This is a genomic window from Natrononativus sp. DTA114 (assembly GCF_059736515.1).
Genome location: NZ_JCASSN010000004.1, coordinates 114176 through 170840, shown reverse-complemented (window position 1 = coordinate 170840; position 56665 = coordinate 114176). Strand labels below are relative to the sequence as shown.

Genomic DNA, 56665 nt, shown 5'->3' with positions numbered 1-56665 from the left:
GTCAGTTCCGTTCAAACACGCTGAACGTCATTGGAATGGTGATCGTCGTTACGATCATCTTCAGTGCCGTCTTCGCCCCGTTTCTCACTCCCCACGATCCAACCGAGCAAAACCTCGAGAACCGCCTCGAATCCCCCTCACTCGAGCATCCGATGGGGACCGACCAGCTCGGACGTGACATCCTCACACGGCTCCTCTACGGAGCGCGGATTTCCCTCCAGATCGGCGTCGCAGTTGTCGGCATCTCGCTTGTGATCGGTACCATAGTCGGTGTGACAGCCGGCTACGCGGGAGGCTACGTCGATGAGGCGCTTATGCGTCTCGTCGATATCCTGCTTGCGTTCCCCGGGCTGTTGCTCGCACTTGTTATTGCGGGTATTCTTGGGCCCAGTCTGACGAATATCATGATCGCTCTCGCGGTGGTGGGGTGGACGAGGTACGCGCGCGTGATACGTGGCAGCGTATTATCAATCAAACAACAAGAGTTCGTAAAGGCGAGTCAACTGATGGGCGTGAGCCGCCCTCGGATCATCGGCCGACACGTTATCCCGAACGTCATCGGTCCTGTCGTTGTCCTCGCAACGATCGACATGGCGGGCGTCATCTTGGGAACCGCAGGCCTGTCGTTCCTCGGTCTCGGTGCCCAGCCGCCGACTCCCGAGTGGGGAACGATGATCTCCGAAGGCCGGAACTACCTTCAGGACGCCTGGTGGGTCGTGAACTTCCCCGGGTTGGCGATTATGCTCGCCGTGCTCGGATTCAATCTGCTCGGAGACGGACTTCGAGACGTACTCGACCCACGTGACACCGACACCACCCAGAACAAGGGACTCTAAAACCATGACAGAACCACTACTCTCCGTCGAAAACCTACACACGCAGTTCGAGACCTACGGTGAACCCGTTCACGCAGTTAACGGCGTCTCCTTCGACATCCAACCGGGCGAAATCGTGGGTATTGTCGGCGAGAGCGGCAGCGGAAAGTCTGTAACTGCACTCTCGACGATGCGCCTCGAAGATCCGGGAACCATTGCTGACGGCTCGATTCGCTTTCGAGGGGCAGATCTTACGACCGCAAGTGAACGAGAGATCCGCCGTGTTCGCGGTCGCGGACTCTCGATGGTCTTTCAAGATCCGATGACGACTCTCAATCCCGTGTTCACAGTGAGCGACCAGATCGTCGAGTCATTAAAGATTCACGACGATCCCGACACGCAAACGCTTCGGGATTATATGCGGATCCCACTCATGCACGATCGCTCCGACTGGGCAGCAAAGCGCGAGCGCGTCATTGAACTGATGAGTGAAGTGGGCATTCCGAATCCACAAGAGCGACTCGATGCCTACCCTCACGAGTTCTCCGGGGGAATGCGACAGCGAGCGATGCTCGCGATCGCGCTTGCGAGTGAACCAGACTTACTGATTGCTGACGAACCGACGACGGCCCTAGACGTGACGATCCAAGCCCAGATCCTCCGCATTATCGCGGACCTCAGGGACGAACGCGACATGTCGGTGCTGATGATCACGCACGATCTCGGCGTTGTAGCCGGTATCTGCGACCGGGTCATCGTCATGTACGGCGGTGAAATTATGGAAACGGGAACAACAGAACAAATCCTCGAAGACCCAAAGCACCCCTACACACAGGCTCTCCTCGAGTGTATGCCACAGAGAACCAGTCGCAAAGAGCCGCTAGAAACGATCGACGGCCAAGTTCCCGATCAACTCGGCGGGATCACAGGATGTCCGTTCGCCTCGCGTTGTGACCATGCCAAAAGCCACTGTCGAAGCGAGTCGATGCCAGTCGCCCACTGTGGTGAGAACCACCAGGCGAAATGCTGTGAACTTCACCGAGTAAACGAGGACATCAACAGCGAAGTCTACCGAGAGGGGGGCCAATGAGTACTCAATCATCATCTCGGCGACGGGATCCGACGGATGCCCACCCCGTAATCGAGCTCGATGCAGTCTCGAAGGAGTTCCCCCTTGAAGATTCGCTTTTTGACAAACTGCTCGGAACACAGACGGCGGTAAAGGCAGTGTCTGACGTGTCGCTAACCGTCTACGAAGGCGAAACAATCGGGATCGTCGGTGAAAGCGGCAGCGGCAAGTCAACGCTTGCGAACATCATTACGGGCTTACATACACCGACTGCTGGAACGGTAACGTTCGATGGGGAGCAGGTCGGTAGCGCACTCTCTCGGTCAGCAGAGCTACTGACAGATGTCGGTGTCATCTTTCAGAACGCAAAATCGAGCATCGACCCACGAATGACCATTCAGGCCGCCATCGCCGAACCGCTCAAAGCTCACGGCTGGTCTCAAAGCGAGCGGGCAGAACGCGTCGACGAGTTACTCGAGCTAGTAAACCTCTCGGAGCGCTACGCAACCCGTTATGCACACGAACTCTCTGGAGGACAGGCTCAACGAGTTGCAATTGCCCGTGCGATTGCAACGGAGCCACGGGTACTGGTTCTCGACGAACCAGTGTCGGCGCTTGACGTCTCGGTCAAAGGGAGCATCATCAATCTCTTGATGCGCCTACAACGCGAACTCGGCCTCACATACGTCCTCATCAGCCATGACCTTAGTGTCGTCAAACACATTGCAGATCGTATCGCGGTTATGTACCTTGGGGAGTTGATGGAAGTTGCACCTGCCGATCAGTTGTTCGCGTCGCCGGCACACCCCTATACCGAGGCGCTACTCGCTGCGATTCCAGACGTCGATCCGACGACGTCGATCCAGGACGCGTTTATTCTCGAGGGAGACGTACCAAGTCCAGTTGATCCACCAGACGGGTGTGTCTTTCATACACGGTGTCCGATCGCAGAAGAACGGTGTCAGAGTGAGGTTCCCGAACGAATGGAAATCGACGACGCAACATCAGCATGTCATTTCGCAGAAGAGGTGTATCATGACCGACGATAACAACGAAGCTCAGACCGAAACCGATGATCCGTGTCACTCACCGAGTCGGTCGGCAATCAGCGACGAGTTGGATGTCCCCGACCAGCCACCCGATCCCGAAACTGAATCACACGTCCTTCCCGATGATAAGCTTCAGTACCCCGAGTTCACGTTCGAAGACGGCAAGATGGTTGACGGGGAGTTCGAACTTGACCGATCGCTCAACCGTGAGGAGATGCGTGAGTGGCTTGAAGACCTTAGCAGTGGTCTTGCCAGCCATGACGTCGGCGTTTCGACGGTAAACGAAACTGCGATCTTCGGTGTCGGTGCCGGTGACGTCTCAATGGCGTTCGACCCTGATGACGATCACCGAGGAACACTCGAAGTAACGTTCTCTCTGAAAGCGAAGCTTATGACGTTCTCAGATGACCCCACGGAGCGGCGGGCAGGTGCTCGAGGCGGTGAGGGTTTCATCCCCATCGAAATGCTCTCAACCGAAAAAGAACCGCATACGTTCCGCTGTTATAACTGGATTCGCGATCCGATCGACCGGTAGACGGGACTACCGGCAGCCCAACTGGAGTGCTTGCGGTGGGCTGGCCAGTCCGAGTACGACGAATACAGCGGCGGCCAAGAGTACGGTCCTGCAGTTTACAAAATGAGCGGGCGAATTCCTGGGGTTATGTTGAGGCGCTGTATCCCGCGTTCTCGATCGCGCTTACCACCGCGTCGATATCAGCGTCTTCATCCACTGCTACCGTGTTCGCATCGCTGTCAGCGGATACCGATGTGACGCCGTCTACCTCCTCGAGTGCTGATTCAACGGTCTCCTCACAGCCACTGCAACTCATTCCCTCAACGGTGATGGTACGTGCCATACGTACACTCACGCACTGGAGCCTTTTTCCAATTGCCGTTTCGTTGCTTCGGTGAAAACGGGGGTGTACTTTAGAATGTGAACGGCAGTCCGAATGGATGTCGAACAGTATCGCGAACGAAGTCGCTTGAGGCGTGACGTCAGCTGTAATAGGCGCAAGGCGGCAACCCGCGTCTGTTCTGAGTGTATCGCCAACACACCGCTTCTCACAGATCGTCCCTCCCCTCGCTCAACGGTCGCGCTTAGATAGTCAGCACAGATGGGAAAATCAACTATTGTCTGAAGATTTCAGCAAATCCGTCGCCTAATCTTCTGGTCGTGGATTCGAACTGAGTGGCGGTTGTTCGATTGGTGATTCCCAGAGTAGGATCGCAATTGAACCGGCGACCAGTATCACGCCTGCTGCCGAGAGCGCGATCAGCGGTGACACTGCATCCGAGATCACGCCGCTTCCGAGTTGGAACGGGATGACTGTGAGCCCACTCACCATTGCCATTGCGCTCAACACCGTCGCGCGACCGAGCGTTTCGATGCGGTCGTTCACGTACTGTCCAGCAAGCACTCGCGTCGGTTCGACACACGCCCATCCGACGAACAACGCGACAAGCGCTATCGGGGGCACGAACGCCATCGCGGTCAACAGCACGCCGACGAGAAGCGGGATTACGACAAACCATCGGCGCAGTCCGACCCGCTTTTCAATAACGCTGATACGGTAGCTGATTGCCGCTGACACGAGATTAATCGCTGCATAGTACGCTCCCAGAAGCGTTTCGACGTTATCGGTCGAAATAGCGACTGTAAAGGGATCATCTCGACTGGGAACCGGAAGGGCGACGGTCAGACTCACGTTCAAGTCAGTTACGACTGATTCGAACACCGGCTGGAGGAAGATAAACACGAGATAGGTGATCGCCGAAAACAGTACGAAGTAGTACACGATGAACGATCGCAGACGGCGCTGGCCGACGGCCTGTGTGACGACGCCCCACGCTTCTCGGATACCCATCTCGCTCGAATCGCTTTCCTCGTACGTTGTCGGCTCGTCTAGTGTCACGATCACGATCAGGCCGAACCCGGTGAACAACGCAGCCGCAAGAAACGGGTACGTGAGGTCGAGGCCGCCGAGATACCCGCCGACGAGCGACGCACCGACACCTGCTGCCAAGGCGATTGACTGTCCGCGTCCACGAACACGGGTGAACTCGTCACTTGCAGAGACGTCCGTAAGTGTTTCATACACCCACGCATCCTCGGTTCCCGAGCGGAAATTGTAGCCAAGCGACCAACAGATGAACAGGAGCGCAAAAGCGACAAACGTGGACGCAAACGCAATGCCAACTAACGTCGCCGTGATGAGTGCAGATCCGACAAGAAGACTATTTCGCCGGCCGATCCGGTCACCGACGTATCCCGTCGGCACCTCTCCGAGAACGGTTGTAAGGTTGTAGAGCGCCTCGATGATGACAATGTGGGTAAACGAGAGCCCCTGTGAGAGTAAGTAGAGGTACATGATCGGTCGATAAAACTCGACCGCCTCCGTCGCTTTGTAAAGATAATACTTGAAGACCGCTCCGGAGATCGCCATACTCAGACAATCATATCTCTGAACCGTAATGGCTTTGGTATCCACCCTCAATCGCCGTCATTCCGTAGGTCTGGGTTCGCTCGCAGGCACTCACGGACCCGACGCGCCGTCTCGTTCAACGACCCCAAACTCATCACCGACGGGTTCACTTGTGGCTTAAGCAGCACATCGAACTGCACGCGGTCAACTACTGGGAACCGTCAGTCGAAACCCGCGAACAGAATCACCCGCGGGCCGAACACTACCACGCGAAAATCAGGGAACTGCACCCGGCAACGAGTCTGCGGGTGTTGACCTCGGTTTCTGTAACTTTGCGGCGGTCGCATACAGCACTGAGGAAGCCGAATTGTACCCCGGCAACCGCCTGAAACGGCCCCGAAGTTAGGAACCAGACTATTATAGTCCAAACTATAATATTTTGAGTCCTAAATGAGTGGTCAGCAGCCCGCCGAGAGTGATGGGGATCTCATCATTCATCAAAGACGCCACAACAGCTCCTGGGACATCGGTGTACGCCAGAATCTCCTAACTAGACCGTGCCCTCGCTCCAAAGTGCGAGGCTGTGGGCCTGTCCAACACAGAACCGAGAAAGCATGTTGATGCTGGCGAGGGTCAGGAGAGGGCTCTCGAGTGGGGCCATCTACGTTTGAAACAAACAGTTGTTACGTTCGCTTGTAATCGATGTAGTCACAACAAGTGCTCACTCCAGGACCGAGAGTCGTTGCTGCCGATCGCACTCAACGGAGTAGCGGGGATGAACCGCTCCAGATCGGGATTCCGGAAATCATTGTCGAGCATCCCGACGTGGGATGTCGAATCGCTGCTTCCATCTCTGGATTGTCGGTTGGGTACAGCCTAGCTTATCCGCGATCTTGTTCGTACTCAACTCCTGTTCCCAGTAGAGTTCGTAGAGGAGCGATTCGTCTCGCCAGGGGTACTCTGGATCGGTCATGGCTCGATGACGGGGAGTGAATTCCACCGCACCCCTCTCGGGGGAAATAAATACTACTGACCGGAATCGTACTTGAATTTCAGACCGGTTCTCCACGAACCTGAGTATAACCGGAGGCAGAGCGGATTACGGTGGGAGGTGGCGATCGTAGATATTCCGCCGATGCCCGACCGCCTCAACGATCAGGACATCTTCGTCTCGGTCCCACGTGATGATCGCACGGTAGTCGCCGGCACGAAGCTTGTAGTACGGATACCCGCTGAGCTTTTCGAGGCGATGGGAGGTCCAGTCTTTCGCCTCGTCGAGTTTCTTCACCAACCGCTCTTGCGCTTCCGATTCGAGTCCCTCCAGTAAATCGAGCGCTTTCGGTGTCCACTCGACTTCAGTCATCGATTCCCAGCCGGTCCTTCACTTCGTCCTGCGACACCGTCTCGCCCTGCTCCCGCTGCTTTCGGCTTTCGGCTAGATGTTCCAGCGCTTCCTCGGACAACTGCGTTGGTGGATTGACGGCATCGCGCAGCGCGTCGCGGATGAACTCAGATTTGTTCGCGTAGCCACGCTCCTCCCAGACATCGTCGACCTGTGCCAGCAGCGATTGGGGCACCCGGACGTTGATCTTCTCCATTTCACCGTTGCCGCCGGCGTCGCTGTCAGTGCTCATATACTGTGATACGCCTGTATCACGTAAGTAGCTTCCGTTGGATACGCGGACTGTGGTTGACGAGCTGGAGGCTCCGCTCGAGGGAGAGCCGCCGATGGTCCGAGAGGTTCAGGACGACGGTGTTGCCGTCAACACGAAAGCCGACGTATTCGACTGTCTTTCGGTAGTTTTGAGCGAGCTGTTCTGACTGTACTCCTTGTAAACTATCCCACCCTACTCCCTCGGCGCATACGCACCTCAGTCCTTGAGGGTTCCGTCAGACGCAGTCTGACGACGTGCAGGCTGACGTACTCGCAGTCTGGCTTCGAGCTCAAAGACACGAGTGGCCGACGTGCGACACTCTGGCTCTCTAAAATCGGAGACCTACAGATTCGCTACCACCGCGAAACCCCAAACGAAGCGGATATCAAAGAAGTCACGATCAAGAAAGAGACGACCGGCGACTGGTTCGTCTCGTTCGGCCTCGAAACCGACGACGCCGATCTGCCTGAGAAACCCACGTTGGACTCGCTTGATGCGAGCAATAGTGTTGGAATCGACCTCGGTATCCTCAACTACATCCACACGAGCGATGGGAAGACCGTGGATTGGCTCGACCTCGAAGACGAGTACGAACGACTCCGCCGCGAACAACGCAAACTCTCGCGGAAGGAGCAAGAATCGAACAACTACGAGAAACAACGCAAGCGGGTCGCCAAGGTCAAGCGTCACATTCGCCGGAAGGTGCTGGACTACCAGCACAAGATCACGACATGGCTCGTCCGCGAATACGATGCTGTGGTCGTGGAAGACTTGGACGTGAAGGGGATGCTCGAACAGTCGCACAACGCTCGCAACAAGCAGGACGCGGCGTGGCGACAATTCATCCAACTCTTCGAATACAAAGCCAACCTGTACGGCTGTCACGTCAAGCAGGTCGAACCAGATGGGACGACAAAGGAGTGTGCGTCGTGCGGTGTGGAAACGGCGAAGCCCATCTGGGTTCGCGAACACTCTTGTCCGAGCTGTGGGTTCAAGTGTGACCGGGATGCGAACGCGGCGATGAATGTGCTTCAACGCGGCTTTTCTGAACTAGGGCTGGGATGGCCCGAATCCACGCCTGTGGAGACTGCGCTCCCTATGGACACCACTCAGGTGTCTGCAAATCGTGTCATCGAAGCAGAAGGTCTCGAGGCTTGACCCCGAGGCGATTCACCGGCGTCTCCGTGTCGTCAGTGAACAGGACATCTTCGAAGGTTCGCGTCCAGAGGATCGCGTCGGGATCCAACTCACAATCGTGGAATGGATCATCGGCTGGTTCTTCGGTCACCGAATCATGAGCCTACGGGGACTCAGTCCTTTTGCCCCCGAAAAAACAGCAACTGCCTCGAAGCAGATCGCCTACGAGTGTCCGACACTCGCACTTTCGAACGGTGATTCGCCGGTCGGGATGAGCAGTTCCTGTCGATCGCTGACCCACTCGGCCAGCTTCCGCTTGAGATATTGCCTCGCCGTCGACGGTGTGAAGACGCCCTTGTCGATCATGTCGCCGACGACGTCCTTGAGCGCCTGGAACTGGCCCTGTGAAGTACCTCGGGGTCAAGCCCCGAGGCACTCGCCTCGATTATCTGTAGAACGTCGACGCCTCGACGAGCAGATGGACGATATGGAGTAGTATCCACTCAGTATCTGGTGTGGGACTCTCGTCGCTGGTTCCATCGAGATGGTTCGTGAGGCAGAACCGGCACTTCGTCTGAGAGGTTGGAATCGATGCCCCACAGGATCGACACTTGTTCTCAGACTCGGTCTGCTGGTCCGGATATCCTGTACTGGTTGATGCAACACGCTGTCGGCGGCCCTCCCAATCCCCACATCCGCTCAGCTTATCGTCTGGTATGGGGTCGCCTCGCCGGTCGGCCGCAGCTCCTCAAAGTCAGAATCTCGGTTGTACATCGATTGGCTCGTAGGTTCTGCCGGGATGGTATTTCAACGTCAGGGTGACCGTTCTCGTGACTTCTTCTTGAATTACGCGAAGACACCTCGTAACGCTCTCCGATACATCACTAGGTGTATGATGCGCTACGATCATTGATGTCGCCGCCCTCACTGACGCGGTGCCCCTCAATATCGGCGAGTCCAAGTATCGCTCGTCGCGGACCAGTCATGACGCGCTCCGAACGTCGTCGACGCCGCGTGAGCTACTCGCAGGACTGTTCGCCTACCTTTTCTCGGAGCTCGGCCGCTGCCCGCTCGAAGTGTTCCGCGAGGAATGGCGTTCCCGACGTCGCTCGCTCACCGAGGAATGCGACGGCGTCTGTGACCGTGTCGGCGTCGCGTTCCGTGGCCACGACACAGTCGACGTACCCGTCGAGTGCCCGTCTGAACGCACTCGAGAAGTGGTCGTATGCGCCGTCGACGCGCTCCATGTTGTCGTCAAGCGACTCGATAAGTCCCCGGTAGACGATCATCGCCGATCTGTACTGCTCCTGCTTGCGGTACTCGTTCGCGAGATCGAACCACTGCGTGAAGTCGATCGGCTCGAAAACGACGTCGTACTCAGGGTTCGTCTCCTCAAACCGCCGATCGATCGAGGTGCGAAGTTCGTTGACCGACCGCCTCGTCGACCCACCGGCATGGGCGAGAAACCGATCGCGGAGATCCGCATCGGTCACGAGTTCTTCACGCAGGAACGCGCGGAGCTCGTCGGCGCCGGCACCGTTGAGTGCAGCGTCGAGTCGATCGCCTTCGTCTAGGGGACGGTCGTCAACACACCGAAGCAACACGGCGACGACGTGCTTGCACGTTCCCGGCCCGTCGTACGGACAGTCGCACCACGGGGCAAACCCGTCGACGGCGAGGTCAACACGGACATCGTACTGACGGCTGCCGCTCACGACGGCGGTTACGGTGGTGTCGACGCGGTGAATCTCATGGACACGGCCCTCAGCAAGGTATCGTTCGCCGCGCTCGAAGACCGCGTCCGTGCAGACATCCCGAACCATGTCCTCGGTTACGTCCATGTGTGTAGACGGTGTTCCATCGCGAGCGGGAAAACTGATCCGTCGATCTCGCTTTCTCTCCAGATCGGAACGTTCTCATAGGGGTTAGCGTCGATTCTCATACTTTTCGGTGTGGCAGATCACGGATACGTTGTATCCGGTGTGATGAATATAGAGCATGAAGTCAGCAGATAGGAAACGTGCTAATCACAGGAGGTTGGGATGAAGGACTTCTCTGGATGGTTATCGCGCCGGCGTGCCGGATGCCGCCGATCTGGGCGATGAGAAATCCACTATCCCATGCCGTAGAACAATAAGAAGTGTCAGAGCAAGCACGACCAAAATAAATGCTTGCCCGCCGATGTCGGATTCGATTGCGGGAAACGCCCACAACGACCAATTGAACGAGGCATGGAGCAGGATCATCGGCGCGAGACTCCCACCAGTATTCTGGAACACCCACGTCATGACCACGGACAGGAGCATTATCGTGATCATGAAGCCCACAAGCGGGCGCTGGTAGTACATCGTCATAGACGGCATGTAGAACCACGGCAAATGCCAGATGCCCCATACGACTCCCAGTCCGAGACTTCCAGCTAATGCACCAAACCGTTCGATCAGCGGATCGAGTGCGTACCCCCGCCAGCCGAATTCCTCCTGCATCGGCCCACCAAGAAGCAGAATGTAGACGAACGCGATAGGAAGCACATACGCTTCACCCGTCCAGGGAAGTGTTGGTTCAACTCCCAAGACAACGGCCATACCCAGTGCTCCAACGGCGAGTACTGGGAACAGCACCACTGCAGGTATGAACCACCAGCGGGGAAATGAACGGTCAACAGCTCGCTTGAGGAGACGGGTGACCCCGTGCCGACCAGCGTGCAGGTATACAAGTAGAACAGCTGCCACTGTAGGACCAAACGCCCCAATCTCTGGGATCTGGGCGACCCCCACGACCAGGTCGTCTATCACCGCGATTCCCGTCTCAGTTCCCGAAGCCACGGCAACCTTCGGGAGCCACAGCGTCCACGAGAAAACAAATGTAAGTAAAAAGAAAAGAACGAGCCGATTGGTTCCGATATTCGGACGCTGGTTGGTGTTTGGTGAGGAATCCATTAAATATCATAACACTTGACTATAGAAGACCGTTTCGGATAGTCTGGGTTAACCGCTTCAAGTTGGCTGTATGGTCTACGCCCGTTCACCATTCGCGCTCTGTATTCATCACCACACTTCTGTAAAATTCTAGCCATGGTTGACGCAAAACTATGGCTTGCCCTGCTAATCCCTATCACTCTGAGAGAAGCCGCGATACTGTTGCAGTGCCGCATCAACACCACTACGGGCGCGACGGGATACCGATACGGCCGTGTCTCAATGGTGAGATCCCTTCTAGACTTTCGCGGTAGTCATCCTTACGGTGGGTTTGACGCACTATTCAGCCGATCCAGGTCACCGTCCTCGTACGCTGCTCGCCACATCGTATGGACTGCACGAGTGACGAGTGACAGAAACTAAAGCGCATCCCTCCGCCTTCAGGCGGAGGTCGAGCGGTAGGTACTACCGGCCAACCAGCGACTACGGCTCTCCAGGGGCCTCCTCGCGGACGCGCTTTTCACCCTCAAGGAGCAACCCCTTCCACGTTAGTCCGTGGTGTTTCTTGAGTTCTTTCAGCCGTTCGTACTGCTCTTCATCGTCAAACTCGATTCGGATCGCGACCATACAGTATCACATAAACAGCATATTTATACAGATTAGGCGAGAAAACCCACGACTTTAGTCGTGGGATGAATCGCCTAATCTGTATAACTCATTCTGGAGTGATCTCACTCTCACAATTTCGGTAATTCGAGCGTCTTTATTTCATTGATAATTGCGGCTGCTCGTCGCTACTCCCACCGACCGGCGGATAGATTACGATGAAGTCACCCTGTGTGAGTGTCGAGACGCGTTCGGTAAGTTCTTGGAGTTCTGGTCGCCATCCCATGGTGTTTCGGCGAGCGCTCGCACACACCACGAGATCCCCTACCGTCACGTCATCGGAAAGAACCCGAATCAATCGTTCCCAGTCATCGATGTATTCTGTCTCAATGGGGGTGTTCGACTCGAGTTCTCCGAACAGCTGCTCGGAACGATCCCCAGACTCCTCGACGGCGAGTGCTCGTATCGGCGCTCCAGTACCCGCTGCGATTCGTTCGATCGTCTGTCTGACCTCGTAGAAGTTTGGATCATATGACACCGCGGGTGGAAGCACGACGACGATTCGGGAGACGGTATTGAGCGGGTCCCTGATTCGGGAGACGAGAACGAGTTGATCAGTCCATGCGAGAACCTGCCGCGTAGTCTGACTGAAGAGAGGTTGTCTGTAGAGGTGCATTCCGTCCCAGTCGAGAAGGATCGTCGTGATCTGGTTTTCAACGGCTGCGCGAGTGATCCCGGAGGCGATATTGTGATCGACTCGCGTGTGAAACGTTACCGGAACCTCTGCGCCGGCGGCATACTCTTCTGTGTGAGCGATTGCTGCATCGGCGGTCGCAACCTTTTGCTCCGTCTTCGGTCCCGGGTGGACGACCGCTAGCGTGTGTAACGGTTCGGTGGATTGTTCCTCCCGGATAGATAACGCTAGATCGAGCAGGGATTCGTGATACCTCATCAGCTTCTCGTGGTGCTCGGGGACCGGAGTAAACGGAATGAGGATCCGTTGGCGAACGTCGGGTGAGTCGCGTTTCCCTCGCCGTTCTTTCGCCACGACTGCTCGACCGTATTTCTCCACCACGATCGGACTGACCAGACTCACGACGAGGATCATCGACACCGCGCCGTTGATCATATCCGTATCGAATCCGGGAATGCCAGCGTCGAACGCGATGAGCACGATCGCTAACGCTTCTGCCTGTCCGACCGAGAGCCCGAACATGCTTCCGATCTGGTCGTGATCATACGCGTACAGCAGGCCGGTAATCCAGGACGCGGCGAACTTTGTGACGAGTGCAAGTCCGATCAGTGCCCCGGCGAGCAGCAGCGACTCGCGGCCCCCAACAATCAAGGTCACATCGACGAGCAACCCTATCGAGAGGAGAAAGAACGGGATGAACAGCGCGTTACCGACGAACTGGACGCGATTCATCAACGGCCCTCGATCAGGAATGAGCCGGTTGAGAGCCAGCCCTGCCACGAGCGCTCCGATAATTGGTTCGGCTCCGACTACTTCAGCGAAAACTGCTGAACCGAAGAGGGCAGCCATGACGAACAGGAACTCGAAGTAGCTCTCTTCGGCGAGGCTTCGAAAGAACCGACGACCGAGCCACGGAACGATATACCAGATCCCGGCGAAGAGCAGCGTGATGCCAAGCCCGAGTTCCACCCAAAATAGCCAATCAAGGGGAGCTTCCGCCGAAGCAACGACGATGACGAGAACGAGCAGTGCGAGTACGTTCGTGAGCACGGTGCCGCCGATGGTTGCTGTGATGGCGTCATTGCCGACGATCCCCAATTGACGGGCAACAGGATATGCGAGCAGTGTATGCGATGCGAAGATAGCCGCGAATAATAACGCCGTCGGCAACGAAAATCCGAGCACCCACATCCCGAAAACGGTACCGACTCCCTGAGGAATGAGGAACGCGAGAACGCCGAAAATGATGCTCTGGTCGATGTTGTCAAAAAACCTATTGAGATCGATCTCGACACCGGCGAGGAACATCAGATAGATCAGTCCGACCTCTCCGAGGAGAACGATCGCATCCCCTCGGTCGAGAACACCAGCTGCGTTCGGACCGATCGCGGCCCCAATGAGGATGATCCCAATAATACCAGGCAATCGATGGCGTTCCAAGAGGAGTGGTGCGACGAGAAAGATGACCATTGCCAATGCGAAGATCGTTATCGGATCTTCGATAGGAACGGTTTGAAACAGTGTCACTAAAGGGTCACCACCGATCAAAACGTCATACCACCGCTTCACCTATCCCCTCTCCGGTCGTTCTCGACGGTATCTTCGCGTCACAAACCGATAAGAGCCGGGTTCCACGGCGAAATAGAGGACTTGTTACCAAACGACCTGATCGATAGCGGCTGGGTGTATCACTCTCATATGTAGATGAGAAGATCGTTTTGTTGTAGTTCGAAATCGGGATCTGGTGCGAGGTGCAGCTCATCATTTCGAGTGACACCGATAATGCGGTCGATGTCGAGCGCTGAGAGTTCTACGTCCGGGTCGCTCAGTCGGGTGAACAGGATATCACTGTCAGTACCGCTAACGGGTTCGTCAAGGACAGCAGCAGCGACCATCTGTCCAGAGATTTCCGATAACTCAAGCACGTAGTCAGCGCCCGCTCGTTTGACTCGTCCAACTGCTTCCCTCTCTGTCACTCGCACAAAAATATTGACCGTAGAATTCAGATCACGGGTAAGTAGTGTTGCGTACAGTGCTTGTCGATCTTTAGGAAGCGAAATGATGACTGCGTCTGCGTTTTCTACGCCCGCCTGTTGAAGTGTTTTCGTAGTGGTTGCATCGCCGACAATGTCCACGTGTTCGTCTTCATCAATGTCTACGACGGTCGGATCCGCGCCCCAAGTTTTCAACGCCGACCGAACGGTACTGCCGACCGTTCCGTGACCGAGGATAACGATTCGATCGGACGGCATTCCCGCACTCATCGCATAATGCGTAGCGAGCGCTTGTCCGATGACCTGTCGTGGCTGTACAACGTACTCGACGCCAGCCGAGTGCAGATACTGTCGAAGTGTCGAGTCCTCGAGTGTTGCGGTTATCGGGATCATCGGAGCCACGTCGCGGACAGCGAGTGCAGCGTTCAGTGTCAAATGATCGTCGCCAGCGACGACCGCTGCCTGTGCCTTCTCGACCGAGGCTTTCCGGAGGTCAGATTCGGATTCCGGATCACCGTGTAACACAGTGTGTCCGAGGTCGCGGAGCTCTGCCGCGCGATCTCGGTCCGTCTCGATGATTACATAAGGGTGTGGATGAGCGTGTGACTCGATCTCGGTGATAAATGTGTGGACGAGCGGTGTGTGTCCGGAGATTACAACGTGATTTTCGAGTGGCTCGACGGTATCGAACCGCCGTTGTTGGAGAAACTGACTGAACCAGGGCACGACGAATAGTGGCAGGAGGAGAAAGAGGAGCAGGATGCCGGTGAACTGCATCAGAATCGTGAACAGGTTCATCATCATCGTTTCCCACGGTGCGTCTTGTCCATATCCCGTGGTCGTTAACGACTGGACAACTGTCTGGAGGGCGGCAGCGAGAGAGAGGTTGCGGTTCTCGTACACGGCCATTCCGTACCAGTAAAAGGCCGTGTAGACGCTCATAATGACGGCCACGATGATGAGATACACTGCGATCCGATACCCGATGCTTAGCCGGGTTAACCGGCGTATCGTCTCCGTTGACCAACGATCGATACTCATTCCCAGTTATCTATAGGCGGTGCAGGACGAGAACCCCGACCCTTGAGGTCGGGGTGAAGGCCGTCACAGGATGACGCTATCCACGTGCTGCGACTCCACACCCGCAAGTTGCCTCTGTGGGTCGGTAGCCGAACCCCAACGGAGGAATCTCGCCCCTTTAGGGGCGGGAGGATGTCAATCGTGGGAGGCCATCACAAGGACCTTAACTATCATTTCTTGTCGGCTAAGAGCACCTACCATGATTTGAGGGTATGGGTGTGAAATGTCTGGCTCAGTGACATCCTCCCACGACTAAAGTCGTGGGCTTCCCACGCCCGGTTGCGCTGGTTTGGGAACTTACGTTTACGACCCGACACGTCGATGGGAGTGCCACGCCCCCGTTACTTCTATCCTGTGAAGGATTCGAAGGTACCTGATTGTTTTACGTCGGTTGGTGTGTCCGAAGGCTTACTTTTTGATGAGGCAAACACCAAGTCAACTGCCAGTTTTCGGACAATCGTTCACGATGGGGAGCCATCGCAACGACAGTCACAGATACGCAGTATGGGCACTCAAACATTTCGATTTCAATGTTTGAGAACCGTTCGGCGATTCATCCCACGACTAAAGTCGTGGGTTTTCTTGCCTAATCTGTATAATGTAACGATGTGGGTGTGTCAGTTAGATCAGGACTCGGTGAAAGTCATGGAATGGAGATCATACTTACATACATCGTTGTCAAATGGATTAGTATGGATATCGTTCACATCATGCTCGTTGAAGCGTTACTCGTCGGTACGAGTGCCTTCATATTAGGTTGGTGGATAGCATTAGCCTCAAAGAGTCTTGTAGAGCACGATCACGAACAGCATGCTTATCTTAGAGGTTATGTTGAGACGATAGATCTCAGTTCTGACGACAAGGTTTAATCACACTGATAGATCGGCGCGACGGAGAAGTTGCGCGTTGATCGCGACGATGACCGTACTCACTGACATCAACACTGCGCCAATTGCCGGTGACAGCAAGATGCCAATCGGCGCGAGAATCCCCGCCGCGAGCGGGAGGGCAAGCACGTTGTACCCGGCCGCCCACACGAGGTTTTCCTGCATTTTTCGGTAGCTCTTCCGGCTCAACCGGACCAGATGCGCGACGTCCCGCGGATCGTTTTCCACGAGAACGACGTCGGCGGACTCCACTGCGACATCGGTGCCCGACCCGATGGCGATCCCGACGTCGGAGCGTGTCAATGCTGGCGCGTCGTTCACTCCGTCACCAACCATTGACACGAGTTTACCCTGCTCCTGGAGTTCGACGATTTTCTTGTCCTTGTCTTGCGGGAGAACTTCGGCAAAGTACGTGTCAATGTTCAGTTCCTCGGCAACGGCGCGAGCGACGTCTTCCGAGTCGCCGGTCAGCATGGCGACCTCAACACCCATGCCGTGGAGCGCGTCGATCGCCTCCCGACTTTCATCGCGAATCCGGTCCGCGAGGGCAACCGCACCGACCGCCTCGTCGTTTCGAAGCAAGTAGACGACGCCCTGCCCGCGTTCGCCTGCCGTGTCGGTGAACGCTTTGAGAGCGGAGCTGAGTTCGGTATCAAGGTGGCGGAGAAGGTTCGGCCCGCCGACGTAAACTGTTTCGCCATCTCGCACTTGGCCTCTGTCCATGCCAGGAACTGCGGTGGCCTCCATTTCGACAGTTGCGCGAACGCCGCGCCCCTCGAGCGCCTCGAATTCCCGGACGCCTGGAACTGAGAGATCGCGGCCACTTGCCTCTTCGCGGATCGCCTCCGCGATCATGTGTTCGGAGTCGCCCTCGACGGCGGCCATCACTGCCAGTAGTTCGTCCTCGTCCCAGTCATCGGTCGTCGTCACGTTGACGACACCTTGTTCGCCTTTTGTGAGGGTACCCGTCTTGTCGAAGACGATCGTGTCGAGATTGCGCGCCTCCTCCATAGCAATCCGATCCCGGATGAGCATGCCGTTGTTCGCCGCCATCGTGGTATTGATGGCGACCACTAACGGGACAGCGAGCCCAAGTGCGTGAGGACACGCGATGACCAGTACCGTGACGACGCGCTCGACCGTCGTCAGACCGAACCCTGCGGCGATCGTCCACGCAACGGCCGTCACGACCGCAACGGAAATTGCGACGAAGAACAGCCAGCCAGCGGCTTTATCCGCCAGCACCTGCGTTCGTGATTTGCTCTGCTGAGCTTCTTCGACCAATCGCATGATGCCTGAGAGCGTCGTCTCGTCGCCGGTCGCGGTAACGCGAACGCGAAGGCTTCCATCCTGGTTCGTCGTTCCACCGATCACCTCGTCATCCGGTTCTTTCTTGATCGGTCGTGATTCACCAGTAATCAGCGCCTCACTGACGTTCGATTCGCCCTCCTGGACGATACCATCAGCGGGAATATTTGACCCGGGGCGAACGAGGACGAGATCTCCTGCTTCAAGCTTATCAACTCGAATTTCTTCGGTCTCGCCGTCCTCACTTATGCGTTCAGCTATATCCGGCATCAACGCTGCGAGTTCATCAAGCGCGCCAGATGCCCGACGAACGCTTCGCATCTCGATCCAATGTCCCAGTAAGAAGATGACAATCAGCGTGACCAGTTCCCAGAAGAACGTCTCACCGATATCAAACAGAACCGCCAAAACGCTGTAGACGAAGGCCACGGTGATCGCCAGCGAGATCAACATCATCATGCCCGGTTCTCGACGGCGAGCCTCGGCCGTGGCCATCCGAAGGAAAGGAGTGCCACCGTACAGGAAGACCGCAACACCGAGAACGGGTACTATGAGCTCACTTCCCGGGAAGGGTGGGGCGGTAAATCCGAGCCACGCTTGGATCGAAGGGCTATAAATTAGAACCGGAATGCTGAGAACGAAACAGATGAAAAACCGCTTTTTGAACATCTCCTCGTGACCGGAGTGGTCAACGTGTGCCTCGTGTCCGTGATCGTCATGCTCTTCATGTTCATCTGTTGTGGGATCGTGCGGACGTGACCCCTGATAGTGGGAGAAACGCTCCTCTTCTTGAGATCTCTCGATCCCCTCTGCCGTCAATCCACACATTCGGCAACACGGGCAGCGATGGTCAGTTGGCTTTTCTTTCTCTGACCTTTCTGTGTGGGTTTCGTGCGCGTCGTGAGCGTGGTCGTGTTCTGACATCGTTATCGCCTCAATTGCGACCGTTCCCGGCGGACTTCGAATTCACCGGCAGAGAGTTCCCTGCTACCATACGAGATGTACAACTCTTCGAGAGCAGCGTTTGTCTCCCGGTTCTACGTTTGGGTACTACCTCATATACGAAATAGCTGACACCGAAAATCACGAAAGAAGATCTCTACATGACACTGTTAGGCAGAAGTCCGTACGAAGTCGGTCGCGGCATTTCGGCCGTTTCCCGTAGCGACGGCCAAGTTCGAGCGACAGAAATAGATCTGCCCGATAGAATGAGAAAATGTCACTATTCTCCCCAATAGGTTGACGCGAACATAATTATGTATTATATGATATTCAAAAACGGAAATAGGATGAAGAATTGAACGAGAGGTTCAGTGGAGGCTATCGATTCAGTTGTTCGCTATACAAGATCCTCAGTATTAGGGGGTAGGAAGATGAGACTACAGCGTGTTTAGCAGGCCTGTGATGCAGATATTTGGACGAATCAGTGAGGCGGTATTGCTTCAGATCACCTCTCAAGCACTAAATTTTGTTAGCCTAGAAACTATTTCGGTGATCTTCTGAGATTGGGACCAGCGTTGCCACTCGGAAACACGGCGTTCAACCGGATTAAGCGGGCGTTCTACCCAATTCCAGTCTCTTTCCTTAGCAGCGTCAGTGTGTTATCGGCTGTTACAATTGGCGCGTGCTCGTACTCTTCAGTCAATTCGGCTTGCACGAGCAGATCAACGGCCCGCCAGATCGAGTACAGGAGGCATGCGAACGCGAAGTAGAAGAATCGCAACCCGAAATCTTTCGACATCGTCGCAGCCATGAACCGCTTGATCGATTTGTAGCCACTCTCGATCTCCCACCGATAGCCATACTCAGTGATGGAGCCACCCCGATTCGACATGAACACCGAATACTGGCGATGGTCATCGTGCTCGGCGTTTTCTTTCCGCCGGTAGATCAACGTCGTCTCATGCCACTCGTTCTTGCCTAGGTGGAGCTTGCGATCGGTCTTGTATCGGTCCTGATCGCGTTTGAGGAGACGTTTGGCCTGAGCCTTCTCGCTGGTCTGCATTCGCTTTGGCACGACGTACGAAAGCCCACGCCGACTGATCATCTCGAGGATGTGTTGACTGTCGAATTCCCGGTCCATCAGCACGTTATCGATGTGAACCATGTCCTGGGCTGAATTCAGGAGATCTTCAACGATCTCTTTCCGCGTCTCGCCTCGTCGTACTGGACGAGCATCCAACACAAGTGGAACAGCGTTGCCGACCAGCTGTACTGTCGCCCACTGGTATGCGTACTCGTCGGTGTTCTCTTTCGTCCCGATGATCTCGTCCTCGTGGCCCGTTCTGTCCCGTGTGAACGGAGCATCTTCGGTGATATCGATAGCCACGATACCAGCTCGGAAGAACTCCTCTGTCTTCGCAGCCTCGTCTATGAGCTTCCTCACTGCTTGCCAGTACATTGCTCGTATCCCCGGTATCGAGAGAGTTCGAATATGCTCGCGATGGGCGTGACCTAACGGCGTCCGCTCACGAGTCGACTCGTAAATGAAGCTGCGAGCCCCTTCGTTGGCAGCTAGATTTTCTCGAAGTCCGAGGTAGGTTTGTAAGTCCCAGTAGGCATTCTCATGGATTTCACACCCCTCTCCCCGGTCAAGCGAGAAGGCGGGGTAGACGACCCGGCTGACGTGATTTGTGATCTGTTCCGCCTGTTCCAGCACGGTTTGGGTATCTAGATCTGGTTCTTCAGTGTCACCATCACGGCGAGGGAGCTTTCGGTCCGGATCTCGCGGAATTGCGACATCTGCGTTCTGGGCTTTGATCGAGACTTACACGTTGAAGCCACGACGAGATGCTGGCTGCGGTACGTTCAAAAATCCGTCTAACTGATCAGTATAGAGGATGAGTGCAGCACGGCGGCTCTGTTTTTTTACGCCGAAAGCGGTGAATCATCCGCTCACTACACGTGCTTATCGGCCTTCAGTTAGCAGTCATCAGAAGACACTTGCTGCTCCCATTCGAGTCGCTGGCATCCCAATACTAAGGAATCTGGAATTTTAGTTGCATTTGAATGGAGAGCTTCAAACACAATGGCGACTTCATCAAACTGAGGGCCACGGTATGCAACGAGTGGTTCATTTTCCCACTCGATGTACCCTGAATCGGCTAACATCGGAAGATGACGGTGATATAAATCTTGTCGGATGTTTTTAGACTCCTCGGGAACATTTGGGTTGATTGCACTTTCTGGAAGTGGTACTGCCTGGTCTGGTGGTGCATCTAACAGTGAGACAACAAGCTGTCGGCGGGGTTCGGCAGATACTGCCTTGAACACAGTATCCCAGTTCTGAATGACGCGTTTTCCGTTTTCAAGCCGAACTTGTGACATGGGAACATGATTTTCCCGAAACTACTTAAAGAGTTGCCCTACTGAGACGATATCCAACTAATCATAATTGCTGATGGGTGGCTCACCTGTACTAAGCGTTCGTCCCTCCACGTTGATCGCGCTTTGACTCGTGCGACATTCGCGCTGTGTATTCAGCAGAACCTGTTCGAACTACCGAGTTCCTGTCAAGAGCCGCGTGCTGCATATAGAGGATTAGTGCAGCACGACGACTCCGTTTGTTTCACGCTGAAAGCAGTGAACCATCCGCTCACTACACGTGCGAACTGATCGCTGAAGTTTTTACCAGTCTTGGCAGATGTTTTGGCGGCTGTGCGAGATAGAGGGCGCGTATCTTACAGTGCCTTCCATCTGATTATACCGCAGATCTGGTTCCACCGCTGAAATCCAAGACTCGTCAATTGTCGATCTAGTTGATGAACGACTACGAATCAGACCGGTAGAGAACGAAACGCCAATTAGACGGCGGCGTAAAGCTGAACGGACCTAAACGATCAAGTTCATACCCCTACTCAGTCCACCGCTGGATCATCGATATCTCTTTCGTGGACCCATACCGTCGAAATTCGGGTTCCCTCGACGCTCGTTACCTCAACGACGTGACCGTCGATCTCGACACGGTCGCCAGGTTCTGGCGCGCGGTTGAGTTGCTCGAGAACCAGTCCACCGAGTGTTTCGACCTCCTCGCTTTCGAAGTCCCCAGCCAGAGTATCGTTAACGTTCGACAATTGGACTCCTCCGTCAATGTCGTACCCCCCATCGTCACGCTGGCGTATCGAGGGTTCGCGCTCATCGAGATCAAACCCATCCCGAAGGTCACCGACGAGGGCCTCAACGATGTCTTCAACCGTTGCAATCCCCTCGAACGCTCCCCACTCGTCGATGACTGCGGCCATCTGCTGCTGATCCTCCCTGAACTGTATCAGGAGATCGCTAATAGCCATCGTCTCCGGGACGATGAGAATCTCGCGGGCGATGTCACCGACTATCTCGGCATCCCCATCGTCCACCTCTGCTCGCAACACGTCCTTGACATCTACGAATCCGACCACTTGGTCACCGTCGTTGGCATCAAGAACCGGATAGCGCGTGTGTCCAGCCTCTAAGACGATCGAATGAAGTTCGGATAGTGTGGCATCCGCCGGAACGCTCACCACGTCCGGTCGTGGGACCATGACCTCCCGCACCGCGGTGTCGTCAAGATCGAAGACGCGCTCAATCATCGTTACTTCTGTCACGTCAATGTCCCCACCCTCGCCGGATCGCGTTAGTACCCGAAGGAGTTCTTGCTCACCAAGTGTCTCATCCGTTTCGGAAGCGGGTGGCACACCGAGCGACCGAGTGAACGCGTTGGCCGCCCCGTTGAAGACGACAATTCCCGGATAGAGTATGTAATAAAAGGCCTTCATGGGCGGGGCGAGGATCAGTGAGAGTCGCTCGGTCTGGGCGATTGCGATCGTCTTCGGCGCGAGTTCACCGAAGACGACGTGGAGAAACGTGATGATACTAAAGCCGATTGCAAACGCGACGAGATGGATGAGATTCGCTGGGAGAATCGGCTCCAGTACGGGTTCGATGAGCACCGCCACTGCGGGTTCGCCGACCCATCCCAACCCGAGGGAGGCGATGGTGATACCGAGTTGCGTCGTGGCGAGGTAGTTGTCGAGATTCGTCATCACTTCTTGGAGCGTCCCCGAGCCGGGCCGCCCCTCCTCGACGAGTTGGTCAACGGATGTCCCCCGAATCCGAACGAAGGCGAATTCTGCAGCGACAAAAAAGCCGTTCAATACCACGAGAATTAGCGCTAAGACGAGTTGTCCCACCGAGAGTGCGATGTCTACCATCGGTTCTCCCAGAAAGTACTGCCGTTCGATTGGAGTGTGGCCATATCTATGAATCTCGTCCCATTTACTAAAATCCGTTACAGGATTCAGGGGTGGCCGACTGCTGTCAGTAGTGAATTGGTCCTGTTCTCGTGGCCATAGACTGTCCTCCTCGTTCCATCAACTACCTGTGAACATGGGGCCTCGAGATTCATCAGGCAAATCAGCATCCGGTCCTGCTGAAGAGACTCTCTGGATGTTGCACGCAGTTTTTGCTAGTAGACGTACAGGTCCTACTCAATTGCGTTACATCGTCCACCTGTATTGACCGATCACCACCCTTCGTAGACTGATCTTCGAACCATGGGACATTCGCGCTTTCTATTCAGCAGATTGTGATCGAACTGCCGAGTCACTGTCAAAAGTGAACTGCTGAATATAGAGAAATACTTCAGCACGACGGGCGGGTTTATTTCGCGTGATTGGCTCTGAACTACCCAATGTGACATCCTCCCACGACTAAAGTCGTGGGTTTTCTTGCCTAATCTGTATAACACCGGCGAAGGTGTCGATCTATCGGTCCGAACTCACCTAAAATCGGTTACCCATCTGTATTGCCTCTACTGACACCCGGTTTTTCAGAGATCTTCCACCGTAGGCTGTCAGTTCTGCCCAAACCGAGGGGGTACACCTGCTGAAACAGGCGGTCTCAGTTAGTGGGTAGCGCTCTCCATCTCGGTTACATTCTGAAATTCGAACCGCGCACCACCAGTCGCACTCTTGGTGACCGAGCACTGCCACCCGCACAGCGTCGCCATCTCTTGGACGAACGTCAGTCCGAGCCCCATCCCGCCCTCACTGATGGCAGTCGTGTATCCGGTTTCGATAAAGTTGTTTGGCCCTGTTGAAATCATCAATAGCTGATAGGAGTTGCCTGCTGCATGCAGAGCATCTAGTTAGCACGGTCATTTCGTTTGTTTCGGTCGGATTGCGTTGAATCAGCCGATCATTGTGCGTGCGTACTGTTCGATGTTCTCCAGTACATGACACTCAGATTATGCTGTCACCATAACTGCTTATGGAGCGAGGAGATGTCTCTCCTGTATGACCGACTCGAGTAGCGACGAGTTCGACCCAACAGCACCAGACCAACGGGAGGTCGGCCGCGAAATGGTTGACGACAGTACGGAACTCGGTTCGGTGATGGCCCACGCCTATCGCGGAGAGATAGACCGAGTGGGGACGTGGCGCCAGCGCCTCGACGAGACGACGACGTGGGCGGTGACGCTGATGGCAGCAATCTTGACGTGGGCGTTTTCGAGTACCGATAACCCACACTATATCTTGCTGATCGGGACCGTTGTCGTCACCATCTTTCTGGGCATCGAAGCACGGCGGTACCGGGACTACGATGTCTTTCGCTCTCGTGCTCGAGTCATCCAAGAGAACCTGTTCGCAAACGCCCTCGATCCGTCCCAAGGCACTGAAAGTCATGACTGGCGAGCGGAACTGAGCAGGGACTATCGCAGGCCGACGCTGAAAGTCTCGGTATACGAAGCACTCGCAAACCGGCTCCGGCGTGTGTACCTTGCTCTGCTCAGTGTCCTCTTGGTCGCGTGGATCTTCAGGATTACAGCGTTTGCGCCACGCCAGGACTGGCTGACAACCGCTGAAATCGCCCGTATCCCCGGGATTGCTGTGGTTGCCGTTGTGGCTGTGTTCTACGTCGTACTGCTGGGCGTCACCTTCTGGCCCCGCGAGCGCCATGCCAAGGGTGAATTCCGTGAAGGGGACCCGGACGACTGGAAAGAGACAGACCGATAAATCCGTTCTCTGTATGTAGTACTGCGATTGCGTTATTTTGCGTGGTTTGGTCCCGCCACCGTCGGCCAATTCTCGAGTCGCCGATCCGGAATGGCAACGCGAACCCTTTTTCGGCGAATCGTCGATATACAAGTATGCCAACGGACCAGGAGACCGTCTGGGAATACGAGACGAGCCGGCCACCCCGCGAGACGACGATGGAGGAAGCAAGCGATCCCCAGGAACTTCTCAACAAATACGGGCGAGAGGGCTGGGAGTTCGTCAATACGATCGAGTATACTGGCGGCGGTACCAAGTACCTCGTGTTCAAACGACAGGCGGGTGGTGACGCCGATGAGTGACGACACGAACGAGGATGAAGTCAGCACTCAGAACACGATGCGCGAGCGGGCCGACGAGAGTCGGATCAAGCTCTGGCTGCTCATGGGGGCGAACCGACAGCTCGTCACTGGCGTGCTCGCGGGATCGTTTTTCGGGCTGTTTATGCTCGGGACCCTCCTCGAACCGACGCTCTCGGATCTACTGCAGACTCGGGGCGTCATCGAGTCGCTGTACGCGCAGATGGTTGGCGCGCTGATCACCGGTGTCATCCTCGTCGTCACCATCAGCCAGCTGATAATTTCACAGCAGAACGGCCCGCTCGGCGAACAGCGAACGCGGATGAGCGAGACGCTCGACTTCCGAGATTACATCAAAGAGCTTACCGACAAGCCGGCACCGGCCGATCCGTCGGCGTTCATCCGGGAGATCATCGACGCGACAAAGCAACGCGCCGATACCCTCGACGAGACCATAGAGTCGACGGACAACGATGACCTCAGAGACGAGGTCGATGAGTTCGTTGACAGCATCACCGGCAACGCCGAGACCGTCCGCGACAAGCTCGAGGGCGCGAAATTCGGCACGTTCGATGTCGTCCACGCCTCGATGGACTACAACTACTCCTGGAACATTTTTCAGATCGAGCGCCTGCTGGCCGACTACGAGGACGACATCGATGAGGAACAACGCGACGCCCTCGAGGATCTCCGGGCCTCCTTCGCGATGTTCGGTCCGGCCCGTGAGCACATCAAGACGCTGTACTTCCAGTGGGAGCTGATCAATCTTTCGCGGTACATTCTTTACGCCGCGATTCCGGCGCTGCTGGTCTCGGGGATGATGATAACATTCGTCGACGCGACGACCTTCACGGGGGTGATCCTCGGGGTCGAGACGTTGCTCTGGGTCGTCGCGATCACCTTTACGATTACGCTCGTTCCGTTCTTGCTGCTGACCTCGTATATCCTGCGGATCACAACGGCCGCAAAGCGGACCCTCGCGATCGGTCCGCTGATCCTACGGGATTCCCAGCGCTGAGATCGGAAGCTACTCGACCGACACCGACGTTTTCGCCTCAGCCGACCGTCAGGTCGTACGTGACCGTGTTCAACTCCGGCGGCTCGCCCGACTCCACGATCTCGAGGAACTGTTTGTCGTTTCTCTCCCAGTCGGTGTGATCGAGCGAATCTCCCATCAGCTACGTTGTCTCCTGTTGGACGATTCACGCGGGGCGACAGTGCAGGTATCAATTCTCCTCCGTGCTGAATATGCGCCGTGGGGCCTGTTTAGACGCGTGAGATCAGTGGTGTCAGAGCTTCACGGCTTGCTCGATGTTTCTGACAGCGGCCTTTAGGACGAGTTCTCTGAACTGTCCAAACCACGTTCTCGCCCGCAACGTCTCGCCGAACCGATGTTTCAATGCGAAGAAGATCGCTTCGACGATCGAGCGGCGGTGATAGACATTCTCGTCGTGACGAGCGTTATGCGCTTTGTCAAGTGCGTAGAACTCACGATGTTTGATCACCGGGCGAATGCCAGCACCCCTGAGTTCGTGCCGCAGCGCGCCCCAGTCGTAGCTTTTGTCGGCGGTGATCGTGGTCAGGTGGGGAAGATTTCTTCTGAGTACCTGTCGTCCGACCTGGGTGTCGTGCGGTTGTTTCATCGAGCAATGGATATCGAGGATGACGCTGGTATCGCAATCAACAAGCGCTGTCGTCTTGATATCATCAAAGTTGTAGCCAACGCGAAGAACGTAGTGACGGCTGGCTTGGTGTCGTTTGAAGCCCGTTGCGTCGATCGCCTGAATGTCGCCGAGTTCATGTGGGAGGTGGCCGTTGTCGTACTCGAGCTCCAAGTAGTGGTCCCGTCCTCGATAGATGTAGTAGGCGTCTTTCTGGCCGTTGGCATCTCGAACGCCCCAGACATGGCGCTTCTGTCGGGACCGATCTGTGTGATGAGTGGTGATCATTCTGAACCTCGGTGAGAGGCCTTTTTGAGAACGTAAGCGGTAGGGAGTACGCCACCTGGAAAGTTGATCCCGATGACCGATGCCGACAATAAACGGAGAGCGGCCATTCGCTGTGGGAACTGTGGGTGGATCGGAGTCGCTCGAGTCCGAGTTCGAGAACTTGGTTCTTCGTCAGCGGAGACGCCCATACCCCTACACACGCGAGCAACGATAACAGTCTGGCACCGTGCGGAGCGGTCGTGACCTGTGCTCGTAACAAGTCTGTTCTCTTTCGCCGTTCTCGGCGAGTGGCTTTACCGTTGCTTTCGGGAGCAGCTGAGACACCGGTTGATCGACGTACTGATCGGTCACACCCGTTGTGAGCGCGAGTAGGAACATAACCCTGGATTCTATGTTATCTTCACTCCCACTACCACTGAATCAAGAGGGCGTTCCTCGTCGTTGTGACTAGCGAGGGAGGCGACGTCGACCGATGAGCCGACATCCATGATCGTCCGAGTGGTGATCCCTATCCTGTGGGCGGCTATCTCTCCGTTCTCACGGCGGGTCGGCCTCGGGCTGGGCGTCAGTGACCCGGGCGACGAGGGTTTCGGTCTGGACGTCGATCCGGCGAGCGTCGCTATCGTCCGCCACGAGGCGGTCGGTGTCGGTCACCGTGTCTCTCAGTTTCCGAAATCTATTTTTAACCTTGTGATGTTAGAGCAAACACGATAGGCATGACAAAACAGAACCGGCCGGAACGCGAGGAGCGCGACTCGGCTGCAGTCGGGAGTATCCGACTTCCGATTCCCGCACCGGAGCCGGACCTGTTTCGGCACACGGCCACGAACGATCTCCTCCGGTTGCTCCTGGATACTCCCTACGAGGCGTTCACGATTCGCGAGTTGAGCCGTCTCACTGGGCATTCGACGTACTCGGTCAAGAGCTCCGTCGACGTCCTCGCCGCAAACGACCTCGTCATCGCACGCGCTGAGGGAAACCGACGGCCCGTCCAAATCAACCGCCGCGTGGTGGAACGCCCGGATGACCCCGTGCTCCGCATTCCCCAACCCGAGTTCCACGTCCCCGTCCGGACGGCAGTCGCCCGTCTCCGCGAGGAGTTGGACGACGTGCGAGGCGTGCTCGTCTTCGGCAGTGTCGCCCGCGGCGATGCAGACCGCCGGAGCGATATCGATCTCTGGGTGCTGGTTGCGGGGTCTCGCGGTGCCCGACACCGGGGGAACGAACTCGCGACCGACCTCAGTCGAGACCGCTTCGACGGCGAGCGCTACGCGTTCCAGATACTGGTCGAAACCGTCGACTCCGCACAGAACTACGCCGACCGACTCACCGAGATCTTCACCGATGCGATCACGCTCTACGAAACCCCGGACCTCCGCCGGCTCAAACAGGAGGTGCTGACGGATGCCTGAGGATTCGGCGACCGTTCTCCACGCCCTCGAGCGGGCCGAAGACGCGTTCGATGGGTATACGGCCGGCGTCCCCGACTACGAGGCGGGACTCGATCCGGACGTCCATCAGCCGCCGGTGATACAGCTCCGAAAGGCCTGTCGGCTCCTCGATGCGTGTCGAACGCTTCGCGAACACGACGGCTATCACACGAGCGTGATCGAGATGTCGTTCGCCGCCATCGAACGAACCCTCGAGTTTTATGCCTTGCTTGCGTCGAACGATTCGATCGACAACTTCCAGAATCACACACGAGCGTACGACCGGGCCGCGGCGTTAGGCGTCTTCTCCGAGGAAACCGCACGGCGGCTCAAAACGCTCTACACGGACAACCGGTCGGCTGCGTACTATCGCACTACGGTGGCCACGACGGCGCAAGCCGACATGCTGTTCGACCTTGCTGTCGCCGTTCACGAGCAGGTCAAGCACTTCAGCCAGCACGCCTACGAGTGTCAGTGCACCCGGTGAGCCGCCTCGAGCGTCGGGATGTGGGCGGTCTCATCCCGCACACCGAGAGCTCCCGGAGAGTGGCGTAGTCGGTGTCGGCCACCGTGGCCCTAACGGGCCTCCCTCATCCCAGGTGTTTCGAGCCCGGTCCGTAGACAGCTGGTGTCCTCGGTCACGTCCAGAACAGCGTATCGCGTCCGTTCGACGACTATCGACTGACTGACAGCCATTCCTGTAGTCGATCCGGGCGAACAGCTGCGACCGGAGTGGATCGGGTTCGTGCGTTGAGAGGGGTGTCTCTCTCGAGGGGGTTCGCAGGTGGGTGGACAGTCCTACCCGTGGACGTCAGCTGTCGTCGGGGTCGACTCCCCTCCGGTGTGGGTTTCGCCCGGAATCTCGGCGTCCGCGGGCACGAGGAGGCGGCGTTCTGTGTATGGAAGCCCGTTCTTGCGTTCGGTCTGTTTGCGGATCGCCAGGCGGTGGTTGGTGAGATCCTGGATGACATCGATGGTTCTCGAGACGAGTTTCTTGGCGTAGGCGTCGCTCGTGCCGGGTTCTTGCCTGCGGGTCCAGTGTTTCATCTCCGAGGCTTTGACGTACTCGCGAATCCCCTTACAGCCGCTCTGCCAGGGATTATCGCCTCTGGTTGGGTCGGTGCGGACCCGCCAGAGTTTCGCAGCGAGCCGAACGGGGAGGCTGTTCGCCGTCGACCGGAGCATCTCGTCGTCCAGTCGGCGAGTTGCTGGACCGGCAGGAGGTCGCCGTGGGCGAGCGCGATGTTAGTGTCGCGCTCGAGCGGGTCCTCACTCTCCGGGAGGCGGTAGTAGGTGTGGCCGTCGTCTTTGGTGAGTTTCTCGAGTTGGCCGTCGGGAACGTCGATCTCGTGGGGGTCGATGTTTTCGGTGCGGAGGTGAGCGCCTCAAGGCGGGAAGTGTCCGGTCATCGAATAATCACAGAGGAACGCAGAACCGCCCATCTCGACCGTTACCGCGCGTGCGAACGCCTCGAGCGCGACGCGTCGCGATCAGCGAACGTCGTCCGGTGCGAGTGCCCCGGCGTCTTGTAATTCGGAATCGAACGAGACGAGGTCAGCATCGTGGCCTTGTGCACACGCGAGAATCAGGCAATCGAGCGGATACAACAGCGTCTCAAGCTGGAGCCGGTTGGCGTCCATCATATCTGCCATCGGGGATCACAACCGACACGTCAGCTGTGATCTCGTCCTGTATCGCACGAACGCGGTCCAGTTCGAGACGCTGTTTCTTCGTCAATACAGTTCGCAGTTCCATGAGATTCAACGTCGAAGTCAACAACTCGTGATCGCCGTCTAAGAGTTCGGTAGCGACCTCACCGTGGGCTGGCTCATCGGTAACGGTCGCAATAAAGAGGTTCGTATCGAGAAACAGTCTCATGACCGCTCTCGAACCTGTCGAACCTCTTCGACGGAGTCGAGATCAAGCTCTTCGGCCATTCCACGAAGCCGCTCGCCCAGCGGTGATCGGTCCTCGTCGTCGGTCGACTCCGAGTTCGAGAACTCGGCTACGTCGTCAGCGTAGACGCCCATACCTCTACACACGCGAGCGATCGGTAAAACAGTTCGGCATCACGTGATCCCAAGTCCCGTTTGCCGACGAGTCCGTCGTTCAGCTCGGCGTTCGGGTTCGATCTCTCCTCCACACCCCGCTACACCCAAGATAACCTTAGATTCTGTGTTATCTTCACTCCCACTACCACTGAATCGAGAGGGCGTTCCTTGTCGTTGTGACTAGCGAGAGCGGCGACGTCAACCGATGAGTCGACGTCCATGATCGTTCGCGTGGTGATCTCTATCCTGTGGGTGGCTATCTCTGCGTTCTCACGGCGGGTCGGCCTCGGGCTGGGTCACAACGGGCGTGACGCGTCCTGTAGTCGAACCGTCCCCGAGGAGATCGAGATGACTGTACCTGCTCTCTGTGAGTCCGACAGCTGTCTCGCGATCCATCGTGAGGATCTGCGTGGCAGACTGGGTTGGACTCACCTGGCGGGTCGACTCCTCGAGGTCGCTCCCACCAAGTCGGTCCATCGCCTCCCAGACGCGCGTGATGGTCGTCCCATGGGGCTTTTCGCCCATGATCGCAGTCAGCGCCTGGCGGACGTCCTCACGGGTGTAAAAGACGCCACTGCCATCCGTGCGTTTGGTTGCAAACTCCTCCCAGCGTTGGGCGACTAGCAGTGCTCTGTAGGAGTTGTGCTCACTGCGTTCGTCGACGAAGCGTTTCTTGACTTTGTACGGGCGGCAGTTCGCGAAGAAATCCAGTGGACTCGACGATGGCTCGACGTCGTCGGGGAGCACTCTCGTGGGCTCCTCGGAGGAGTCTGTGGTGTCCTCGAGACTCGCTTCGACCTGACAGGCTTTCGCGCTTGCAGCGCGAGCGATCTCCGTCGCGTGTTCGGCAGTTGTCGCTGCCTGGGTGGCCTTCCGTGCGAGGTCTGTTCGTGTTTGGTCGCTTTTGTCACAGCGGGTTTCGAGGTCGGCGATCCGCTCGCGGTGGGTGTCGACCTGGCGACGAAGCGTTTGATTCTCGTCTTCGAGCGATTTGACGTTCGAATGGAGCTGTTGGGATACTTTTGCAACCTGTTGGAGTTCTCGTGAAAGTTGGTCGACGCTATCTGCGGTCTCCTCACGCGATTGTGCTGTACTCCCGCCAACTCCCTGATTCTCGGACGACATTCGATTAGGGTGCGTGTGTCCTCGCTAGGTGAGCAGTCGACCGCCAGAGGTGTATCACTCGAGGACTCAGGAGGGGTGCGTTGGATATCATTTACAGATCATCTCCCTGGATTCGGGTAAGAAGTTCGAGGCGACCACGTGGGACGGGGCCGACGATGAGGTCCTCGAGGCGAGTCGCGGTTGCTCGAGGGTAGGCGACTTTGACGATCTTGTCTGTCGGGTCGTACTCGGGGTGGACGTCGGCGACAGTTGTGGTAGTGCCGCCGATGCAGTACTCGTTGGCTGGGGTATCTGTGAGGCCGGCAACGAGCAGGTGTTGTGTGGGGCCCTCCTGATCGCGGACGTGGTCGCCGACGTGCAGGGTCGGGGTGTCGTCGGTAGGTTTGTTCTGTGTGGTGGTGCCGCCGTCGGTCATGAGATTGTGAGACTTTGTGGCGGTCTGTGTATCTACGAGTCGAGTAAGGAGTGGCGCAGTCTTCTCCCATCTTATCGAGGGATAGTTGTCACTATTTGATTTCATGGTGGTCTATCTCTGAGACGCGAGGTTACCCTGCGTCCAACAATTACACCATTCTCGAGAGGGGGCAACTAGGCACTGACGTACACACTGTGAAAAGTGATGACAGCACAGCCAATCTTACATACACTACTAGACCTGGTATGTCCTCTATTTCAGGGCTAGAGACCATCTGTATACACAATCTGAGAATTAGCTGAGATCAGTGAGCTGAGTTTATAGAGATTAGACTGCCATCCTCTGGTGAGGCAATATCCAGCCGATAATGCTTTCGTAGGATTAAATCTCCGTTTTCAATCTGATACGCTCGAGGTGATTGCGCTCTCTGTTCCTCCAACTCGACGGCCCACTCCTCAGAAGGGGACGGGAAATCCGATATTTTGTACCACATGATCTTGGTGTTCTCATCCCATCCAACGATTTCCCATTCAACAGGTTCTACGGGGAGATCTGGGTCTCGAATGAGCGATGGGAACCCCGTCGGATCGTCGCTGACAGCGTCCGATTCGCTAACTCGCCCAAGGTGCGTTAGCCGGTTGTGCAATTCAGTCGCAAGTTCTTCAGAAAGTGGGACCGAATTTCGCTGTTCATCGCCGACAGTCACGTACTCGTCTCCGAATCGTCCAAAACGGAGTTGAGGCTCTGCCACTTCAAGCGTCACGTACGGCGTTAGTTGTGGCCGTGATGCATTATCTGGTATTTTGAGCGTAGCCCATTTTCCAGAAGGGGTTCCACCATCGAATCGCCAGCAAATTTGTGGTTCGCAGGTTGAGTTCTGATAGTGAACGCCGAGCTCAATTAAGTGCCCATCCATCTCGGTTTCATACTCATATGAAAGGCCGACTTCATCATTGGTCCCCTTGTCCATGGTTTTCTCTTCGACTGCTAAGGTAGCCGGCTACATAGTGATTTACTTCGTTTTGAGAGAATAAGACGACGACTTCCCCACGAGTTTTGGCAGCCTCTCAAATGGTTCTCTGATTTTTTGTGTTAAGTGTTGGAACGGTTGTTGAGACTGTTCCAGATAGTCTTCGAAAAGATCGATCGCCCACTGGACGACTTCGTCATCTGATGCAAAAACGACCCCAGAGATCCGACTTGCGTTCGCTGGTTCACTAACACCAAATATGGCCCAGTCTTCATCAATGACCGTGAGCCCCATTGGAAGTTTGCTATCGGGATAGATGTGCCAGTTAGTGTTGTCTGCCTCAAAGCCGTTGAGAATGTACTTGAGAGCATCTGTGTCAGTCGGGATATTGTCCATCGCTTTATCGGGGCTGATCAGATCGATACGAACCCCTTCGGTGACGAACGGATCATGAGCTTTCGCGTGACGCACGTCGAAATATGACGCAAAGAAACGGATATGATCAACCTCCTCTGGATCAATTTCGTTGATGAATTCGACATACCCATGGGCGGTTCGTTGGGGACGTGTAGGGGTCGCAATATCCATCCGTTCGTTGGCGAGAGACCGGATTGGAAGATCGGCGCACTCAGTACCGATGTTTCGTAGACATGGTTTTTTGTCCAGGATTTCTGCTATGGCAGTCTCGAGGGACTCGTACGATTGCAGGACGTCTTCCCCCACCGGAGTCAGCGTGTACTCGCCGTTCGTTGTCCGTATAATCCATTCTTCTTTCTCCAAGGTACGGAGCTGTCGTCGAATCGTTGATTCGGAGGGTGAACGTGGATCAGCAGCAAGATCTCGTTTATCGGTTGGGTGATGACGGAGTTGTTGCAGTAGTTGAAGAAGGTACTCCCGCCCAGCTATCGTTACAACCCCATCACGATATTGCGGCTCGACTGCTTGGTACGCGTTGAGTAAGATGGCGCCACCCCCGTTCAGATGATACTCGTTGTCAATTTTATCGACTATTTCGGCATCCACGAGCGGCCCTACTGAGTTGTACACCGTTCGTCGAGCAAGGTCCGTATGAGAAACGATTTCGCTCGTTGACGCTGGTTGGGTCTGAAGGAAACGTAACAACTCGAGTCCGTCTGTACCGATATCTGTTCCAATATTCCCGATGTGATGAATAAGACCTTGTGCCTCCATTTATGCAATTGTGAGACTGGCCATGAACCACATATACACAATTGGCGATCCCTTACTGTATTCCAAATTTAAATAATCTCTAACTGTAAGAAGACGTGTTTGAATTTATGTATGATGACGGAGGAAAACCTGCTCTATAGGATCCTCATTCGCTGGCCTGTTCACTCGCCTTGATCCACTCATCTCGATCCTCTTCGCCGTAGAGGTCATCGAAGAGGCGCGTGGCCCGGTGTACATCATAGGCATTCCGAAGGCGATCCATCTCGTCGGTGATGGCCCAATACGGACCCTTGTTTCGAACGAGTTTCCGGTCTTCGAGACGGGCGAGAACGGGGTGGATGGAGTTTGCGTTCACGTCCGTTTGGCGGACAATCTCTGCGGCTTTCCACGCCCGATCATGGTTCTCGTAGAGGAACTTGAGCACCTGTTCTGGATTGCTCATCTCGGCTAATTCCTCCGGAGAGCGCTCGTCGAACCGGTCGATATCGATGGGCATGGTTTGTACCTTTAACTTCTATGGTAGTCGTCCGCATAGTGATTTACTCCGTTTTCTTTGTAACGAGTGGTTGATTTTGACGTGAGATTGACCAATCTCGCCTCCGTCGTTACACCAATCACTAGAGGGTGTGAATCATTCGGGCAGTTATAGTCGAATATCGGAGACTCCGATTCACGACGCCCCACATCATCTGGAACGAGCCGGTGAAGAGTGATTACGGTGTCGTAATCACTGCCGACGTTGTGGCGTAATCACGCGAGACACCTCGTTTCGAGGCGTCTAGACGAGTAGAAAACGAGTATCGAGGACACCTCACAGTAGCCGACCGTTCATTCCACCGCAGACCAGCGACAATGTATCACTGGTCTCCCTTTGGAGGGATCGTGCGGAGCCGCGCTGATTACGCGGTCTCTCGAGGTGTGGTTACGACACTGTAATCACCTGCTGGATTCGTCGTCAGGTGTTCCGTCAAACCTGATCTCCGAGTCGCCTCCCAGAGACGGTGCAGTAGGTTCCGTCTCGAGGTCAGTCGGTTCAGTGGTCTCCTCAGGTACCATGAGTGCGTCCGCAGTCACTCGCTTGGTGTATGCGAGCCAGTCGCCACGATCGGCGACGATCCGGTTCTGTTTTGGTTCGTCGTCGAACTCGAGGAGGTCAGCACCGAATGTCCCAATCCACTTCATCGACTCGCGAATCGTGTTGTTGTTCGGGCTATCAACGTCGAGGTGTTTTGCGAGTTCGGGTGAGTAAATCTCGCGATTGATGATCTTGCGGACGTCGTTCGATGTCAGTACCATCCGCCCCTCGTTCGTGTGGGCATACTGCTCGAAATGTGGGAAGACTCGTGCGGCGAGTTCCTGACGTGCGTATAGCCGGTGTTGCTCGCGAGGGACGTGTTGTACCGTGAGGTAGTTTTGGTGGATCGGGAGCAGCTCCTCGAGAGCGGTCCCACCGGATTCGGCGATCAGTTCTCCCGGATCGATCTCGCCAACCTCGATATCGTGAACCCGCTCCTCGATCGCCAGCAGGTCAGCCTTGAGGGCCTCGATCTCCTGTGCCCGCATCTGCACGCCGTTTCCGATCGGGAGGCCATCGATCCAGACGTTCTCGATAAAGTGTTTCCCGCGGATTTCAACGGTGGGCTGGGCCTGGACGTTGCGATCGAGTTCGGCTAGGCGGCGTTCGAGTTGGTGGCGTCTGCGCTGTTCGCCTGTGAGTGTTGCCTCGAGGCGCTCGATGGTGGTTTCGAGGTGGGCAACTCGGTTCTGGAGTTGTTCGACGTGCGCTGTGCGGTCGGGAGTGGACTGTCCGTCGGACTGGTCAGCGTGGGAATTCGAAGACATGGCTCTGGGGTAGATGGTGGGCAATCGGCGGCGCTGGCACCGGTGGAACTGCGACCTGTGGGTGTGTTCGAGAGGATATCATGGGGGTTTCCGCTCGGTAGTCTCCCCTCGAGCCTCGGTGTCGGGACTCGCTGTCTCGAGGCGCCCACAGGCCTCAGCTGTCGTGTGGAGATCCTGGCGAGTGGACGCCAGCGTGAGTGGTGCTGGCAGGTGGGCCTCGAGGGTCTCGAGGTCGGCGGCGATCTGCTCGAGGCGTGTGGCCACCTCCCTCGGTGGGAGCCCCGCTGGATTATCGGCCATTGGCCACCCCCACTGTCGATCTCTCTGCGTTTTCACTCGCGAGGGAGGTGTCTCGAGTCCTGTTGGGTGTGACCGGATGGCTCTCCGTTGGGGGACTTGAGGCGAGTATCTCGGGATCACAAATGGCGAGGTCAGTGTTCGATCGGAGTCGACAGCGCACCAGGAGCTCCGTACACCCAAGGGTGGGGTGGCGGATCGCTGTGGGGCTGCAATTGTCACAGTAGGTACGGTGGATCGTCCGCTCCTCGCCAGCTGGCCGCGAGACGAAGACAGTCGCGACGTCGTCTTTGGTGAACCTATGGGTGCAATGCAGGCAACGGGTCCCGACGGGCTGGCCACAGAGTGTCGTGAGGCTCATTGTGGCCCTCCCTGGAAGCGGGTCACGAGTTCGAGTCGCCCGCGTGGGATCGGTCCCATGGTGAGGTCGGCGAGATCGGCGGCACTCGAGTGGGGGTAGGCGACGAGCAGTACCTCGTCGGTCGGGTCGTACTCCGGATTGACGTCGGCGACGGTCGTGGTGGTATCGCCCAGGCAGTACTCGGCTGCTGGGGTTGCCGTGTGTTGGGCGACCAGCAGTAGTTGGCTGGGCTCCTCCCGGTCGCGGACGTGATCACCGACGTTGAGGGAGGGGAGGTTCTGAGAGTAGCCGAGTCTATCCGCAAGGGACTCGTGGTGGTTACTCATCGGCAGGACCTCTATTGGTGCAGTCGGTGAGGGTCGCGTCCTCGAGGTGTTCGAAGCCGACTTCCCGCCAGTGGTCGGTGGTGGGGTCGTACTCGAGTTCAGTTCGGATCCAAGATTCGGTACCTACTTCGAACACGAGTTTTCTGGGGGTGCCGTGGGTTGGAGTCCACTCGATCTCGAAGCCGTTGGTCAGCGTTCCGATCGTGTGGAACTCACAGTCCGTCGACTCGAGGTCGGTGGGAGTGAGCGGAGCTGTGAGATCGAATGTGGTGGTCATTAGACGCCACCTCGAATCACGTCGGCGACGATTTCTCCGATAGCTGGTGGACGTTCCTCCCAGCCGCGTTTTGTGTCGACGTACGCGATCCACTCCTCGAGGCCGCGGTCGTCGTACTGGGAGAGGTCTTCGACGTGGTCTGGTTTGCCGGCGATTCGAAACCAGTACAGGCCCGCGTTGTCGGGGAGGAATCGTTCTGCGCGGTCGTCGGTTACGTAGACCGTGTCGGTCTGTTCGTCGACGTGGTGATGGTGGCCTTTGGTGTCGCGGCCGAGGTAGCTGTAGTAGCTGCCCGAACGCTCGAGGAGGATAGTATTCTCTGGCTGTGCATCCGTAACTGTTTCGTGCGTGGTGGTTGTACTCGTCATTGCCTTATTCCAAGGCACGGTCAGACGCGTTCCAGCGCGTCGGCCATTTTGTAGCCGTCCCGTGCGTAGTTCACAGTAAAACACGCATCCACAAATAGATTACGTATTGTAAGCTACGTTTGGTTGCAACCTTGGGTTAGATACTTAATGTTTCCACAACAATGTTAGTATATGGCCGTAAAGAACCACGCAGTGACGCTCACGGACGACGATTTGAACGATACTGATCGAAAGATCGTAGCAAAACTCGAGGATGGACGTGTTACTCCACAGTACCTTGCCGAAGAGCTTGATATCTCCCGTCCATATGCTAGCGAGCGTTTGAAGCGCTTTCTCGAGCACGAGCATGTTGATCGCCTTGCCCCAGGTCTATACGAACTAACAGATGATCCTCGTTCTGTTATATGTGAAGAGGAGGATTAGTACTAACGAGAGACTCGCGATAGTATGGTGGTTCGAAGAGGATCAATTTCTGCCTACTCAGCGATCAAGGGACTACGAGTGTTCTGACGCGGAGAGTTCGCTTACTTTGGTGTCGATAATGCCACCTAACTGGAGTGCGATGAACCCAACACCGATCCCGACGAATATCAACCGGACGAGATAGCCGGGATACACCATTGCCAGAAAGCCCACACCGAGTAGGACAAGTCGGATCGCGTACTGAATCACCTTCGAGTGGGACGCGAAGATCGGGTAGTTGAGTGCGTGGACGATTATTATCGCTCCTGCGAGCGTGATAGCCGCAGATACAAAAGAGGGACCAGTAAGTCCTCCGACGACGATTTCCGGATTGTAAATAAATGCGATCGGTAGCGCGTAGAGGGGTGCAGCGATTTTCAACGCTTCTTTACAGGTTCTCCAGAAGTTCGATCCGGCAACGCCACTTGCGACGACAACGCTGACTGCAATCGGTGGTGTTAGCCCGGATATGATTGCAGCATAGAACACGAAATAGTGTGCCGCCAGATCCGGAATGAGAAAGTCACTCGTCAGGCTGGGAGCGATCAGCAACGCAACAATCGTGTACGCGGCTACGGTCGGCATCCCCAGTCCCAGAATGATACAGATGATAAACGCAAGCAGAATCGCGATGGCCATCACACCTCCAGAGAGATCAATCAGCGCAAGCGAGATCAGACCGGGAACACCAGTCGAGACGAACAGATCGACGACGCCGTTGATTGCGGCAACAATGATGGCGATCGGGGCGAGCGTTATCGCTCCGTACCTGCTGGCCTCAACGGTTTCAGTGCCCAACTGCCGCCCTAGAGCGGACCACGATTTGTTCGAGGTGTAGACGTTCGTCAGCAAGGGAACTCCAATACCAGTAATGAACATCGCGACACAGGTAGCGAGTGCAGACGTCATGACCGTCCACTGTGCAACGCCGAGAAGGTAGACGAGGACGAGCAACGGAATGGTAAACCGAATCCCCTCGAGAAGCAACTCTGCGTTCGTTCGGGTTTCATCGATATGCTGTGAGGCGTCAAAGTCGAACGAATCCATCTGCAAAACGCACGTGTAGTGAACTGCAACACCAACCGCTGCCAGGAAAATGGCCGCCGGAAGCAATCCGGCAACGAGGACGTCAACGTACTGGATCCCGAGCAGCGATGCCATGACGAACGCTGCAGCGCCCATTACGGGTGGAAGCAGCTGTCCGCCAGACGAGGCAACGGATTCGATGCCCCCGGCGGTATCCGATCGAAGGCCGCTCTTTTTCATGAGTGGAATGGTGAACGACCCTGTCATTGCGGCGTTGGCCGCTGCAGACCCGTTTACCGAGCCGATAATCGAACTCGCGACGACCGCTGATTGAGCGACGCCCGATCGAACGTACGTCCCCGCCCGGAAAGCGACTCTGAGGATGAGGTCAAACGCACCGTAGGCCTTCAGAAAGCCCGCATAAAGTAAAAAGAGTGCAACCCACGCGCCAACGATTTCGGTCAGGTTTCCGTAGAAACCTCTGACGTCTAATACGAGGAGATTGAGTATACGCGTCGTGCTGTACCCTCCGTGGGCAAACAACCCAGGGAAATATGGACCGAGATACCCGTAGGCAATCGCGGCGATCACTACCCCGAGAAACGAGAGTCCGAACTCACGATACGTCAGATAGAGAATTGTGAACAGGAACAATCCTGCGAGAGCGTACTCGTGTGTATAAGCATAGCCAGATCGAACCGTGATCAGAAGTTCGTACTGGATCACGATGTAGGCCGTTGTGGCGATTGTCCCTATTCCTGAAACTGCCAAGAGGAGTGAGTCGAGTGTTGAACCGTCGTCCACTGAGTCGACTAGTTCAGTAAAAACGTAGAGACACACCATCGCACCCAAGAAGAGAACACCGAACTGTCGTCTCGGGATAAACAGCGTGTACGCAAATACACCGATAAACAACCAGAAGACGATGGTCCCTGCTGTTAATACGGAATCGAGTCGTGTTGCTACCGAACGTGATCGTTCTTGAGTACTCATTGGATGATAGACATTGCTTGTGTGTCAAATATTCCATCTGTTTGATGGTCAGAACGTACGAGACAGGGTGTTTGCACTTATTTTCACTCGCTATGTGCGCTCCCACTCGTCTTCCCACGCGTCATGCTCTTCGAGGAAATCAGCGACGCCGCCATGGACGGGGACGTCGTCCATGTACCCAGAGGTCATGATCGAAATGTCGGAGTGATCAGGGTACGAGGATTGGCCGTCACGAATGTCCTCGACATGTTCGTGACTGATGCGTGCCAGTTCGTGTGCAGCTTCGTCGGGAACCTCTTCGCTCAGCCACAACTGGCCCGGTTCATCCCACGTGACTATCGTGTCCGTCCCGATATCCTGCTCGTAGCCGTAAACGTCGATTTCGTTCGCAGACAGACCCTCTGTCGCATCAATACCATCTCGGAAGGAGTCAGTCGTCTCGACGGCATAAATATCCGTTCGGGCGTCGACTTCGGTCAACCAACCCGGTAAGCCGGTGAAGTTCGCACCGTATCCGATTAGGGCCTCAACTCGACCCTCTTCGATCGCTCCGGCAACGTCGCCGGCGTCAATATCGACCGTCGTCTCGTCTAACTCGTCCCACATTCCCGCGTTCTCGTGAACGTCTGCGGCAAGTCCACGGATACCCCAGTCCGGTTGAAGTGGCCATACGTCCCGTCCGATGAGATCGTCGGTGGTTTCGATTCCGCTACCATCAACCGCGAGCCAATGGAAATGGAACGTGTGCAGGAGAAAACCCTGTGGTGCGACGTCGTCGACCGGTTCTTCATCGAAAGGAGAGTCGTCGTTCAGCGCGGAGATGATACTCGAGTTGTTCCCGGTGTACGCGTCGACGTCACCGTCGTTGTAGAGACGAACGTTCTCCGGATCACCCGACGTGCCCTGAGTAACGATTCGAACGGAATCCGACTCCGAATCAACGACCCGCTGGAGGGCCTGTGTCATCTCCTCGGAGGTCCCGCCAGTGCCCATCGCAACTCGGACATCAGTTTCATCCCCGTCACCGAGACAGCCCGCGATTCCGAGGGCTCCTGCACCAACTATACCTTGGATAGCCGTTCGCCGCGTGAACGTGTGATCGTCCCCCATATACAGTTGCGTAGATAAGTAACGGCTCTATTTATAACCATCTTTTAATGAAAGACGGGAAAAATAATATGGAATACTATTTTTCATATAGTTATCGGACCTGCAGCTAACAACAGCCCCAGTTGGTGATTTGATCCACAATCTGATCGGCTAATGGGTAGCAGTTCAGAAGCCCTTGAAGTGTCGATAATAACGAAGTCGAACTCGCGAGCGCAGAGCTCCGCGACCGTCGGGTGGCCGATCGAGATCCAATTGCCGACCGCCTGGGTTTCCGTGGTCAATAGGGATCGTGAATCGTCGTTCATACGCGAGACAGCCATCGGGCGCATTTGAACACGGGGATGGCGGAAATTCGTCCACTGGAGAAGGAGTCAAGTTGGGCCAGGAACAGGGTGACATCCGGACTGCAGTGGATGAGCAGCGAGCTGGCCCCGTGTGCGTTCGACCGCGGTACGGGTCTCGTGGACGTACCGGATGGTGACTCTGTCGCCGGGTTCCTTGAGGAGGTTTTGGCAGGGAAGTCTAGTATTTCGAGACACCCATCGAGGACGGTGAGTGCGTCGGGATCGATGTCCTCGGTTCGGAGGTAGCCGTCCGCCGAACCGGGTTCGGCCTCGAGTGGGTTCCGGCAGTACAGCGCCTCTTCCGATTTTATTGATTTTTTAGACCGGTCTCTGTTCAGTCCCCGTCGGTTGAAACCAAGTGGTCGAGAGCGGGTGGAACGAGCCACGGAGACCGCCGTGACCAGGCAGATCGTCTATGGGGAAGTATTATTCTGTTGATCCGCATACACACTCGTAGTTCCGCTGGAACGGTCTGCAATGAGCGAGTACGACGACCTCTTCGATGCGACTGCCCCCGCCGACAGCGTCTTCCGGGATAAGGGTGCACTGGACCCGTTGGCCGATCCCGTACGGATCGCCGCCCGTGAGACACACGAGCGCGAGCTGGCGACGATCCTGAACGGCGTCCACGAGGGATACCTCCCGCCGACGCTCTCGATCTACGGGCCACCGGGGACCGGCAAGACGCTGACGGTCCGCCGTGTGTGTCAGGCGTTCGCCGCCAGTCACGGCTCGGTGGCCGTCGAGTACGTGAATCTGAAGGAGTGTCGCACCCTCTTTAGCGCCGCCAACGAGATCCACTTCGAACTCACCGGCGCAAAGAAGGGTGCCTACGAGGGCCTCGATGGGGTGTTCGAGAGCATCTGGGAGGCCCTCGAGGCCTACCCCGACTGGACGGTGTTGATTCTCGACGAGATCGATCACATCCGCCACGACTCGAACTACGATCCGTCTGAGTTCTTCTACCGGCTGCTGCGTGGGGAAGGGAAGTTGAAACGCGACATCTCGCTGTCGGTGTTTCTGGTGAGCAACGAGCTCCTCGAGGTGGACCTCCGACTCGACAGTCGGGTCCGGAGTGCACTGGGTGGCGAGGCGGTGTTCTTCCCGCCGTACGAGGCCACCGAACTCGCGGCGATCCTCCGTCCACGACTCGAGCGCGCCTTCTGCGAAGGCGCGGTCCCCGACGACGTCTTCGAGGACGGTGTCCGCGAAGCCGCCCACCAGTGGGGCGACGCCCGCAAGGCGCTGACCCTGTTCCGGCGCGCCGGCGAGACCGCCAACGAGGAGGGCCTCGAGACGGTCACCGAGGAGTGTCTCGCGGCGAACCTCGAGGGAGTCGACAAAACGGTGGTCGTCGACCAGCTGTCGCGGTTGCCGCTCCAGCATCTGCTCGTGCTGACCGCGATGACGTCCTGGAAGCGCGGAGCAGGCGAGATCGTCCAGCCGGTGACGACCGCCCAGATCCAGGCGGCCTACCAGGAGTTGGACGTCCCGGCGGAGAGCGCGGTGAGCGATCGGGCGATCCGTGAGATTCTGACCGCCCTCGAGACGATGGGCCTCATCGAGACCTGGGTCGACTCACGGGGGCGCGAGGGCCGCGTCAAGCAGGCCCAGACGACGTTCGATCCGGCGTGGGTGGCAGACGCCACGACGGCGGTCGCCGAGCGGTCGGCGGCCAACGACGAGTGAGCGTCACTGCCCGGTCAGCTTTCGAGGCCAGTACCGCCCAGGTGGCCGATACCCGACGGGTAGCGCCAGTGGCAAAGCTTTATTCGATCGCTCGGCATGCTATTCCGTGCTTCCCGGACCGGAGCCGCCCGCCAGCCGCACCATACCGGGGTTGACCGCCCCGCATCGGTGGGGTGTGGCGACGGGCGGCGATCCCAGGGAGGAAGGTATGGAACCGGACGTACGGAAACGACGGCGCGAACTGTGGAAACGGGTCGTCCTCGAGGGCGAGGACGAACAGACGGTGGTCTCAGAGGTGGCGGCCGAGTACGACGTTGAGGAGGAGGCGATCACGGCAGAGTTGACCACGATGGACGTCTGGCTCTCGGAGCTCTATCGCTCCGGGAGAGCACGGGACGTCTCGTCGTTGGTCGAAATCCAGGAGAACCGCCATCGCTTACACCAAATGGCGGCGGAGGCACAGGCGAGCGGCGATCTGGCCCTCGAGGTGAAGATCCGCAAGGAACTGGCGCGGACGATCGACCGGGAGAAGAAACTCGGCGAGGACGTCAAACTGGAGGTTGAAAAGAGTGAGTGGGAGAAAATGGCTGATAGCATGGATCGGGGACTGGATTGACAGGTTGTCGGTGCGTCAACTCTCATCTGGATCAGTGTCCGGCGGACAATCACTACGAGAGGGGGTGAGCCGTAGCCATGAGAATCGAATTAACGCCACTAGCGTCTGTCGAGGAGAATCTGAACGACCTCTGTGACGAGTTCGCGGACTGAAACGTCTCCGAGTGCAATTTCGAACAGGTCACCGTAGTGATCACGTAGTTCACGAACGATCTCTTCAACGTAGGTCTCCAGTTGGTCAAACCAGTTCCCGAACTGGTTTCGGAGGTCCTCGAGCGATAAGTCGAGCACACTCTGAAAGACACGTCGCGAGAGAGTCGCTGACGACACCTCGTCGAGAACGGCGGGTTCGTCGAAGAGGTCCCAGGTCGTCTCGATCAGGAACACCACCGAGCGGACGAAGTCGGTGACTCGGTCACCGACCTCTCCGATGGTGTGCAGTGCCAGGCTCGGAAGTCCATTGAGGAAGTAATAGATGTGATGGAGAAGAATTCGATACGCCGAGCGGTAGTTTTTGAAGCGGTGCCACAGCAGGCGGCTGTGAAGGCGGCCCGTCGCCTGAAACGCGAAGTTCGCCGACAACGGCGTCATCATCAGGACCAGTTCCCCGATGAACACGCCCGAGGCGACGTAAAAATCCTCGAGGAGTTCGTCGTCGACGTTCTCTCTCCCACCGTCTGCGTACGCGGCTTCGATCTCGGTCGTCGCTTCGCGGACGCCATCGAGGCTGATGAGAATACCGCCGATCGTCGTCATCTTCCCCGCCGTGAGCGCGGCGCGATAAATCGCGCCGGTCGGCAGCCGGATTCGCAGTTCCCGTTCGTACACCTCTGAAATCTTCCGAATCCGGTGGAGCTCGCGCTCTCCGATCGAGGCCGATCCAGTGAGGTCCTCGAGGTCGATCGCGCCCTCATCGGGGTCACACAGTTCCCGAGCCGGCGGGGCAACCTCGAGCGAGACGTCCGTCGCGAGTCGCCGTTGGCCGCGTTCACGCCGCTGAAGCGCCTCTGACAGCGCTGCAAACGTGGGCTGGAGGGACTGTATAGACGTCTCGATCGGAGAGTCGGTGTAAGAGAAAGTAGTCATGCAGTTCGTCCGTGTCTTCTCCCTATGTATGATAGTATGATAATTAAATATTTTTATACTGACGGAAGCCAGTTAGAGACGTACCGAAATGGACGATGACCTGAAGCGGCGGACGGTGCTTGGTGGGACTGCCGTCGCCATCGGTGGGCTGGCGGTGGGGCCACGGGTAGCCGAGCGGGGCAGCCGAGCAGAAGCCCGTATGAGGGGCGAGGAGGCACTCCCGTTCATCGAAACCGCCTGTCTAAAACTCGAGGAGAACTACGACCTCCTCGCAAGTACCCCTATCGGATCTCTGAGTTCCGTGTTGGCAGTAGATCTCGAACAAGTAGCTACCAATCTCGAGGCCGCAGTCACTGCTGTCGAAGCTGCAGCCGATCGGTCTGGAACGTGGCCGCTCGCGGACCAGGATATCAGCGCCATGATCGCAGAGGCCGAGAACTATATTCGGGTCCAGAAGGCGCTACTCTCGGCCCTCGACCTGCCGGTTGCTCTCGAGGGGGGACGGCTGACCGATGCGTTCATCGACGATGCTCTGGCGACGTTAACGGCGTACGACCGGAGTACAGGCGAGTTCTCCGCGATGGATGAGCCTCCCGAGGCGGATCCGTACGACATCGAGCCGGCCCGAAATCGGGTGCGTGCTCTCACGCAGGACCTCCAGTTCACCCAGATCAAGGGCTTTCTCACCCACTCCGTCGATGGCGTTACGGAGCTTACCACAGAACTCCTCGGTGTGTTGGGTGAGGTACAGTCGCTAACGTCTCACCTGCATCTTCACCTGTCGCTTCCGTGGGTCCACGCGGACATCCTCGAGATCGATCGACTCCTCTCACAAACTGCCGCCCCATCTGTGATGGCAGCCGATGCCCGCTTCCAGCTGGACATCCTTCGCGAGGACCTACGGCTCGACGACCTTGACCCGCTCTCGAACGAACTCGCCGCGGTCCACCTCGGTACCTCGGGGGTAACTGGCGCCGACCTCGAGCGGTCGTCGACGCGGTTCCAGGAGGCGCTGTCGCTGTTTGACGCCTCGGTACAGGCGCTCGCAGACGATGCACACGCCGAAAGCACGGCGGCTTGGTCGGACGGGCTGACAGCGATGTATCGAGCCACAGCGGAGACCGAGATGTGGGACAGTGAATAGAACGCTGAGTCGCCCGTTTCGGCAGGGTCACCAATAGCGTGTTCTCCTCTGCCGAAACTACTGCTCCTCTTCGGGAGCTGCCTCCTCACAGACGACCTCGCGCAGTTCCTCTAACAGATCTGGATGGTGTTCCTCAAGCATCGCAATATCTCTTGGTAGTTCGTCTCGAATCCGTTTTCGAACTCGTGAAATCGATTGGTATCGTTTCGGATCTTCAACATCAACTTCTCCACTGATACGTTCATATTCAGTTTCGGTGATTAGCGCTCGAGACCGAGCCATGCCTCTTTCTTGTATTGACACCATTGTAGTTGCTTAGATTCGATATGTCCGGGTAGTTGCGAGTATAAGTAACGTTGCGAATACTCGCAACTATTAAGGCACTGGCGATTGGAATACTGGATAATGGAGCACGGGATTGTCGATTAGAATCGGACGGTGCTGGGACACCGCCCGCGCTTCTCAGGAGAAGCAATGCAAGCTACGAATCCAACCGGTAAAAAACGTAATGGCAGCCAAGTACGCGAGTGGTCAGGGAGCCCACACGGTGATCGACTACCGTGGCTCGGACCGCCACGGAGAAATCCCACTTTGCAGGACCATGACCACTGACGAGGTTTCCTCGCGGCCGACCGACGAGGACGGCTGCGAACCAAATTTCGGCGTGCCGACGGTCATTGCAACCCCGGTTCAGGTGCTGACGGGCCACCCCGTTGGGACGCCACCACATCCGGCGATCTGTATGGGTTGTAAGGAGGGCCTCGGTGAGAGTGATATCGTTCTCGCCTCCGCCTATCGGTGTGCTAATGAGCCACAGTGGCACGTTCCACGGCTGTTCTGTTGGGGTTGTGCGCCCGACCGGATTCGGTCGCCAACGCTCGGGGTGGCGGAGGTGCTCGTGGCGGGGCGCCTCGGAGCGCTCTTGCTTCCGACCTCGCGGGGCCACCGGCTGTGTCTGACCGAGTTAGCGGTTCGGGCCTTTAGCCCACCCTCAGAAGGGTGTTCGCCGTGAGTTATAATCACGATAGGTCCGGGCTCACAGAGTCGACGGGACTCGTTGAAGAGGGGCTTGATGGCAATGCTGAGTTCGACGAGCCAACTTCACCAGAACACCACGGCGGATACTCCCTCCCCAAGAAGCGAGCCAGTACGGTGAGGAGGGTGCCGATACCCCGACTACAATCCATCGACTCCGGCAGGCAGGCTCTCAACTACTACGTACCGCTCGGAGTGTGAATATCGTGGAATACCGTCGCACTGCCGTTATCAAACTCGAGACTCCCGAGGGGGCCGACCCGATCCTCCGAGAGACAGTCGAGCAGTTCAAACACTGCGCCAACACCGCGAGCGACTGGTGTTGGCACGGCGACGACGGATACCACGTTACCTCGAAGCTCAAAGCTGAGCGTGCGCTCTATGATCCACTCCGAGAGGAAACCGACCTCACCGCCAATCTCGTCCAGAAGGGGATTCGGCGGGCTGTCGAAGCAATCAAAAGCGGTGTCGCGAGAGTGAAGAAGGGCGAACGGACGTCGCAGCCCTACTTCTCCGCCGATAGCGTGGTCTACGACAAGCGAAGTGCAACGTTCCACCGTGATCACGTTTCGCTCTCAACGGTCGCTGGGCGGATCGAGTGCGACTACATCCTCCCCGATGATCCAGATCGATACCCTCGAACGTACCTCGAAGACGAGGACTACGAGTTCCGCATGGGACATCTCCAGCACCGGGATGGGGAGTGGTATCTCCATGCCTCGATGCGGAAGGTCGAAGCCGATGATCCCGAACCCGATACCGAGCACAGAACAGTCCTCGGTGTGGATTTGGGCATCACCAACATTGCGGTTACTTCGACCGGCACGTTCTGGTCCGCCGCAGAGCTCAACCACTGGCGGCGCGAGTACGAAAAACGGCGCGGATCGCTACACCAGTGCGGGACACGAGCGGCCCACGACGCGATTGAAGCCGTCGGCCGCAAGGAGTCTGGCCGCTTCGAAATATACCTCCACGACGTCGCGAACGAACTCATCGAAGAAGCCGTCGAATACGGCTGTTCGCACATCGTGTTCGAGGACCTGACGCATATCCGTGAGAATATTCCCGAAGCGACGTGGCATCACCTCTGGGCGTTTCGGCGACTGTACCAGTACGTCGAATACAAGGCCGCCGACCACGGCGTCGAAGCCGTGCAAGTCCCACCGAATCACACGTCTCAGCGCTGTTCGACGTGTGGCTATACGCACGAGGATAATCGCACCAACGAGGACTTCGAGTGCCTGGCGTGCGGATATCAGAACCACGCGGATTACAACGCAGCGAAGAACATCGGATTCCGGTATCTCCGTCGGCGGCAAAACGCACCCGACGGAGGCGCACCCGTAGGCGTGCGCTTGAATCGCGGGACGATGAACGTGAGTGGGGAGTACGTTCCCCCCTACCTCTAGTAGGTATAGAACGGGAGCCCACGCGAAAGCCCCACCGAGCGAGGTCAAAAGACCGAGTGAAATAGGGTGTGGCAGCTTACTATACGATTGGGACTCTGGCGAGGATTTCGTCACTATTGTCGACCTCGTCGAACGGCGATACGCCGAAGGCGGTTCAACGGTGTACGTCGGCGATTTCATGAACGTCCTCGAGCCGCTCTGGTCGGTACAAACGAACACAAAACCTCCACAACTCTGGGCGATCGGGCGTTCGTCGACCGGTTGGCGTGTACCGCCAAAGTGTACGGGATCGTCGTTGAGGCCCGACGCAAAGCGTGGACCAGTCCACACTGCGGGTCAACCGATCGGACGACACGGCATCAAGAGACACTCACATCAGCTTCGAAGCAAACGCGGATCTCACGGCCTCAAAGACGTTCCCCAGACGGTAGACAACCGTAGCGACACCAAGGGCACGGTCCGTGCGACTTACGTGGAACGACCGTACCTGAGCAGCGCCATCACACGCTTGTTTCAACGAGGAGCGCACGAACCCGCAAGTTGCCCCTGTGGGATCGGCAGCTCAGCGATAGGGAATTTTCGACAAGTTCGATCCCCGATTTGTACGAGAACCGACCCCCAGCGTGATGAAACCTTCGCGGTCACACCGAGGTCGAGGTCAGTATTGGGGCTGTGCGCCGGACGGGACTACCAATTCGGGGACGTCGATTGCGATTCTGAAAACTTATTTCTAATACCCATGGAAAGTGCCTCCCCAAATAGCAATTAATTAGATAATCGTTCAGAAGTAGTATGAATTTCGGAAATGTGTCCCAGCCTGGCCGTAATTACTAAATGTGTGATTGTGTTGTCTATCTTATGGATCTCGTCGCGCTCTTCGGTATCGGGAGCACGAACTTTCATTTCACTATCGGGACTCCGGCAGGAGATTTTGTCACCGACATCTCGACTGAACCGACACAGCCACATCGACTTGTACACCAGATCCTCGAGGCACTCGAAGAATTGCAACAAGTACGGCCGCTGGATGCGGTGGCGATCTCCGCGCCGGGGCTGGTCGATCCCGAGGCGGGCTGTATCCAGAAGTTCGATACGGCGGAGGGTGACCTGATCGACCGGATCGATCTTCGGGAGCCGATCGAACGCGCGTTCGAGTTGCCGGTGTATCTGGAAAACGACTGTTCGGCGTCGGCCCTCGGCGAGTGGTACTTCGGAAGTCGCGGGGAGCACGCCTGCGTGATTCATCTCACGTTCGGCACCGGAATCGGCGGCGGTGTCGTCGAAAACGGGCAGTTACTCCGTGGGGAGTCGGGTCAGGCCGGTGAGTTCGGGCTGATTTCGGTCGATCCGGGGAGTGACCTCGAGAGTTCGGGGGTGCCGGGTGCCTGGGAAGCGTTCTGTTCGGGCCGAGGGATTCCACGATACGTCGAACAGCGGCTCAAGCGCGATACGCCTGCCGTGACCGCCAGCGAACTCGCTCGAATCGACGTCGCGGATCTCACCGCAGCGAAGGTGTTTGCAGCTGCAGAGAACGGGGATCCATTCGCGCGAGCGTGTCTCGAGCAGATCAGTCGGTACAACGCCGCCGGCATCGGGGCACTGTGTAACGTCCACAATCCGGGACTGCTCACGCTCGGTGGGGGTGTGGCGTTGAACAACGAGAAGTGGCTACTCGAGGAAGTGAGGAAGCATCTCGAGGAGTTCTGTTTCGTCGAACCGCCAGCCCTCGAGTTAACGTCGCTAGGCGATGAGGTCGGGTTGTACGGCGCGTTAGGGACGTATATGGATCGAGCTGAGGAAATTTCTCGAGCCACCATACCCGCATCGGATTGAAGCAACTCTGGGTACTCGGTACTTGCTTTGCAGCGACGAGGACGACGAACTCGTCTCTTCGTCGGTCGGTTGTCGCTCAAAAGCGGCCTTGGTCTCGAGTTACCGGCCAAGTCACTCTACCGAAATCTCAAACACAGCAGTCACGAGATTGGCTACTCAACGGTTCGACAGCAGTTCGGAGAACTCGAGCGACACGGGTTACTCGAGTGGGTGACGATGGGGGTACTACCAGGTGAGTTCGAAAGGAAAGGTATACCTCGAGGGCGGGGTATCGGTTGAGAAGCTCGAGTGAATTAGTCGGATTTCGAGCGAGCTAGTTGGATTCAGACGCCTGGATCGTTTTCTCGAGGCCTTCCTTCAGCGAGACAGTGGGCTCATATCCCAGGTCGGTCTGGATCTTCGAGATATCCGGCTCGCTGTGGCGGATGTCTCCCTCTCGCTCTTCGGTGTGGACAATGTCCGAGTTTGAGTCCGTAACGTCTACGATCGCCTCCGCGAGTTCGTTGATCGTCACGCTCTCGCCGGTGCCGACGTTGTATGCCTCTCCCGAGTGGTCGGAGTCGGCTGCGAGGATGTTCGCCTGGACGACGTCGTCGACGTAAACGAAATCGCGGGTCTGTTCGCCGTCGCCGTTGATCGTGATCGGTTCGTCGTTCTGGGCTTGCTCGAGGAATATACTGATGACACCGCTGTAGTCGCCGGCGGTCTGGCGCGGCCCGTAGACGTTGAAGTAACGCAGGGCGACGGTGTCGAGCTCAAAGAGGTCGTGGTACTGTCTGGCGTAGTGGTCGATTGTGAGTTTCTCAAGCCCGTAAGGGGAGGACGGTGTCTTCAGGTCTGCTTCATTGATTGGGGTTTGCTCTGGATGGCCGTAGATCGCTGCACTCGAGGCGAGGACGACCCGTGCATCGGTCTCACGAGCGCGCTCAAGCAGTGACAGCGTTGCCCAGACGTTAATCTCGTGGCTTGTCTCGGGAGCTTCGATCGATTGCTGGACGCTCACGAGTGCGGCTTCGTGGAAGATCAAGTCGATGTCTTCGATGGCCCGCTCAATTGTTTCCTTGTCGCGGATATCACCGTCGAGGCAGGTTGCCTCTTCGGGAACGTTCGCACGGCTGCCGGTAGTGAACGAATCGACGATGCGGACGTCGTTAGTAGTTACCAGATGATCGGCGAGGTGGCTCCCGATAAAGCCCCCGCCCCCAGTAATGAGGATCGTTTGCCCTCTCGGGCCAGTCACATTCATGTCGGAGTAATAGATTGATTCATAGAAAATAGCTTCGGCTTTAGCGAAGGCTTCAACCAGTGACGCTCCGACTCCGAATTCCGATAGTATTCTTTTAGTTCTTGGCCATTTCGCGGGAATGCATCGGGTCTGAATCAGGCTACAACCGAACCACAACGGCCCCTAAACCAGTCCCGAGTCGTGCGATACCCTGTTCGGTCGTTTTCGAACTCACGACTGCGAGCCCCACCGCACATTCCAACTGGGAAGTACCGAAGGAACGCTCGTCGTCGGTGTCACGCAAAACGGCGAAACTGCGGACACGATGCGGACGTTGCGTGAGGAGAACCAGACCGATGCAACGACACTTGCGCTGACGAACGTCGTCGGGAGTTCCGCTGACCGGGAGTGCGATCACGCGATGTACATCCGCGCTGGCTCGGAGAGCGGTGTCGCGGCGACGAAGACGTTTGCGTCCCAGCAGACCACGCTCGTTTTGCTCGCAAGCGAACTCGTTCGGGTGGGGTACAATGCGCCGGTCGCCTTAAAGCGTGCACTGAAGATGAAGGAGATTACCTACGAGCATGCCGAGGGGTCACCGCCGGCGAACTGAAGCACGGGTCCTTGGCGCTCGTGACCGACCGAACGCCCGTTTTCGCGCTGGTGATTGTAAGAACAGACTTCGAGAAGACGTTGGAACGTTAAGGAGGTCAAAGCCCGCGACGCCTCCGTAATCGCGGTGACCGACGCTGGCCGATTGAGCGAACGATACGTGGACCACACTCTCGAGATTCCGGCGACTCATCCGCAGCTCACGCCGATTCTGGCGAACGTACAGTTACCGTTCGTCTCTTACTGGGTGGCGAATCGGTTGGGGGCAGTTAATTGACAAGCCGCGGAATCTGTCGAAGAGCGTCACTGTAGAGTAAGTAGCCCGATATTGCGACGGCGTGGACTCTCGATCTTCTATGGATGTTTCATGCTGTATATCGAGTATGTTCTATTCCAACCAGAAGGTCGCTCAAAGACGGTCTGATCCTTGGGTGTCTCGAGGAACAAAACCCCGGGCTTCCGGCAACACCGCTTTAGGAATCTCAGTCGGCCCGGTCATGAACTCGTGTACTCTACGGTTCACCAGTGAGTGACGGGACTTGAACGGCGCAAGCTATGTGAAAAAGTCGATAAGAGCGGACTGTGATCGGTCGGGCTCAGAGATACCCGAGAGCTTCCAATTGCCCTTGGCGGTCGATCTCCTCCCCCAGTTCCCAATCGTCCGGTGTTGACGTCTCCTTATCGACTGCCTCGGTTTTGATCCAAGGTACTGTCCGTAGACAGGATAAAGGTAAATTTGATCCGTGGCCGTATACACCCCACTCCCCGAGTGCGTTTCCGTGATCAGATGTTATAATAACGCTCTCAGCATCAAGATTTTCAAGTAGCCGTTTAATATCATCCAATACAACCCGAAGGTTCTCTTGGTACGCTTCCCAGACTTCTTCTTCCGACACCCGTCCCTCGTCAAGATATTCCCAGATGTCGCCTTGTGGCTGGTTTCCGTAATGTTCGAGTTTTTTACCTGGGCCAAGATCAGGAGCCGGTATGAAGGGGCAGTGGGGTTGCATATAGTGAGCGATAATCCGGTCGTATGACCCATTACGACCAGCGGCTATCGTGGCATCCGTTACAGCTTCTGGAGGGACTGTACCTGGCTCAATCCACGCTGATTGCCACACTTCTTCGAGCAGTGCGAAATCGTTCGGGTCCAATAAATCCTCTGACCAAGGATTCCCGCAGAGGTATGCTGTCTCTGCCATTTCATCAGCTGCTTCATCTGTAAAAGTATCAGACATCCATCCACGGGTCCCACTATCAACTGATTTCCGTGTCCGGATATCAGATATAAATTCATACTCCCCAGAGACCTCACTGATGAGATCAAACCGACAAGCATCCAAAATGAGTAATACATCCCAATCTTCCTCGTAAATAGACGTCCCCATTGGCCGTCTCCGCGAAAGTTCTCTCCACGCTTTCAGGGCTGGTTGTTGCATCATCCACTTCATTCCTGCAATGCCATCATTATTGATACGAGTGGCTGACTCTGATAGCCATCCTGCCAAGTCCATACTGCCCGTTCTCATGAAGAATATATAAAAGTGGTTACATGCTGATTTCATGCGCCGTGAACAGAAACTGCCGATCAACTTAGTAAACTTTCGAACAGTATATGAGGAATATAAAAAATAAGTATACCGATTAAGATTAATACCACGGAAATCATATTTAAACCAAGACTAAATGCCTTATTATCAACCGTATTATAATTTCTTCGTACTGCCAATCCAAAAACGTAAAAAACCACGGCTACAATGACAAACAAACTACCAGCAAACCAATAGTCATGACGTTTTTGCCTATCCATTCTGTTTCCCTCGTGGTTTCAGTAAGTGTTTAGTGCTCTTATATCCCATCCCAACTGAATGGTTACACGTGCTGAAAAGGGAATATTCGTCCTATGTTTGCTGCTGTTTTCTTCCGGAATTTTTCTCTCTCACACCTTTAATGAGTTTTCTCCTTGGATGCCCGCAGTTTTCTTCCTCATATTAGCGGCGCTCGCCGTCTCACCCAGTTCAAAGAGTCAATACATCGCTCTTCTCCTTTTCTTGATCGTGCTGTCCGTAGCGTACCGAACGTACATCTCTGTCGCATCACCCTCTTTGATCGGAATCGATCCGAACCTCTATGTTGAGTGGGTTGAGTCGGTGTTAGCTACTAACTTCATCTCCGGCACCACAATCGTCGGCTTCTATTCGCAGGCGCCCATCTACATTATCCAAGTAGCGAGTTGGTCCATTATCCTTGGTGTGGATCCCGAAATTGCACTCGCAGTATTCCCGCTCATTCTCGGCATCCTTGTCCCTCTTTTTGCCTTCCTTTATGTGCGGGCTACCGACGGGTTGGATGGGCGAACTGCGTTCTTAGCTGCAATATTGGCCGCAGGTGCGCCTCTCACGATCCAATTCTCCTATTTGCCGATCGCACAATCTCTCACTGTGATACTTATCTCAGCTGCTCTATTGTTGATCTTGAAAGCGGGAACCATCTCGAGGCGTGGATTCTACGCGTCGCTTCTGGTGCTGGTGCCGGCAATTATGTTCTCCCACAAGCTGGGCATGGTCTTCGCCACGACTATTTTGATTTGCCTGGCTGGTCTAAACTTCGTTTCAAGGCTGTCACTTCCGGTGTTTCGCTCACAGAATACTACTGAACTGAACGCGACCATTTCTCTGGTGAGCCTGCTTGCTCTGATTAGCCTCATCGTGACGTATCTCCAGTTAAATTCAACGGGGTATCTTGGTCCTACTTTATTCAGATTGTTCGTCGATCTCCCCCCTCCGGAAACGGTGCTCACATCACAACCAACCGGTGCAGCTCCTGCCTCCTCATCAACCCGTCACCTGTTGGTTTCTAACGGGCATATTTTCGTGTTCTTCACCATAGCTAGCCTCACATGGCTCGGTCTAATGGTGTCATCTACCACGTACACTCACCGAGTAATGGCGTCTATCGCAACGGGCGGGGTCGCAATCTCTATGATCGGCTTGCTTACCGGGGACGGGTTCCGCCGGGCTGTGGCCTATTCAGAGCCTGCACTTGCTGCATTTGCTGTTATCGGTTTGGGGTTACTGGTTCGCCGGCTTGACAACGACCTGGTTGCGAAGTTCTCTCTATCGGTTGTTGTCGTGTTACTCCTAATACCTGGCCTCCTCTTTTCTCCATTTGTAGCGCCTGATAGTGCAAATTATCCACGAAACTACCAAACGCCGGGGGAGCAATCAGCTGCTGCTTTTGTTGAAGAATATACTCCTGTGGGAGAAGAAGTCGAGACTGACTTCTTGCTGTACCGATCTCAGTCTCCTTCAAGATCGGCTGATCACTGGCAATATTGGGGGACATCTCTTTTGATGGGGGAGTATTCTGGCGATCGGGTGGTGTATCGCCCAAATGCAGAGGTCTATTTCGTCCCGATTGAGGGGACCCCAAGAAGCTATTACAGCCCAACTCACGATCCGAAGGAACGAATAGGCACGACTCATCATTGTGTATATAATAGTGCCGACAGCCTGTATTGCGTATCGTAGCGTACCGGAGAACGGGTAGAGCGTCTGGGACCAGTCGTCCATTTTGACCCAGTGGTTTTCATCAGGGTCCCACCAGTACGGTCCTTTCTCCCCCTCGGTCCCGTCGTTCATGGCTACGATGTAGTGCCATGTCCGACTCGGGTTGTACGAAGACAGGTCTTTGGGGCTTTCCCCCCAGTCAAATTCGCCGTAGTTGTTGCGAATAGGACCGCCTTCATTTCGGAGTTCACCGTTAGCGAAGATTCGGAGCAGTTCGTTACCTGTTGAGTCGTTACGGAATCCAAACTCCTCATCCGTCCAATAAAAGGCCATGTTATCGAATAGATCACGGCCACGGATTCGGGCGAGGTTGTGCCGTCCCACCTCGGTTACTCTATGCGTGATCCCGCTGTCCGTGGTCCTGAAAGACGATACTGTCCTCAGCATACCGTCTGTCAACCCCGACAGACGTGGCTGAGCCATAGAGCGATTTGGACGTGTTGACTAAATCGAGTGCTTGGTTCGAGACGACCGTCGTGCCGATTGAGTCCGCGTCAATGTGTCGGGCGTATGGGCCTTGAGCCGTGATGTTTGTCGGGTACTGCCCGATCTCAGCAACTTTCCGCCAGTCGTATCCCTCCACGTCAGTCGACGCGAGCAGGTAATCTTGAGCCAGTTTCGTTGTAGTTGAAACATGGTGCCCCTCGTCGCCATCGGTCACTGTCGCCAGTGAGTACGGCACAGGGACACCGTTAGGAGGGGACAGTTCTGTCGATTGCACAAAGCGAGGGAGCGCGTCGGGAGATGCAACGTCCTCGACTCGGATTAGCCCGTAAGCAACTCCCGAATCGATTCCGTCGTTGCACATTATCGCAGTATCAGAGTCGGATGGGTGTGGGGATATCTGCGTGATCTGGTAATCGGTGTCGACGCTCGTCCACGAGTCGCCGCCGTCCGTCGAGTAATAGTAACTCGAGATACCCACGTCGCTGCTGTTGTCGCCGCC

Annotated in this window: 51 protein-coding genes and 9 pseudogenes (2 of these 60 cut by a window edge); 22 read left to right on the top strand and 38 right to left on the bottom strand. The window is 56.3% G+C overall.

Annotated elements, in window-relative coordinates; genetic code table 11:
- The 4 genes in view from nikC to AC6I6S_RS16550 are tightly spaced (each overlapping or abutting the next) and all read left to right on the top strand, a layout consistent with a single transcriptional unit that may run on beyond the window.
- Positions 1-836 carry the 3' portion of a nickel transporter permease gene (gene nikC / locus AC6I6S_RS16565; protein WP_497951714.1) on the top strand. The gene continues 91 nt to the left of window position 1, outside the view, so 836 of the gene's 927 nt are visible here — the last part of the coding sequence; its start codon lies off the left edge, out of view; it ends in the stop codon at positions 834-836.
- Positions 802-1905, top strand: a complete 1104-nt coding sequence (locus AC6I6S_RS16560; RefSeq protein ID WP_497951713.1) for an ABC transporter ATP-binding protein — start codon at positions 802-804, stop codon at positions 1903-1905. Before nikC ends, AC6I6S_RS16560 begins: the two co-directional genes overlap by 35 nt.
- Positions 1902-2933, top strand: coding sequence for an ABC transporter ATP-binding protein (locus AC6I6S_RS16555; RefSeq protein WP_497951712.1), 1032 nt, complete (start codon positions 1902-1904; stop codon positions 2931-2933). The genes AC6I6S_RS16560 and AC6I6S_RS16555 overlap by 4 nt, the downstream gene beginning before the upstream one ends.
- Positions 2920-3468 carry a hypothetical protein gene (locus tag AC6I6S_RS16550; protein WP_497951711.1) on the top strand — a complete coding sequence of 183 codons (549 nt, stop codon included), beginning with the start codon at positions 2920-2922 and terminating at the stop codon, positions 3466-3468. Before AC6I6S_RS16555 ends, AC6I6S_RS16550 begins: the two co-directional genes overlap by 14 nt.
- Positions 3469-3592: 124 nt before the next feature.
- Here AC6I6S_RS16550 and AC6I6S_RS16545 read toward each other — a convergent pair whose 3' ends face one another.
- Together AC6I6S_RS16545 and AC6I6S_RS16540 are read right to left on the bottom strand one after the other, a co-directional pair.
- Positions 3593-3790, bottom strand: a complete 198-nt coding sequence (locus AC6I6S_RS16545) for a heavy-metal-associated domain-containing protein (protein ID WP_497951709.1) — start codon at positions 3788-3790, stop codon at positions 3593-3595.
- A 303-nt stretch (positions 3791-4093) separates the two neighbouring features.
- Positions 4094-5377: an MFS transporter gene (locus AC6I6S_RS16540; RefSeq protein ID WP_497951708.1), complete on the bottom strand. Its 1284-nt coding sequence runs from the start codon at positions 5375-5377 to the stop codon at positions 4094-4096.
- Between the two features lie 265 nt (positions 5378-5642).
- Here AC6I6S_RS16540 and AC6I6S_RS16535 point away from each other — a divergent pair.
- A pseudogene (locus AC6I6S_RS16535) lies at positions 5643-5750 on the top strand (RNA-guided endonuclease TnpB family protein); the annotation flags it as partial.
- A gap of 411 nt (positions 5751-6161) precedes the next feature.
- Here the strand turns inward: AC6I6S_RS16535 and AC6I6S_RS16530 are convergent.
- The 3 genes from AC6I6S_RS16530 to AC6I6S_RS16520 all read right to left on the bottom strand — a co-directional run bounded on the left by AC6I6S_RS16530 (position 6162) and on the right by AC6I6S_RS16520 (position 6990).
- A complete protein-coding gene (locus tag AC6I6S_RS16530) occupies positions 6162-6329 on the bottom strand; it encodes a helix-turn-helix domain-containing protein (protein WP_497951707.1) in 168 nt (55 codons plus the stop codon).
- Positions 6330-6455: 126 nt separating this feature from the next.
- On the bottom strand, positions 6456-6719 hold the full coding sequence (locus AC6I6S_RS16525) for a type II toxin-antitoxin system RelE family toxin (protein WP_497951705.1): 264 nt from the start codon (positions 6717-6719) through the stop codon (positions 6456-6458).
- Positions 6712-6990 carry a ribbon-helix-helix domain-containing protein gene (locus AC6I6S_RS16520; RefSeq protein WP_497951704.1) on the bottom strand — a complete coding sequence of 93 codons (279 nt, stop codon included), beginning with the start codon at positions 6988-6990 and terminating at the stop codon, positions 6712-6714. Before AC6I6S_RS16520 ends, AC6I6S_RS16525 begins: the two co-directional genes overlap by 8 nt.
- A gap of 52 nt (positions 6991-7042) precedes the next feature.
- Here AC6I6S_RS16520 and AC6I6S_RS16515 point away from each other — a divergent pair, with 52 nt between their 5' ends.
- The gene (locus AC6I6S_RS16515) at positions 7043-7177 is read left to right on the top strand and encodes a hypothetical protein (protein WP_497951703.1); all 135 of its coding nucleotides are present in this window, start codon (positions 7043-7045) and stop codon (positions 7175-7177) included.
- 95 nt (positions 7178-7272) lie between these two features.
- Positions 7273-8169: pseudogene (locus AC6I6S_RS16510) on the top strand (RNA-guided endonuclease InsQ/TnpB family protein); the annotation flags it as partial.
- A gap of 201 nt (positions 8170-8370) precedes the next feature.
- On the opposite strand, the pseudogene AC6I6S_RS16505 reads toward AC6I6S_RS16510, so the two are convergent.
- From AC6I6S_RS16505 to AC6I6S_RS16455, 11 genes and pseudogenes are all read right to left on the bottom strand, one after another.
- A pseudogene (locus tag AC6I6S_RS16505) lies at positions 8371-8562 on the bottom strand (DUF6735 family protein); the annotation flags it as partial.
- Positions 8563-8599: 37 nt separating this feature from the next.
- A pseudogene (locus AC6I6S_RS16500) lies at positions 8600-8922 on the bottom strand (biosurfactant protein 1); the annotation flags it as partial.
- A 245-nt stretch (positions 8923-9167) separates the two neighbouring features.
- On the bottom strand, positions 9168-9989 hold the full coding sequence (locus AC6I6S_RS16495; protein ID WP_497951701.1) for an SWIM zinc finger family protein: 822 nt from the start codon (positions 9987-9989) through the stop codon (positions 9168-9170).
- 222 nt (positions 9990-10211) lie between these two features.
- Positions 10212-11087, bottom strand: a complete 876-nt coding sequence (locus tag AC6I6S_RS16490) for a CPBP family intramembrane glutamic endopeptidase (RefSeq protein ID WP_497951700.1) — start codon at positions 11085-11087, stop codon at positions 10212-10214.
- Positions 11088-11549: 462 nt separating this feature from the next.
- A complete protein-coding gene (locus tag AC6I6S_RS16485) occupies positions 11550-11693 on the bottom strand; it encodes a hypothetical protein (RefSeq protein WP_497951699.1) in 144 nt (47 codons plus the stop codon).
- A 136-nt stretch (positions 11694-11829) separates the two neighbouring features.
- Positions 11830-13893 (bottom strand): cation:proton antiporter, encoded by a 2064-nt coding sequence (locus AC6I6S_RS16480; protein ID WP_497951697.1) that lies wholly within the window; start codon positions 13891-13893, stop codon positions 11830-11832.
- 167 nt (positions 13894-14060) lie between these two features.
- Positions 14061-15329, bottom strand: a complete 1269-nt coding sequence (locus tag AC6I6S_RS16475; protein ID WP_497951696.1) for a potassium channel family protein — start codon at positions 15327-15329, stop codon at positions 14061-14063.
- Between the two features lie 980 nt (positions 15330-16309).
- Positions 16310-18559, bottom strand: a complete 2250-nt coding sequence (locus AC6I6S_RS16470; RefSeq protein ID WP_497951695.1) for a heavy metal translocating P-type ATPase — start codon at positions 18557-18559, stop codon at positions 16310-16312.
- Between the two features lie 637 nt (positions 18560-19196).
- Positions 19197-20402: pseudogene (locus tag AC6I6S_RS16465) on the bottom strand (transposase); the annotation flags it as partial.
- Between the two features lie 155 nt (positions 20403-20557).
- Entirely contained in the window at positions 20558-20962 is a 405-nt protein-coding gene (locus tag AC6I6S_RS16460; RefSeq protein WP_497951694.1) for a hypothetical protein, read from the bottom strand.
- Positions 20963-21492: 530 nt separating this feature from the next.
- Positions 21493-22824, bottom strand: coding sequence for a hemolysin family protein (locus tag AC6I6S_RS16455; RefSeq protein WP_497951692.1), 1332 nt, complete (start codon positions 22822-22824; stop codon positions 21493-21495).
- A gap of 1083 nt (positions 22825-23907) precedes the next feature.
- Here AC6I6S_RS16455 and AC6I6S_RS16450 point away from each other — a divergent pair.
- The 3 genes from AC6I6S_RS16450 to AC6I6S_RS16440 all read left to right on the top strand — a co-directional run bounded on the left by AC6I6S_RS16450 (position 23908) and on the right by AC6I6S_RS16440 (position 25983).
- Positions 23908-24627, top strand: coding sequence for a DUF2270 domain-containing protein (locus AC6I6S_RS16450; RefSeq protein ID WP_497951690.1), 720 nt, complete (start codon positions 23908-23910; stop codon positions 24625-24627).
- 134 nt (positions 24628-24761) lie between these two features.
- A complete protein-coding gene (gene sp36 / locus AC6I6S_RS16445; RefSeq protein ID WP_497951689.1) occupies positions 24762-24968 on the top strand; it encodes a Sp36 family protein in 207 nt (68 codons plus the stop codon).
- Positions 24961-25983 (top strand): DUF7972 family membrane protein, encoded by a 1023-nt coding sequence (locus AC6I6S_RS16440; protein WP_497951687.1) that lies wholly within the window; start codon positions 24961-24963, stop codon positions 25981-25983. The genes sp36 and AC6I6S_RS16440 overlap by 8 nt, the downstream gene beginning before the upstream one ends.
- Positions 25984-26254: 271 nt before the next feature.
- Here the strand turns inward: AC6I6S_RS16440 and AC6I6S_RS16435 are convergent.
- Positions 26255-26767 (bottom strand): annotated as a pseudogene (locus tag AC6I6S_RS16435) (IS5 family transposase); the annotation flags it as partial.
- 863 nt (positions 26768-27630) lie between these two features.
- Between AC6I6S_RS16435 and AC6I6S_RS16430 the strand changes: the two are divergent.
- Both AC6I6S_RS16430 and AC6I6S_RS16425 read left to right on the top strand, forming a co-directional pair.
- A complete protein-coding gene (locus tag AC6I6S_RS16430) occupies positions 27631-28326 on the top strand; it encodes a nucleotidyltransferase domain-containing protein (protein WP_497951686.1) in 696 nt (231 codons plus the stop codon).
- Positions 28319-28831 carry a DUF8154 family protein gene (locus AC6I6S_RS16425; RefSeq protein ID WP_497951685.1) on the top strand — a complete coding sequence of 171 codons (513 nt, stop codon included), beginning with the start codon at positions 28319-28321 and terminating at the stop codon, positions 28829-28831. The genes AC6I6S_RS16430 and AC6I6S_RS16425 overlap by 8 nt, the downstream gene beginning before the upstream one ends.
- 311 nt (positions 28832-29142) lie before the next feature.
- On the opposite strand, the pseudogene AC6I6S_RS16420 reads toward AC6I6S_RS16425, so the two are convergent.
- From AC6I6S_RS16420 to AC6I6S_RS16350, 15 genes and pseudogenes are all read right to left on the bottom strand, one after another.
- A pseudogene (locus AC6I6S_RS16420) lies at positions 29143-29729 on the bottom strand (DUF8008 family protein); the annotation flags it as partial.
- A 105-nt stretch (positions 29730-29834) separates the two neighbouring features.
- The gene (locus tag AC6I6S_RS16415; RefSeq protein ID WP_497951965.1) at positions 29835-29984 is read right to left on the bottom strand and encodes a PIN domain-containing protein; all 150 of its coding nucleotides are present in this window, start codon (positions 29982-29984) and stop codon (positions 29835-29837) included.
- Complete coding sequence (locus tag AC6I6S_RS16410) at positions 29959-30222, bottom strand: type II toxin-antitoxin system VapC family toxin (protein ID WP_497951683.1); 264 nt, start codon at positions 30220-30222, stop codon at positions 29959-29961. The genes AC6I6S_RS16415 and AC6I6S_RS16410 overlap by 26 nt, the downstream gene beginning before the upstream one ends.
- Positions 30219-30374 carry a hypothetical protein gene (locus tag AC6I6S_RS16405; RefSeq protein WP_497951682.1) on the bottom strand — a complete coding sequence of 52 codons (156 nt, stop codon included), beginning with the start codon at positions 30372-30374 and terminating at the stop codon, positions 30219-30221. The genes AC6I6S_RS16410 and AC6I6S_RS16405 overlap by 4 nt, the downstream gene beginning before the upstream one ends.
- A 291-nt stretch (positions 30375-30665) precedes the next feature.
- A complete protein-coding gene (locus tag AC6I6S_RS16400) occupies positions 30666-31520 on the bottom strand; it encodes a hypothetical protein (RefSeq protein ID WP_497951680.1) in 855 nt (284 codons plus the stop codon).
- Between the two features lie 91 nt (positions 31521-31611).
- Positions 31612-31935 carry a hypothetical protein gene (locus tag AC6I6S_RS16395; protein WP_497951679.1) on the bottom strand — a complete coding sequence of 108 codons (324 nt, stop codon included), beginning with the start codon at positions 31933-31935 and terminating at the stop codon, positions 31612-31614.
- Between the two features lie 304 nt (positions 31936-32239).
- Complete coding sequence (locus tag AC6I6S_RS16390; RefSeq protein ID WP_497951678.1) at positions 32240-32905, bottom strand: hypothetical protein; 666 nt, start codon at positions 32903-32905, stop codon at positions 32240-32242.
- Positions 32906-32947: 42 nt separating this feature from the next.
- The gene (locus AC6I6S_RS16385; RefSeq protein WP_497951676.1) at positions 32948-34096 is read right to left on the bottom strand and encodes a transcriptional regulator FilR1 domain-containing protein; all 1149 of its coding nucleotides are present in this window, start codon (positions 34094-34096) and stop codon (positions 32948-32950) included.
- Positions 34097-34241: 145 nt separating this feature from the next.
- On the bottom strand, positions 34242-34592 hold the full coding sequence (locus tag AC6I6S_RS16380) for a MarR family transcriptional regulator (RefSeq protein WP_497951675.1): 351 nt from the start codon (positions 34590-34592) through the stop codon (positions 34242-34244).
- Between the two features lie 440 nt (positions 34593-35032).
- Positions 35033-35938, bottom strand: a complete 906-nt coding sequence (locus tag AC6I6S_RS16375; RefSeq protein WP_497951674.1) for a hypothetical protein — start codon at positions 35936-35938, stop codon at positions 35033-35035.
- A gap of 78 nt (positions 35939-36016) precedes the next feature.
- Positions 36017-36238 carry a hypothetical protein gene (locus AC6I6S_RS16370; RefSeq protein ID WP_497951673.1) on the bottom strand — a complete coding sequence of 74 codons (222 nt, stop codon included), beginning with the start codon at positions 36236-36238 and terminating at the stop codon, positions 36017-36019.
- The gene (locus tag AC6I6S_RS16365; RefSeq protein WP_497951672.1) at positions 36228-36596 is read right to left on the bottom strand and encodes a DUF8112 family protein; all 369 of its coding nucleotides are present in this window, start codon (positions 36594-36596) and stop codon (positions 36228-36230) included. Before AC6I6S_RS16365 ends, AC6I6S_RS16370 begins: the two co-directional genes overlap by 11 nt.
- Complete coding sequence (locus AC6I6S_RS16360; RefSeq protein ID WP_497951670.1) at positions 36593-36922, bottom strand: hypothetical protein; 330 nt, start codon at positions 36920-36922, stop codon at positions 36593-36595. Before AC6I6S_RS16360 ends, AC6I6S_RS16365 begins: the two co-directional genes overlap by 4 nt.
- Complete coding sequence (locus AC6I6S_RS16355; protein WP_497951669.1) at positions 36915-37199, bottom strand: hypothetical protein; 285 nt, start codon at positions 37197-37199, stop codon at positions 36915-36917. Before AC6I6S_RS16355 ends, AC6I6S_RS16360 begins: the two co-directional genes overlap by 8 nt.
- Entirely contained in the window at positions 37199-37567 is a 369-nt protein-coding gene (locus tag AC6I6S_RS16350; protein WP_497951667.1) for a hypothetical protein, read from the bottom strand. The genes AC6I6S_RS16355 and AC6I6S_RS16350 overlap by 1 nt, the downstream gene beginning before the upstream one ends.
- 192 nt (positions 37568-37759) lie before the next feature.
- On the opposite strand from AC6I6S_RS16350, the gene AC6I6S_RS16345 reads away from it, so the two are divergent.
- The gene (locus AC6I6S_RS16345) at positions 37760-37990 is read left to right on the top strand and encodes a winged helix-turn-helix transcriptional regulator (protein ID WP_497951666.1); all 231 of its coding nucleotides are present in this window, start codon (positions 37760-37762) and stop codon (positions 37988-37990) included.
- 72 nt (positions 37991-38062) lie between these two features.
- Here AC6I6S_RS16345 and AC6I6S_RS16340 read toward each other — a convergent pair whose 3' ends face one another.
- Together AC6I6S_RS16340 and AC6I6S_RS16335 are read right to left on the bottom strand one after the other, a co-directional pair.
- The gene (locus AC6I6S_RS16340) at positions 38063-40048 is read right to left on the bottom strand and encodes a TRAP transporter permease (RefSeq protein WP_497951665.1); all 1986 of its coding nucleotides are present in this window, start codon (positions 40046-40048) and stop codon (positions 38063-38065) included.
- A 90-nt stretch (positions 40049-40138) separates the two neighbouring features.
- The gene (locus AC6I6S_RS16335) at positions 40139-41158 is read right to left on the bottom strand and encodes a TAXI family TRAP transporter solute-binding subunit (RefSeq protein ID WP_497951664.1); all 1020 of its coding nucleotides are present in this window, start codon (positions 41156-41158) and stop codon (positions 40139-40141) included.
- Positions 41159-41979: 821 nt separating this feature from the next.
- Here AC6I6S_RS16335 and AC6I6S_RS16330 point away from each other — a divergent pair.
- Positions 41980-43191 carry a Cdc6/Cdc18 family protein gene (locus AC6I6S_RS16330; RefSeq protein ID WP_497951662.1) on the top strand — a complete coding sequence of 404 codons (1212 nt, stop codon included), beginning with the start codon at positions 41980-41982 and terminating at the stop codon, positions 43189-43191.
- A 208-nt stretch (positions 43192-43399) separates the two neighbouring features.
- Positions 43400-43807: a hypothetical protein gene (locus AC6I6S_RS16325; protein ID WP_497951661.1), complete on the top strand. Its 408-nt coding sequence runs from the start codon at positions 43400-43402 to the stop codon at positions 43805-43807.
- A gap of 98 nt (positions 43808-43905) precedes the next feature.
- Here the strand turns inward: AC6I6S_RS16325 and AC6I6S_RS16320 are convergent, their stop codons facing one another.
- Entirely contained in the window at positions 43906-44892 is a 987-nt protein-coding gene (locus tag AC6I6S_RS16320) for a hypothetical protein (RefSeq protein WP_497951660.1), read from the bottom strand.
- Between the two features lie 88 nt (positions 44893-44980).
- On the opposite strand from AC6I6S_RS16320, the gene AC6I6S_RS16315 reads away from it, so the two are divergent.
- From AC6I6S_RS16315 to AC6I6S_RS16295, 5 genes and pseudogenes are all read left to right on the top strand, one after another.
- Positions 44981-46036 carry a hypothetical protein gene (locus AC6I6S_RS16315; RefSeq protein ID WP_497951659.1) on the top strand — a complete coding sequence of 352 codons (1056 nt, stop codon included), beginning with the start codon at positions 44981-44983 and terminating at the stop codon, positions 46034-46036.
- Positions 46037-46637: 601 nt separating this feature from the next.
- Entirely contained in the window at positions 46638-47048 is a 411-nt protein-coding gene (locus AC6I6S_RS16310) for a DUF8112 family protein (protein WP_497951657.1), read from the top strand.
- A gap of 229 nt (positions 47049-47277) precedes the next feature.
- Entirely contained in the window at positions 47278-48480 is a 1203-nt protein-coding gene (locus tag AC6I6S_RS16305; protein WP_497951656.1) for an RNA-guided endonuclease InsQ/TnpB family protein, read from the top strand.
- Positions 48481-48601: 121 nt separating this feature from the next.
- Positions 48602-49052: pseudogene (locus AC6I6S_RS16300) on the top strand (transposase family protein); the annotation flags it as partial.
- Between the two features lie 262 nt (positions 49053-49314).
- Positions 49315-50313 (top strand): ROK family protein, encoded by a 999-nt coding sequence (locus AC6I6S_RS16295; RefSeq protein ID WP_497951655.1) that lies wholly within the window; start codon positions 49315-49317, stop codon positions 50311-50313.
- 313 nt (positions 50314-50626) lie between these two features.
- Here the strand turns inward: AC6I6S_RS16295 and AC6I6S_RS16290 are convergent, their stop codons facing one another.
- Positions 50627-51559 carry an NAD-dependent epimerase/dehydratase family protein gene (locus AC6I6S_RS16290; RefSeq protein ID WP_497951654.1) on the bottom strand — a complete coding sequence of 311 codons (933 nt, stop codon included), beginning with the start codon at positions 51557-51559 and terminating at the stop codon, positions 50627-50629.
- 259 nt (positions 51560-51818) lie between these two features.
- On the opposite strand from AC6I6S_RS16290, the pseudogene AC6I6S_RS16285 reads away from it, so the two are divergent.
- Positions 51819-52467 (top strand): annotated as a pseudogene (locus AC6I6S_RS16285) (SIS domain-containing protein); the annotation flags it as partial.
- A gap of 279 nt (positions 52468-52746) precedes the next feature.
- Here the strand turns inward: AC6I6S_RS16285 and AC6I6S_RS16280 are convergent.
- A complete protein-coding gene (locus tag AC6I6S_RS16280; RefSeq protein WP_497951652.1) occupies positions 52747-53664 on the bottom strand; it encodes a hypothetical protein in 918 nt (305 codons plus the stop codon).
- 354 nt (positions 53665-54018) lie between these two features.
- Between AC6I6S_RS16280 and AC6I6S_RS16275 the strand changes: the two genes are divergently transcribed.
- The gene (locus tag AC6I6S_RS16275) at positions 54019-55680 is read left to right on the top strand and encodes a hypothetical protein (protein ID WP_497951651.1); all 1662 of its coding nucleotides are present in this window, start codon (positions 54019-54021) and stop codon (positions 55678-55680) included.
- A 373-nt stretch (positions 55681-56053) separates the two neighbouring features.
- Here the strand turns inward: AC6I6S_RS16275 and AC6I6S_RS16270 are convergent, their stop codons facing one another.
- Positions 56054-56665 carry the 3' portion of a hypothetical protein gene (locus tag AC6I6S_RS16270; protein WP_497951650.1) on the bottom strand. It continues 102 nt past the right edge of the window, so only the last 612 of its 714 coding nucleotides appear in the window; its start codon lies beyond the right edge, outside the window; the stop codon is at positions 56054-56056.

What these genes read in the sequence shown, in the direction of transcription:
- AC6I6S_RS16555 (WP_497951712.1), top strand. Translation starts at nt 1,902, where the DNA reads ATGAGTACTCAATCATCATCTCGGCGACGGGATCCGACGGATGCCCAC.
- AC6I6S_RS16370 (WP_497951673.1), bottom strand. Translation starts at nt 36,238, where the DNA reads ATGGCCGATAATCCAGCGGGGCTCCCACCGAGGGAGGTGGCCACACGC.
- AC6I6S_RS16470 (WP_497951695.1), bottom strand. Translation starts at nt 18,559, where the DNA reads ATGTCAGAACACGACCACGCTCACGACGCGCACGAAACCCACACAGAA.
- AC6I6S_RS16425 (WP_497951685.1), top strand. Translation starts at nt 28,319, where the DNA reads ATGCCTGAGGATTCGGCGACCGTTCTCCACGCCCTCGAGCGGGCCGAA.
- AC6I6S_RS16380 (WP_497951675.1), bottom strand. Translation starts at nt 34,592, where the DNA reads ATGCCCATCGATATCGACCGGTTCGACGAGCGCTCTCCGGAGGAATTA.
- AC6I6S_RS16400 (WP_497951680.1), bottom strand. Translation starts at nt 31,520, where the DNA reads ATGTCGTCCGAGAATCAGGGAGTTGGCGGGAGTACAGCACAATCGCGT.
- AC6I6S_RS16350 (WP_497951667.1), bottom strand. Translation starts at nt 37,567, where the DNA reads ATGACGAGTACAACCACCACGCACGAAACAGTTACGGATGCACAGCCA.
- AC6I6S_RS16365 (WP_497951672.1), bottom strand. Translation starts at nt 36,596, where the DNA reads ATGAGCCTCACGACACTCTGTGGCCAGCCCGTCGGGACCCGTTGCCTG.
- sp36 (WP_497951689.1), top strand. Translation starts at nt 24,762, where the DNA reads ATGCCAACGGACCAGGAGACCGTCTGGGAATACGAGACGAGCCGGCCA.
- AC6I6S_RS16315 (WP_497951659.1), top strand. Translation starts at nt 44,981, where the DNA reads ATGGACGATGACCTGAAGCGGCGGACGGTGCTTGGTGGGACTGCCGTC.
- AC6I6S_RS16495 (WP_497951701.1), bottom strand. Translation starts at nt 9,989, where the DNA reads ATGGACGTAACCGAGGACATGGTTCGGGATGTCTGCACGGACGCGGTC.
- AC6I6S_RS16390 (WP_497951678.1), bottom strand. Translation starts at nt 32,905, where the DNA reads ATGGACAAGGGGACCAATGATGAAGTCGGCCTTTCATATGAGTATGAA.
- AC6I6S_RS16430 (WP_497951686.1), top strand. Translation starts at nt 27,631, where the DNA reads ATGACAAAACAGAACCGGCCGGAACGCGAGGAGCGCGACTCGGCTGCA.
- AC6I6S_RS16325 (WP_497951661.1), top strand. Translation starts at nt 43,400, where the DNA reads ATGGAACCGGACGTACGGAAACGACGGCGCGAACTGTGGAAACGGGTC.
- AC6I6S_RS16410 (WP_497951683.1), bottom strand. Translation starts at nt 30,222, where the DNA reads ATGAGACTGTTTCTCGATACGAACCTCTTTATTGCGACCGTTACCGAT.
- AC6I6S_RS16415 (WP_497951965.1), bottom strand. Translation starts at nt 29,984, where the DNA reads ATGGACGCCAACCGGCTCCAGCTTGAGACGCTGTTGTATCCGCTCGAT.
- AC6I6S_RS16405 (WP_497951682.1), bottom strand. Translation starts at nt 30,374, where the DNA reads ATGGGCGTCTACGCTGACGACGTAGCCGAGTTCTCGAACTCGGAGTCG.
- AC6I6S_RS16295 (WP_497951655.1), top strand. Translation starts at nt 49,315, where the DNA reads ATGTGTGATTGTGTTGTCTATCTTATGGATCTCGTCGCGCTCTTCGGT.
- AC6I6S_RS16280 (WP_497951652.1), bottom strand. Translation starts at nt 53,664, where the DNA reads ATGGACTTGGCAGGATGGCTATCAGAGTCAGCCACTCGTATCAATAAT.
- AC6I6S_RS16460 (WP_497951694.1), bottom strand. Translation starts at nt 20,962, where the DNA reads ATGTCACAAGTTCGGCTTGAAAACGGAAAACGCGTCATTCAGAACTGG.
- AC6I6S_RS16540 (WP_497951708.1), bottom strand. Translation starts at nt 5,377, where the DNA reads ATGGCGATCTCCGGAGCGGTCTTCAAGTATTATCTTTACAAAGCGACG.
- AC6I6S_RS16520 (WP_497951704.1), bottom strand. Translation starts at nt 6,990, where the DNA reads ATGAGCACTGACAGCGACGCCGGCGGCAACGGTGAAATGGAGAAGATC.
- AC6I6S_RS16530 (WP_497951707.1), bottom strand. Translation starts at nt 6,329, where the DNA reads ATGACCGATCCAGAGTACCCCTGGCGAGACGAATCGCTCCTCTACGAA.
- AC6I6S_RS16450 (WP_497951690.1), top strand. Translation starts at nt 23,908, where the DNA reads ATGACCGACTCGAGTAGCGACGAGTTCGACCCAACAGCACCAGACCAA.
- AC6I6S_RS16275 (WP_497951651.1), top strand. Translation starts at nt 54,019, where the DNA reads ATGGTTACACGTGCTGAAAAGGGAATATTCGTCCTATGTTTGCTGCTG.
- AC6I6S_RS16395 (WP_497951679.1), bottom strand. Translation starts at nt 31,935, where the DNA reads ATGACCGACGGCGGCACCACCACACAGAACAAACCTACCGACGACACC.
- AC6I6S_RS16490 (WP_497951700.1), bottom strand. Translation starts at nt 11,087, where the DNA reads ATGGATTCCTCACCAAACACCAACCAGCGTCCGAATATCGGAACCAAT.
- AC6I6S_RS16340 (WP_497951665.1), bottom strand. Translation starts at nt 40,048, where the DNA reads ATGAGTACTCAAGAACGATCACGTTCGGTAGCAACACGACTCGATTCC.
- AC6I6S_RS16455 (WP_497951692.1), bottom strand. Translation starts at nt 22,824, where the DNA reads ATGGTAGACATCGCACTCTCGGTGGGACAACTCGTCTTAGCGCTAATT.
- AC6I6S_RS16550 (WP_497951711.1), top strand. Translation starts at nt 2,920, where the DNA reads ATGACCGACGATAACAACGAAGCTCAGACCGAAACCGATGATCCGTGT.
- AC6I6S_RS16545 (WP_497951709.1), bottom strand. Translation starts at nt 3,790, where the DNA reads ATGGCACGTACCATCACCGTTGAGGGAATGAGTTGCAGTGGCTGTGAG.
- AC6I6S_RS16360 (WP_497951670.1), bottom strand. Translation starts at nt 36,922, where the DNA reads ATGAGTAACCACCACGAGTCCCTTGCGGATAGACTCGGCTACTCTCAG.
- AC6I6S_RS16310 (WP_497951657.1), top strand. Translation starts at nt 46,638, where the DNA reads ATGACCACTGACGAGGTTTCCTCGCGGCCGACCGACGAGGACGGCTGC.
- AC6I6S_RS16355 (WP_497951669.1), bottom strand. Translation starts at nt 37,199, where the DNA reads ATGACCACCACATTCGATCTCACAGCTCCGCTCACTCCCACCGACCTC.
- AC6I6S_RS16330 (WP_497951662.1), top strand. Translation starts at nt 41,980, where the DNA reads ATGAGCGAGTACGACGACCTCTTCGATGCGACTGCCCCCGCCGACAGC.
- AC6I6S_RS16375 (WP_497951674.1), bottom strand. Translation starts at nt 35,938, where the DNA reads ATGTCTTCGAATTCCCACGCTGACCAGTCCGACGGACAGTCCACTCCC.
- AC6I6S_RS16385 (WP_497951676.1), bottom strand. Translation starts at nt 34,096, where the DNA reads ATGGAGGCACAAGGTCTTATTCATCACATCGGGAATATTGGAACAGAT.
- AC6I6S_RS16290 (WP_497951654.1), bottom strand. Translation starts at nt 51,559, where the DNA reads ATGAATGTGACTGGCCCGAGAGGGCAAACGATCCTCATTACTGGGGGC.
- AC6I6S_RS16320 (WP_497951660.1), bottom strand. Translation starts at nt 44,892, where the DNA reads ATGACTACTTTCTCTTACACCGACTCTCCGATCGAGACGTCTATACAG.
- AC6I6S_RS16335 (WP_497951664.1), bottom strand. Translation starts at nt 41,158, where the DNA reads ATGGGGGACGATCACACGTTCACGCGGCGAACGGCTATCCAAGGTATA.
- AC6I6S_RS16485 (WP_497951699.1), bottom strand. Translation starts at nt 11,693, where the DNA reads ATGGTCGCGATCCGAATCGAGTTTGACGATGAAGAGCAGTACGAACGG.
- AC6I6S_RS16525 (WP_497951705.1), bottom strand. Translation starts at nt 6,719, where the DNA reads ATGACTGAAGTCGAGTGGACACCGAAAGCGCTCGATTTACTGGAGGGA.
- AC6I6S_RS16440 (WP_497951687.1), top strand. Translation starts at nt 24,961, where the DNA reads ATGAGTGACGACACGAACGAGGATGAAGTCAGCACTCAGAACACGATG.